At 37.6% G+C, this 57,671-nt stretch carries 44 protein-coding genes and 1 pseudogene (2 of these 45 cut by a window edge); 33 read left to right on the top strand and 12 right to left on the bottom strand.

Features of this window, described 5'->3' with window-relative positions:
* Positions 1-998, bottom strand: the 5' portion of a protein-coding gene (locus GAB14E_RS14980) for an aldehyde dehydrogenase (RefSeq protein WP_033081655.1). Its footprint begins 502 nt before the window's first position; 998 of the gene's 1,500 nt are visible here — the first part of the coding sequence; its start codon is at positions 996-998; the stop codon falls past the left edge of the window.
* A 9-nt stretch (positions 999-1,007) separates the two neighbouring features.
* A complete protein-coding gene (locus GAB14E_RS14985; protein WP_033081654.1) occupies positions 1,008-1,913 on the bottom strand; it encodes a dihydrodipicolinate synthase family protein in 906 nt (301 codons plus the stop codon).
* A 376-nt stretch (positions 1,914-2,289) separates the two neighbouring features.
* On the opposite strand from GAB14E_RS14985, the gene GAB14E_RS14990 reads away from it, so the two are divergent.
* From GAB14E_RS14990 to GAB14E_RS24010, 5 genes are all read left to right on the top strand, one after another.
* Positions 2,290-4,992, top strand: a complete 2,703-nt coding sequence (locus GAB14E_RS14990; RefSeq protein WP_033081653.1) for a TonB-dependent receptor plug domain-containing protein — start codon at positions 2,290-2,292, stop codon at positions 4,990-4,992.
* 424 nt (positions 4,993-5,416) lie between these two features.
* Positions 5,417-6,316: a sensor histidine kinase gene (locus GAB14E_RS24020; protein WP_052093570.1), complete on the top strand. Its 900-nt coding sequence runs from the start codon at positions 5,417-5,419 to the stop codon at positions 6,314-6,316.
* Positions 6,309-7,055, top strand: a complete 747-nt coding sequence (locus GAB14E_RS14995; RefSeq protein ID WP_033081652.1) for a LytR/AlgR family response regulator transcription factor — start codon at positions 6,309-6,311, stop codon at positions 7,053-7,055. Before GAB14E_RS24020 ends, GAB14E_RS14995 begins: the two co-directional genes overlap by 8 nt.
* Positions 7,056-7,329: 274 nt before the next feature.
* On the top strand, positions 7,330-10,038 hold the full coding sequence (locus tag GAB14E_RS24015; RefSeq protein WP_052093569.1) for a M64 family metallopeptidase: 2,709 nt from the start codon (positions 7,330-7,332) through the stop codon (positions 10,036-10,038).
* A 534-nt stretch (positions 10,039-10,572) separates the two neighbouring features.
* Complete coding sequence (locus GAB14E_RS24010; protein WP_052093568.1) at positions 10,573-12,303, top strand: M12 family metallopeptidase; 1,731 nt, start codon at positions 10,573-10,575, stop codon at positions 12,301-12,303.
* A gap of 71 nt (positions 12,304-12,374) precedes the next feature.
* On the opposite strand, the gene GAB14E_RS15000 is transcribed toward GAB14E_RS24010, so the two are convergent.
* Positions 12,375-13,031, bottom strand: coding sequence for a Qnr family pentapeptide repeat protein (locus GAB14E_RS15000; RefSeq protein WP_033081651.1), 657 nt, complete (start codon positions 13,029-13,031; stop codon positions 12,375-12,377).
* 602 nt (positions 13,032-13,633) lie between these two features.
* Here GAB14E_RS15000 and GAB14E_RS0122740 point away from each other — a divergent pair.
* From GAB14E_RS0122740 to GAB14E_RS15080, 20 genes are all read left to right on the top strand, one after another.
* Complete coding sequence (locus tag GAB14E_RS0122740; protein ID WP_052093567.1) at positions 13,634-13,993, top strand: DUF6559 family protein; 360 nt, start codon at positions 13,634-13,636, stop codon at positions 13,991-13,993.
* A 121-nt stretch (positions 13,994-14,114) separates the two neighbouring features.
* Positions 14,115-14,690, top strand: a complete 576-nt coding sequence (locus GAB14E_RS15005) for a YcxB family protein (protein WP_033081650.1) — start codon at positions 14,115-14,117, stop codon at positions 14,688-14,690.
* A 119-nt stretch (positions 14,691-14,809) separates the two neighbouring features.
* On the top strand, positions 14,810-15,529 hold the full coding sequence (locus tag GAB14E_RS15010) for a hypothetical protein (RefSeq protein WP_033081649.1): 720 nt from the start codon (positions 14,810-14,812) through the stop codon (positions 15,527-15,529).
* A 606-nt stretch (positions 15,530-16,135) separates the two neighbouring features.
* Complete coding sequence (locus GAB14E_RS25075) at positions 16,136-17,059, top strand: alpha/beta fold hydrolase (protein ID WP_052093566.1); 924 nt, start codon at positions 16,136-16,138, stop codon at positions 17,057-17,059.
* A gap of 245 nt (positions 17,060-17,304) precedes the next feature.
* Entirely contained in the window at positions 17,305-18,450 is a 1,146-nt protein-coding gene (locus tag GAB14E_RS15015; RefSeq protein WP_033081647.1) for a site-specific integrase, read from the top strand.
* Positions 18,451-18,696: 246 nt separating this feature from the next.
* Complete coding sequence (locus GAB14E_RS15020; RefSeq protein ID WP_033081646.1) at positions 18,697-19,662, top strand: DUF4145 domain-containing protein; 966 nt, start codon at positions 18,697-18,699, stop codon at positions 19,660-19,662.
* Between the two features lie 138 nt (positions 19,663-19,800).
* Positions 19,801-21,075: a GTP pyrophosphokinase gene (locus GAB14E_RS24000; protein WP_052093565.1), complete on the top strand. Its 1,275-nt coding sequence runs from the start codon at positions 19,801-19,803 to the stop codon at positions 21,073-21,075.
* A gap of 14 nt (positions 21,076-21,089) precedes the next feature.
* The gene (locus GAB14E_RS15025; RefSeq protein WP_033081645.1) at positions 21,090-21,788 is read left to right on the top strand and encodes a hypothetical protein; all 699 of its coding nucleotides are present in this window, start codon (positions 21,090-21,092) and stop codon (positions 21,786-21,788) included.
* Between the two features lie 791 nt (positions 21,789-22,579).
* Positions 22,580-22,804 (top strand): helix-turn-helix transcriptional regulator, encoded by a 225-nt coding sequence (locus tag GAB14E_RS15030; RefSeq protein WP_197061173.1) that lies wholly within the window; start codon positions 22,580-22,582, stop codon positions 22,802-22,804.
* Between the two features lies 1 nt (position 22,805).
* Positions 22,806-23,075 carry a hypothetical protein gene (locus GAB14E_RS15035; RefSeq protein ID WP_033081643.1) on the top strand — a complete coding sequence of 90 codons (270 nt, stop codon included), beginning with the start codon at positions 22,806-22,808 and terminating at the stop codon, positions 23,073-23,075.
* Positions 23,068-24,777, top strand: a complete 1,710-nt coding sequence (locus GAB14E_RS15040) for a replication endonuclease (protein WP_052093564.1) — start codon at positions 23,068-23,070, stop codon at positions 24,775-24,777. Before GAB14E_RS15035 ends, GAB14E_RS15040 begins: the two co-directional genes overlap by 8 nt.
* A 277-nt stretch (positions 24,778-25,054) precedes the next feature.
* On the top strand, positions 25,055-26,158 hold the full coding sequence (locus GAB14E_RS15045) for a TIR domain-containing protein (RefSeq protein ID WP_033081642.1): 1,104 nt from the start codon (positions 25,055-25,057) through the stop codon (positions 26,156-26,158).
* 147 nt (positions 26,159-26,305) lie between these two features.
* Positions 26,306-27,499 carry a DUF4297 family anti-phage-associated protein gene (locus GAB14E_RS15050; protein WP_052093563.1) on the top strand — a complete coding sequence of 398 codons (1,194 nt, stop codon included), beginning with the start codon at positions 26,306-26,308 and terminating at the stop codon, positions 27,497-27,499.
* A complete protein-coding gene (gene herA / locus GAB14E_RS15055) occupies positions 27,499-29,217 on the top strand; it encodes an anti-phage-associated helicase HerA (RefSeq protein WP_033081640.1) in 1,719 nt (572 codons plus the stop codon). Before GAB14E_RS15050 ends, herA begins: the two co-directional genes overlap by 1 nt.
* A 125-nt stretch (positions 29,218-29,342) precedes the next feature.
* Positions 29,343-30,437 (top strand): hypothetical protein, encoded by a 1,095-nt coding sequence (locus GAB14E_RS15060; RefSeq protein WP_033081639.1) that lies wholly within the window; start codon positions 29,343-29,345, stop codon positions 30,435-30,437.
* Between the two features lie 244 nt (positions 30,438-30,681).
* Positions 30,682-30,972 carry a DUF6984 family protein gene (locus tag GAB14E_RS15065; RefSeq protein WP_033081638.1) on the top strand — a complete coding sequence of 97 codons (291 nt, stop codon included), beginning with the start codon at positions 30,682-30,684 and terminating at the stop codon, positions 30,970-30,972.
* A 119-nt stretch (positions 30,973-31,091) separates the two neighbouring features.
* Positions 31,092-31,550 (top strand): GNAT family N-acetyltransferase, encoded by a 459-nt coding sequence (locus tag GAB14E_RS15070; protein ID WP_033081637.1) that lies wholly within the window; start codon positions 31,092-31,094, stop codon positions 31,548-31,550.
* 436 nt (positions 31,551-31,986) lie between these two features.
* Positions 31,987-32,193, top strand: a complete 207-nt coding sequence (locus tag GAB14E_RS15075) for a hypothetical protein (RefSeq protein WP_033081636.1) — start codon at positions 31,987-31,989, stop codon at positions 32,191-32,193.
* Positions 32,194-32,324: 131 nt separating this feature from the next.
* On the top strand, positions 32,325-32,723 hold the full coding sequence (locus GAB14E_RS23995) for a GFA family protein (protein ID WP_052093562.1): 399 nt from the start codon (positions 32,325-32,327) through the stop codon (positions 32,721-32,723).
* A 159-nt stretch (positions 32,724-32,882) separates the two neighbouring features.
* Entirely contained in the window at positions 32,883-33,269 is a 387-nt protein-coding gene (locus GAB14E_RS15080; protein ID WP_231562010.1) for a cupin domain-containing protein, read from the top strand.
* A 155-nt stretch (positions 33,270-33,424) separates the two neighbouring features.
* Here GAB14E_RS15080 and GAB14E_RS15085 read toward each other — a convergent pair whose 3' ends face one another.
* The gene (locus tag GAB14E_RS15085) at positions 33,425-34,468 is read right to left on the bottom strand and encodes a methionine synthase (protein ID WP_033081634.1); all 1,044 of its coding nucleotides are present in this window, start codon (positions 34,466-34,468) and stop codon (positions 33,425-33,427) included.
* 84 nt (positions 34,469-34,552) lie between these two features.
* Complete coding sequence (locus GAB14E_RS15090; protein WP_033081633.1) at positions 34,553-35,530, bottom strand: DUF1852 domain-containing protein; 978 nt, start codon at positions 35,528-35,530, stop codon at positions 34,553-34,555.
* 320 nt (positions 35,531-35,850) lie between these two features.
* Here GAB14E_RS15090 and GAB14E_RS15095 point away from each other — a divergent pair, with 320 nt between their 5' ends.
* Together GAB14E_RS15095 and GAB14E_RS15100 are read left to right on the top strand one after the other, a co-directional pair.
* On the top strand, positions 35,851-36,663 hold the full coding sequence (locus tag GAB14E_RS15095) for a sulfite exporter TauE/SafE family protein (protein ID WP_033081632.1): 813 nt from the start codon (positions 35,851-35,853) through the stop codon (positions 36,661-36,663).
* A gap of 158 nt (positions 36,664-36,821) precedes the next feature.
* Positions 36,822-37,208 (top strand): hypothetical protein, encoded by a 387-nt coding sequence (locus tag GAB14E_RS15100; RefSeq protein WP_033081631.1) that lies wholly within the window; start codon positions 36,822-36,824, stop codon positions 37,206-37,208.
* A 176-nt stretch (positions 37,209-37,384) separates the two neighbouring features.
* Here the strand turns inward: GAB14E_RS15100 and GAB14E_RS24775 are convergent.
* Positions 37,385-37,491 (bottom strand): annotated as a pseudogene (locus GAB14E_RS24775) (IS110 family transposase); the annotation flags it as partial.
* A gap of 195 nt (positions 37,492-37,686) precedes the next feature.
* On the opposite strand from GAB14E_RS24775, the gene GAB14E_RS15105 reads away from it, so the two are divergent.
* Complete coding sequence (locus tag GAB14E_RS15105) at positions 37,687-38,220, top strand: hypothetical protein (protein ID WP_033081630.1); 534 nt, start codon at positions 37,687-37,689, stop codon at positions 38,218-38,220.
* Positions 38,221-38,679: 459 nt separating this feature from the next.
* Here the strand turns inward: GAB14E_RS15105 and GAB14E_RS15110 are convergent, their stop codons facing one another.
* Together GAB14E_RS15110 and GAB14E_RS15115 are read right to left on the bottom strand one after the other, a co-directional pair.
* Complete coding sequence (locus GAB14E_RS15110; RefSeq protein ID WP_033081629.1) at positions 38,680-38,862, bottom strand: hypothetical protein; 183 nt, start codon at positions 38,860-38,862, stop codon at positions 38,680-38,682.
* Between the two features lie 197 nt (positions 38,863-39,059).
* Complete coding sequence (locus GAB14E_RS15115; RefSeq protein ID WP_197061172.1) at positions 39,060-40,172, bottom strand: S66 family peptidase; 1,113 nt, start codon at positions 40,170-40,172, stop codon at positions 39,060-39,062.
* A 70-nt stretch (positions 40,173-40,242) separates the two neighbouring features.
* Here GAB14E_RS15115 and GAB14E_RS15120 point away from each other — a divergent pair, with 70 nt between their 5' ends.
* Positions 40,243-40,692 carry an HIT domain-containing protein gene (locus GAB14E_RS15120; RefSeq protein ID WP_197061171.1) on the top strand — a complete coding sequence of 150 codons (450 nt, stop codon included), beginning with the start codon at positions 40,243-40,245 and terminating at the stop codon, positions 40,690-40,692.
* A gap of 182 nt (positions 40,693-40,874) precedes the next feature.
* Here GAB14E_RS15120 and GAB14E_RS15125 read toward each other — a convergent pair whose 3' ends face one another.
* Positions 40,875-41,447, bottom strand: coding sequence for a hypothetical protein (locus tag GAB14E_RS15125; protein ID WP_033081628.1), 573 nt, complete (start codon positions 41,445-41,447; stop codon positions 40,875-40,877).
* Between the two features lie 364 nt (positions 41,448-41,811).
* On the opposite strand from GAB14E_RS15125, the gene GAB14E_RS15130 reads away from it, so the two are divergent.
* Positions 41,812-43,188, top strand: coding sequence for an MFS transporter (locus tag GAB14E_RS15130; RefSeq protein WP_033081627.1), 1,377 nt, complete (start codon positions 41,812-41,814; stop codon positions 43,186-43,188).
* 128 nt (positions 43,189-43,316) lie between these two features.
* Here GAB14E_RS15130 and GAB14E_RS15135 read toward each other — a convergent pair whose 3' ends face one another.
* Positions 43,317-46,577, bottom strand: coding sequence for a fibronectin type III domain-containing protein (locus tag GAB14E_RS15135; RefSeq protein WP_197061170.1), 3,261 nt, complete (start codon positions 46,575-46,577; stop codon positions 43,317-43,319).
* Between the two features lie 529 nt (positions 46,578-47,106).
* Here GAB14E_RS15135 and GAB14E_RS15140 point away from each other — a divergent pair.
* Positions 47,107-47,475 carry a VOC family protein gene (locus GAB14E_RS15140; RefSeq protein ID WP_033081625.1) on the top strand — a complete coding sequence of 123 codons (369 nt, stop codon included), beginning with the start codon at positions 47,107-47,109 and terminating at the stop codon, positions 47,473-47,475.
* Positions 47,476-48,102: 627 nt separating this feature from the next.
* On the opposite strand, the gene GAB14E_RS15145 is transcribed toward GAB14E_RS15140, so the two are convergent.
* A complete protein-coding gene (locus tag GAB14E_RS15145; protein ID WP_033081624.1) occupies positions 48,103-50,985 on the bottom strand; it encodes a TonB-dependent receptor plug domain-containing protein in 2,883 nt (960 codons plus the stop codon).
* A gap of 853 nt (positions 50,986-51,838) precedes the next feature.
* Positions 51,839-54,544: a collagenase gene (locus GAB14E_RS15150; protein ID WP_033081623.1), complete on the bottom strand. Its 2,706-nt coding sequence runs from the start codon at positions 54,542-54,544 to the stop codon at positions 51,839-51,841.
* A gap of 565 nt (positions 54,545-55,109) precedes the next feature.
* On the opposite strand from GAB14E_RS15150, the gene GAB14E_RS15155 reads away from it, so the two are divergent.
* Positions 55,110-56,495, top strand: coding sequence for a sodium-dependent transporter (locus GAB14E_RS15155; protein ID WP_033081622.1), 1,386 nt, complete (start codon positions 55,110-55,112; stop codon positions 56,493-56,495).
* Between the two features lie 134 nt (positions 56,496-56,629).
* Positions 56,630-57,671, top strand: the 5' portion of a protein-coding gene (locus tag GAB14E_RS15160) for a M1 family metallopeptidase (RefSeq protein ID WP_231562009.1). 824 nt of this gene lie beyond the right edge of the window; only the first 1,042 of its 1,866 coding nucleotides appear in the window; it begins with the start codon at positions 56,630-56,632; the stop codon falls past the right edge of the window.

The raw sequence follows: 57,671 nt of genomic DNA, 5'->3' as shown, positions 1-57,671 counted from the left end.
CCTGTTTGCCAATCATTAAGTTTGGCGATAATTTTTCTTGTTAACTCAACTTTTAAATTTTTATGAATAATGATGCGTGAGTTAGCTGTACAGTTTTGTCCCATATTCCACAAGGCTGCGCCAACAATATGATCGGCAATGCTATCTAAATTATCAGCATCACTAAGCACTACACTTGGGCTCTTACCGCCGCACTCAAGCACCACACGTTTTAAATTACTCAAGGCTGAATAATTGAGAAAGTGTCGGCCTGTTGCCGTTGAACCAGTAAAGGAAACAACATCAACATCGTTATGCAAACCCAGCGGCTCACCAACTTTGGGACCTAAACCAGGTAAAACATTAAATACTCCTGCTGGAATACCTGCTTTAATGGCTAACTCCGCAATTTTAAGGGTGGTCATACTGGTTGACTCTGCCGGTTTAACAATCACTGAATTGCCCATCATCAATGCAGGGCCTAATTTCCAAGCTAACATCATCAAAGGAAAGTTCCAGGGCAGTACACAGGCAACAACGCCAGCAGCTTCTCGTCTGATGGTTGCCAAAGTATCTGGGGCTGTCGGCGATATTTGATCATAGACTTTATCTGCAGCTTCAGCATACCAACGTAAACAGCTTATTGTTTCGGGTAGGTCAGTTAATACACATTCATGAATAGGTTTACCTGCCTCTAGAGTTTCAAGTACCGCCAACTCGGTAGTGTTTTCTTCTATTAAGTCAGCTAATTTTAATACCGCTGATTTTCTTTCGTTTGGCGCTAACTTTGACCAAATACCACTTTCGAATACCGCTTTGGCATTAGCAACAGCTAAGTTAACATCATGTGAATCACATGATGATATTTCCGTTAATACTTCCCCTGTCGCCGGGTTTTCTGTTGCCATAGTATTGCCATTTATGGCACTAACAAACTCGCCATTGATGAAGGCTTTATTCGGTAGCTCAATATCCTTGGCAAGTGCAACATAGGCATGTTTTGTTAATAACTCAGACATCACATACTCCTACTTGTTATTAATTAAGATTTCTAAGCTATTGGCCGCTTTTAAGATTACAGCACTTACCTGCGACTTCATCTCATCGCTTAATTCTTGCATCGGTAAACGTACTTCGCCTGTCCTAAGTCCTTGTAGCTGCGCGCCATACTTCACACATTGTACAAACTTGCCACTTTGTTCTAAAAACGCCATTACAGGCATTAAAGCTGTCATGAATTCTCTGCCTTTAACAAAGTCTTTATCAATAACACATGTCTTATAGAATTCAACACAGGCTTGTGGAAATATATTGGCACAAGCACATACCCAGCTTTGCGCGCCCCAAACAAAAAACTCTAATACTTGATCTTCTGCACCAGCGCTAAGCTGTAATTGTGGGTAGTCTAGGGTAAGTTGGTGAATACGGTTGATATCGCCACTAGACTCTTTAATCGCGACAACATTTTCTCTGTCGGCAATAAGATCAAGAAATTCACTGCCCATTTCAACACCGGTGCGACCAGGATAGTTATATAAGATAATGGCTAAGTCTGCCGCTTCATCAATGCGAATAATATGCTCGGCTAGCTCTTTTTCATTGGGTAATGAATAAGGCGGCGCTGCGACTAACATGCCACTCGCTCCGGCTAATTTTGCCGCCTTAGCATAGCTGTACACTTCTGTAGCTCGAACATCATTAATACCGGCAATCCAAGGAACTCTTTGCGCAATATAGTCATTAGCAAAGTCAAATTGATGTAAACGCTCTTGCTTTGACATGGCATAAAATTCGCCAGTTGACCCACCAATAATTAAGCCATGTACGCCGGCATCAATCTGCTTATCTAAAACTATTTTCCAGGCCTCATAATCAACATTTCCATCTGGGCCAAAAGAAGTCAGTACTGGGGTATATATGCCTTGTAGTTTCATTGTTAAATTCTCAATTATATAAGTGTAAAGCAATTAGAGGCGGTTGCTCTCTAGTGAATTATTAGCCACTATCCGCTAATATAAATTCAACATAACATTTGAAATATACAATATACAATCTGTTTTTTTATTACGTTTTACTACTGTTTTTAGTGAACTTCAGCTCGAGTCATATCTAGGTTATTTGGTGACAGTCGAGGGTTGTTTGGTGACATTTGTGCTTTTATTCATCGGCGAAATTAATTTTTATAGGGGGAGCATTAATATATTTTGCTTGTTTATTTATGCAAGACGAGTGAATAAGAATAACAGTGCTAAATAATGAAAATAGCAAAGACAATGCAAATACAACAATAAAAATAAATGAGGAATAAACATGAAAAAGCCCCCTAACTTTAAACTTTCTGCACTCTCTATAGCGATGTTTTCTGCTTCGCTTTTACTTGCTACGCCAACAGTAATGGCAGCAGAAGAAGTTGACTCAGCCCAAGACGTTGAACGAATTGCAGTGACCGGCTCTCGTATTGCTAGAGCAGAGCTTGTTGGCGCATCACCTGTAACTGTTATAGACCGTGCACAAATTGATGCTAGTGGTGCAATAGACATCGCATCATTATTGCAAGAAATTCCCGCAGTAAACGGTGCAAGCCAAAGCACAAATCGAGCTTTTTCAGGTGGAACCGCGACCGTTGCGTTACGTGGTTTAAGCTCAACTAATACCTTGGTATTGGTTAATGGTCGACGTTTATCAACGGTTAATCCATCGGGCACTGTAGATTTAAACAACATCCCCTTTGGCGCTATTGAACGTGTAGAAGTTTTACAAGATGGGGCTTCTGCCGTATATGGCTCTGATGCTATTGCAGGTGTTGTGAATATTATAATGAAATCTGATTATGATGGCTTCGAAATGCAAATTGAACAAGGTCAAAGTGCAGAAGGTGATGCTGACCGTACTATCGTTGATATGACCTTTGGTGCTTCGTTTGATAAAGGTAACTTTATCGTCAGTGCTAATAGAACGAACAAAAAAACTTACATCATGTCTACGCGAAAAGTAACGGCGGATACGAATAGAACAAACTATGGCGGCGTTGATTTAAGTGATCCTATTCCTGATCATAGTGCCGTTGTTACACACCCTGATGGTGGGCAATTAGTTATCAAGCCTGGCAGTGACAGAATTAACGGCTGGAATGATTTGGACGATTTTGATTGGGGCAATCCTGATCATACACAGAACTACTGGGACTATATGACCGCGGGTGTAGATACCCAACGTGATTCGATCTGGACAAGTGGTAACTATGAACTTTCTGATTCTATCACGGGCTATTATGAATTTAATTACACTCATGCAGAAAACCAAGGTAAAAACCAAATTCAATCACCCTTAGACGTTTGGGGAGAAGGCGTGGCAGTTTCCGCAAATAATCCTTATAACCCTTTTGGTGAAGACGTAAGAGTGGGTCGTGCTATGTGGGAAATTACGCCTACGGGTAAACGTCACGCGGTAAATAATGTAACTAATGACCGTCGTTATACTTTAGGTCTAAATGGTGAATTAGGAAGTTGGGATTGGGATGTTTCTTATACCAGTGAGAAATTTGATTCGACCAACCTCGGTATAGAGCTATCTGCAAGTCGCTTAGCTGCTGCTGCTGGCGACGAAGCAGCTTGTGCGGCACGAAACGATGGCTGTGTAAGCATTGATTTATTTGGTCGTCGCGGCACTGTTACAGCAGAAATGGCTGATTATGTTTCTGAAGAAGGTGTGATTATAAATGAAGGTTCAATGAACACTTGGATGCTCAATACCAGCGGTGCAGTATTTGCATTACCAGCAGGTGAAGTATTTATGGCGTTTGGCGCTGAAATGCGTGAAGAAATGGCCTCTACAAATGTATCACGTATTTATGAAGCAGGAGATACCGTTTTTGGTGGTGGTGCCGCAGATACCATGCCGCCTGAGCCTCGTGAAGTTAAAGAAGTATACGCCGAAGCGATTGTCCCGGTAATTACCGACGTATTCTTAATCGATGCTTTGGAATTTGATTTTGCCATTCGTTATTCTGATTACAGTGATTTTGGGGATACTACCAATCCTAAAGTTGGTATGAAGTGGCGTCCGACAGCAGATGTTCTTGTTCGTGGTTCATGGAGTGAAGGTTTCCGTGCCCCAGGGTTATCTCAATTATATGGCGGTCAAACTACGGGTTACAACACGGGTGCTCAAGATCCATGTCGTGGTGATGATTGGGCAAGTTTTCCAGGTTGTGCACAGCAAAACCCAACAGAACTTCCCGGTGCTTGGTCACGCAGTGGTGGAGAGCCGACGCTACAGCCTGAGACAGCTGAAAGTACAACGTTAGGGTTTGTTTGGACGCCAGAGTTTCTTGCAGGTTTTTCGGTAACGGTTGATTACTTCAATATTAAAAAAGACAACTTGATTTTTCAACCAAGTACAAATGCAGTGCTTGAAGATGTTGCTAGTGCGGGTGGTGTTTACGATCCTGCGCAGGTCGAACGTAATCCAGACGGCACTATTAAGGTTGTTCGTGCGACATTGTCAAATGTTGGCAGTCAAAATATTGAAGGTATGGATTACTCGATAGGCTACACACTCCCAAGCACTGAAATGGGTGACTTTAAATTGTTCTGGGGAGCATCACAATTAAAAGAATACTCAACCAATGGTGAAGACAAAGTAGGACTATATTACGCAGAATCAGGTACTTGGACTGAATGGCGTCATAGCATGCGTGCAAGTTGGGCGTTGAATGATATGAGTGTAAGTTATAACTCAAACTATACTGGTTCTGTTACTCAAGAAGAAAACTCTTGGGCAATTCCGGAGGGTTCAGAGCACTTAAAAGAGTTAGATGGCTATATAGTTCATAATATTCAAGCAGCTTACAATATTGATACTTTGGATACCAAGGTGAGTGTTGGTATTGAAAACTTTACTGATCAAGAGCCACAAGTTGCCCTTGCTGATTACCGTAATGGTTTTGACGGTTTTGGATCACAAAACTCAATTGGTCGTTATTACTACCTACGCGTAAATATGCAATTTTAACTTTTAGTTAAACTTAAAATAACGTTAAGCAATAAAACTGAATAGTAAAACTTTAGCTTTATTGCTTTTTTATTAGCACAGTAGTGATAACAATATGGATAATATACTTTTCTCATTCATTGTTGAGACCATAAATGTGTTATTACTAGTCTAGCTTTTAATTTTTAACTTATGCGTAACTTAATTTTAGATAGTCTAATTACCATTAATAGACATAAATTTTCTTTCTAAATGGGCAAAATGTACTATGCGTCATGTTTCCAGCAGATTAAAAACCATCGCTTCGCTTATTTCATTTAAGAGTATTTTGGTGGTTTTTTGTATTAATTCTATTTGTGCCTTTCTAAAAACGGTTTATCACCTGACCGTCGTAGAAAGCAGCTTCGATTTTTTCTTTGCCCAGTTTTATGGATATTTCAAAACCATGAATACCTTAGGGTTCTCCCTCGCTTTTTCATATTTAATTTTATCTCGCGGCCCCGACAGTAAAATGTCTGTTGCTCGCATAGCTATGATAGGTTTGTTAGCTTTTGCAGTAAGTTTCCCCTTTATTTACATCACTGGTCAACCATGGAACGAAAGCTCATTCCATCCTATCTTTCAAGTGACTATCTATTCGCTGTCTACGTTAATATTTTCTGCTTGGGCCATTATGTTGATTATTTATGTGCAAAGTAGGGAGTCTCAACCAAAATTTCAAATGCTGAAACAACAAATTGCCGAACAGTCCATTGAACGAGAACGTGTTGAAATGGAATTACATTTGTTACAAGCGCAAATTGAACCACACTTTTTCTATAATACCCTCGCCAACTTACATAATTTGATTGATTACGATCCAGAAAGAGCTAAAAACCTACTGGAAGAATTGACCGAGTATTTACGCTCTACCGTACATCAATATCGTCATAAGTTTATTAACTTATCAGAAGAAGAGGATATGATTCGTCGTTATCTCAATATTCAAAAAATCCGCTTTGGTGAGCAGTTAACTTATCAAATAGATATTGCCAAAAACTTACAGCATTTACCTATTTTACCCATGTCATTATTAACATTGGTTGAGAATGCCATTAAACATGCAGTGGAAAAAAACAATGGTAAAGGTGAGATTATTATTAGTGCCGCCTTAGGTAGTAAAGATTCATTAATACTGTCAGTGACCGATAATGTCGGCATTTTAAAAGATAAATCACACGGCACCGGCATTGCCAATTTAATTGCTCGGTTAGACGTTACTTATGGCTGTCTGGCTAAATTTAGTATTGATTGTCAGCCGAATGAAAATACTTGTGCACAACTAGAGGTACCTGCTAATGGTTAATATTGTTATCGCTGAAGATGAAGAAATATTACGCTTAAACCTAGAGAGAAAGCTGAAAAACCATTGGCCGCAAGGCAATATTATTGCCTCAGTTAAATGTGGTAAAGATGCCTTGTCATCAATTGACACCCTAAAACCTGATGTGGTGTTCTTAGATATTCAAATGGGTGATTTAACCGGGATTGAAGTAATTCAACAAAGTAAACATAATTGCCATGTGGTCTTTATTACCGCCTATGACAAGTATGCCATTGATGCCTTTGAAGCCGGCGCTATCGATTATTTATTAAAACCATACTCAGATAAACGCCTGAAAGAATGTATTGATAGGCTGAATGTACGCCTTGCCTCAACACCTATCGACATCAAACAATTGTTAGGTAATATTTCATCGAGTCATGACCGTTATTTAAAGTGGCTTAAAATTCAAATTGGTAGTAAGTTCTGGTTACTAGATATTAAAGATATTATCTGCTTTAAAGCCTGTGGTCGTTATGTAAAAGTATTGACAAAAGACAGAGAGGCGCTAGTGCGTATGCCTTTGAAAAGTCTATCATTACAACTTGACCCCGATGTTTTTTGGCAGGTACATCGCAGTACTATCTTGAGCATCAAACACCTAGACTTTGTACAAACATCCGATGCAGAACAAATGCATGCCCATATGAAGCAGTTGGTAGAGCCTTTAGCAGTAAGTAGAAGTTTTGCACACCTTTTTAGAAACCTTACTGTTGAATAAATGACATTAAATCGACTTGTTTTTAACGTCTATATTTAAATACCATTAGTTGGCTAATGGTCTATTTTTGTCAGCTTGATTTTTTATAGCAGCTCAATCAATTCGCCATAAATCTACCCTGATTGATTTTTGACCGCCATAAATTGTGCGTTTAATACCCTGTGCCGACAGCTGATAACATTGGCTGTGCTTTTTTTGTCTCGATAAGTTATTTAATCATTAGCTAATTCATTTTTAGCAACTAAAAAAACAATAAAAATAATGAGAGGTATTTATGGTTTTAATACAAAAAGTGGCCAAAGTGTTGTTAACGCTATCCTGCTGTATAGCTACTTATGCGGATGCAGGCAGTAGGCAAATTAATTTAACCTTACACAGTTTTACACAAGTAAAAGTGAACGGTGAAAACGTAACAGATAAGACTGACAATCAAACTAGCGCTATGGCGAGTCGGGCAAGCCAAACTAGTCAAAGCATGCAGCCATCGTTAACCCTTAATCGAGTCAGTAAAAGTCCAATCACGAAAAGTAAGGCAAAGGTTAATTTGCAGGACCTCGTGGCGGTCGCTCTTGATGAACAAGGTAATGAATTGAGCCGACAAATCATTAAGAACCCACTGTTTTTCCGCGCTGAAGTATTTGATGAAGGTACTGGCGCTATGACCTTTTCAAAAGATATAAAAAGACCTTCTGCGGTTTTAAACTTAATACTGCCAGATGATAATAAACTGCATAGCGTAAAAATTTACCAACCAAAACAACAAAACCAACAGCTTGTTTTACAACAGGTTGACGAAATCACCTTGGAGCAGCCCCAAGCTCAAGCGGCCATGAGTGATACCCTAAACAGTAAAGCCCTTAGCCAAAATTCAGCCAGTTCAAATGTGATAAAAGTATTAGATAACGGTGATTCAACTAATCGAGTTGATTTGGTATTTTTAAGTGAAGGTTACACCAATAGTCAGTTAGCGCAATTTTCTACTGATGTGAATAATATTATTAGTGGTTATTTTAATGTACCGCCTTACAAAGAATATAAAAATCTCTATAACGTGTGGCGAGTTGAAGTCGCTTCAAACCAAACCGGAGCAGGTACTGGCGGTAGACCCATTGATACACGCTTTGGTGCCAACTTTGGCTGTTATGGTATTGACCGGTTGTTATGTGTTGATGAGGGCAGAGTTACTAGTTATATCAATAGTATTATGCCATCTCATCAAGCAGACCAAGTAGTGGTTGTGGTAAATACCACAACTTATGGTGGCGCGGGCGGTACAGTAGCAACTATGTCATTAGCACCTGCGGCTATAGACTTAGCATTACATGAAGTAGGGCATTCTTTTGGCCATTTAGGCGATGAATATACCAATGGTACTTGTATCACCTCAGAGCCGTTTGAACCTAATGTAACCACTAGCGCCTATGGCAGTAAATGGTCTCACTGGCTTAGTGCTAGTAATGTGGACGCTTATCAAGGTGCTCGATATTGTACCAGTGGCATGTATCGCCCAACTTATGACTCTATGATGAACCATCTTGGTGTACCTTTTTATCAAGTGAATGAAGAGGCGTTAGTTTTAAGAACGTATGATTTTGTCAGCCCAATAGATAGTGTTTCGCCTGCAACCAATGTGGTAGAAATGCTTGCCGGACAGCAACAATCTTTTAACGTAAATACCGTTCAACCTATTCCTGATACTATGCAGGTGTCCTGGTATTTGGACCAAGTGTTTAAAGCCTCTGGTAAGCAATTAACAATCAACGCTGATGAATTAGGTAACGGCACATATACTTTAGTGGCTAAAGTAAAAGACACTACCAGTAAAGTTATTAAAGATAGCTATCAAAATACCGAAGCAAGCTTTAGCTGGAGTATTAAAACCAATGGTAGCTGTAGCAATACAATCCCTACCGAATTAGTAGCGAGTAATGTTACTAGTAATAACTTTTTGCTTTCATGGGCGGCTACTGCCAATGCAACCAGTTATATGATTGAAGTGAATGAGGGGAGCAGTTGGTTAACTAAAGCAACGGTTACACAAAATTCAGCTAACTTATCAGGATTTAACGTCGGTAGTACAGTACAAGTAAGAGTGAGTGCAATCAGTACCTGTGGTAGTAGTGAACCATCAACCAGCCTAATAGTGTCGTTAACTAATGATATGGAAATACCGGCAGTACCGAGCAATTTAAGTGTTAGTGCTGTTACTCATAACTCTATGATTTTGTCTTGGGGAAGTTCAGCACAAGCGACAAGTTATACCGTTGAGCGCTGGCTTGATAGCGATGGATGGGTCAATGTTGGTAATACCAATACTGCTGCAATTGCTGTAAATGGTTTATCAAATAAAGATCAGTGGTTACATGTTAAAGCCAATAATACCTTAGGCAGCAGTACTTTTAGTGATTACCTTCACGTTGAACTAGCTGATATAGCAACGTGTAGTGCTATTTCTGACCCTGAAAAACCAACGGCTAGTAATATTAGTGCCAGCGGCTTTACCTTAAATTGGAGTGCAACAACTGGCGCTGATATCTACCAAGTTCAGCTTTGGCAAGATGCTACTTCATCGTGGCAGACTATACAAAGTGTCAGTAGTACCAGTTATAACATTAGCGGTTTAACAGGCAGTACTGCTTATGCACGTATTGTTGCTGGCAATGCATGTGACGATGAACCTAAAGCGAGCGATTGGCTTAGCATTACCTTGGCAGATTCATGTCAATATGCGCCAAATGTACCAACAGGTTTAAGTTTTTCATCGCTAACCTCAAGTAACTTCACGGCTAACTGGCAAGCAGTGGCTGATAGCACAAGTTATCAAGTGCAGCTATGGAATGGTCAATGGGTTGATGCTGGGACAAGCGCAAATACTGCACTATCGGTGAATAAACTTAATGGTGGTAGTGCTGAGTATTTCCATGTTAAAGCAAGTAATGCCTGTGGTAGCAGTGAGTACAGTGCCTATTATACTGTCCAGTAATCAAGCAGGAAATTAGTAAATCAGCAAGTTAAAAGAGCAGTAACTAATTGTTTAGTTACTGCTTTAATAGTTAAAATCGGCTATTAGTTTAATCATTAGCAGGACGCTAATACCTACATTAATGCCAAACTTAGCTGTAATCATAGGTTGTCTGCAATTGTTTATTTCACTGAATCCCTTCACCCAAGCTGCTACCTTATTTTTTTCACCTGATACGTTGACTAAGTCAAAAGTGTTTAAAAAATTTGTTTTAACTCGTGGTTACTTATTTATATTTTTACTTATCGTTTAATTTAGATTCACTGTTTGAAATTTAATCACCAAATTCACATGTTTCGATACTCTAATTAGTCTGTTGGTAACTTTTTGTATTCTGCTGTATCGGTTGTTTTGCTAGATTTTTATCTGGTAGTTATAACCTTACATCGCGTTAGTTAAAGCCGTTTGCTATGACATAAACGAAGTGGGAAAAGACGTTGATAACCTCCAATAAAAAATAATTTAACAACAATAATAATAGAAGGAAGTTTCATTATGAATAAATCATCTTTACTTACTACGGCTGTGAGCGCAGGCATGTTTGCTGTCAGTGTACTTGCTAGCGCTGTAACCTGCGCTGCAGATACTAATAGAACAGATAAAGACCACCTTATGGGGTTTTCCAGTGAAGGAAGAAAGTTAGTAACAATTCAAGCGAATGACGGTACTGAAATTACTGCAGTAGATATTAACGGCCAAGCATTTGTCGGTGATATTTTATTAGGTAATACCGAAGATCTACTAAAACACGGTTTAATCATGGTAGATAATTCTAAAGAAGTTTATCAAAGTGATGTTAATGCGAATGCCGCTATTATTTATCCTAATTCAGGTGCTGTTTGGCCGAACGGGGTTGTACCGTATGTAATGAGCAGTAGTTTATCAAGCAGCGCACGTAATGCGCTTTATTATGCGATTGACCACTGGAACAATAGTGGTACTGGTGTTCAATTGGTGCAAAGAACGAATGAAGGTTCGTACATTAATATGATTAATGCCGGCGGTTGTTATTCAATGATTGGCCGACAAGGTGGCGTGCAAGATCTTGGCTTAGCCTCAAACTGTGGCAACGGCGCAGCGGTGCATGAAATTGGGCATGCGGTAGGTTTTTATCATGAGCAATCACGTAATGATCGGGATAACTATCTCACTATTAATTGGGGTAATATTTCACCGAGCATGCAGTATAACTTCCAAAAAATGGGCTCAAACGGCATGGATTATGGTAGTTATGACTATTACTCTGTCATGCACTATTTTTCTACAGCCTTTAGTATCAATGGTTACCCCACTATGGTGCCAACAGACAGTTCAATTAACTTAAGTGTTATGGGCTTTTCGCAAGTCTTAAGTAATAAAGATGTTAGTGCCGCAAGTTATTTATATGATGGCGGAGTAAATCCTTCCTTACCAGCCACACCTAGTGACTTAGTAGCAAGTTCTATTACTAATAGCGCCTTTAACCTAACATGGTCAACTGTTAGTGGTGCTAGCCAATATGATGTTCAGCGCTGGATTGATAACACAGGTTGGGTATCGGCAGGCACGAGTACCAGCAATACCATTAATATTTCAGGGTTAAGCAATACTGATCAATGGGTGCATGTTAAAGCGAAAAATAATGCCGGTAGTAGTGATTACAGTGATTATATTCATGTGCAACTCGCCGATATTGCCCAATGTGATGGTATTTCAATGCCAGCAGAGCCAGTCACTAGCAATATCACCAACTCAGGTTTTACCTTAAGTTGGTCTGCAACTAACGGCGCAGATTATTATGAAGTGCAAATTTGGAATCAAGACACCAGTGCTTGGGATTCTGCCGCTAATGTCAACGGTACTAGTCATGATATTACCGGTTTAACGGGCACAACCGCTTATGCTCGTGTGGTAGCGCATAACAATTGTAATGATGAGCCGCAGGCAAGTAGCTGGATCACTATTACTTTAGCAGCTACATCGTGTACTGCCGCGCCAGCAACACCAACCGGATTAACGTTTAGCAATTCTAGCTATTATCAATTTGATGCCAGCTGGAATCAGGTTGCCGGTGCGACAAGTTATGATGTACAACTTTGGAATGGCCAATGGGTTGATGCGACCAGTAGTGATAATGCTGCTGTAAGTGTTGATAAACTGTATCCAGGTGGTACTGATTACGTTCAAGTTAGTGCCAGTAATGCATGTGGCACAAGTAGTTACAGTAACTATGTCGCAGTAAATTAAGACGGTACTTTGACGGTAACAACAGCTGTTGTTACCGTTCTTATTGGCGTTAAATAAAGTGATTATGCAATTTAGTCGGGTAATACTAGAATTCCTAAGCCCTCTAACAATTGCTCTTGTTGCCAATTACAAATCTTCACGCCATCAAGTTTCACTCGCCTGATATTAAGGCCATTTAATTCGGTATGTGTTAAATCGCAACCTTGCATTTGGAACTGTTCCCAAGCGTCTTCTGAAAATTCACTGCGGCTTAAATCTGAATGTCTCAGTGAGGCGCCTTGCAGGTTGGCGCCATTCCAACGATTTTCAAATAAGTCACACTTCTCAATACGTACACCTGAAAAGTTTGCATAAGATAAATTACAGCCGGTGATGTATGCCACGCAAAAATATGACTGACGTGAAATTTGATTTTCAAAACTCGCTTTAACAAAGTTAGCGCCTTTCAAATCACAAGATCTGAACTCTATGCCTAGACAACTCGCGCCAATAAAGCTCGACATAGACAATCTACACTGCTTAAAGCTGGTATCACGTAAGTTAGCATAATCAAATCGGCAACCTTCAATACTACCTTGCTCGACAAAACTGCATTCAATAAATTCAACATCGGATAAATTAGACCGATTAAAATTACATCGATAGAAATTACATTGCTCAAAGCGCATACCTTTAAAGTCATGGTTAGAGAAGTCGTGATCGATAAAATCTTTTTTAGCTGTCGGCATCAATAGCCCTCCAAATGAAAGTGCGTGCAGATTAGCACCTAGAACGTTAAAATACCTAGGAATTAAATACCATTAAAAACAATAGGTTGAAGGTCGCTTAAATAGCCTATTAAAGGGGGCAGAGTGCTATTTTAAGTAATATAAAATTATTTTCAGGGATGTGAGATGGATGAATAAAGTTTACTGACGAAAATTAATGTATAGGAGGTAGAGGTGTGCTTTGGTTAAGTGCCTTATCAGGGACAAAGAAAGCAGCATAGATAAAGTTATATCGTAGCGATAATAATTCTTGAAAAATATCACTGATATGGCTCGATATGTAATTTAAAAAAATGGCACGAATATCTAATGCTATAATTTCAATCCTTTGTTTTATTTATGATATTTTCCTTTTTAATTGTTCATAGTGTGCTGCGCAATGGCACATATATCTCAATGCTCACTTCCCCCAATCACGTTATAGTTTGATAAGGTCAATAATTACTGGTAACGTATTCAAATTATTAATAAAAATGTGTGCTAGGACTCGTTAATTTTGAAGGTTTATTTTGTATTAACCCGAAATTCGCACTAATACACTGTTAGGGTTAATGGAGAATCGGATGCTCTTTTTTAGTTATCGAAAGAATAAAGCAATAAAAAGCTATATTAAAAAATTGGGTAGGGATTTATCCAGAAGATACGGTAGAAGTAAACTTTATACTTCAGGGCAAGTTGAACGAACAATCCATGAAGAGGGATATAACTGGCGACATATATGTTATGCGCATGCTTTATATACCAGCTTTGAACAATTTAATAATTGGCACGAAGAACGTGGTGAAACTTGTGACTACGGCGCCATGAGAGAAGAAGTATCGTCTTCATTTTTTGGTGGTAATATATCTGTAATTGAATCAAGTAGTTTTGGTAACGACTCTTCTGATAGTTTTTCTTCAAGTGGCGATGTAAGCACAGATTAACCCTAACAAGAACATCAAACGGAAAAATTACAGTTGGCTGTTTTTCGTTCCTCAAACATTTTAGCCAACTATATTTTTCCGCTTATGTAAGCGTTAGGGCAACATTGGAGTATTGTTTTTCATGGAAGTTGAATTTTCTTTAAAACATGAAGAGTTTTTTGAATCATGTAAAATAATTCAAGAACAACAGAAAAAGCCTAAGTTGCAATGGAAATTATTGTCTTGGGTTTTCATCGTACTAGTTTTTTGTATCGGATTTAACTATTACTATACTGGAGGCACTAAACAAGGACTGATGTTTCTGATCGTAGGTTGTGGCATTGGCTGGCTTAGTTTTTCAATAGTGTATGTTCAATATTTTAAACAAATTCAAAGTGATTACTTTCCAGACAATGAAGGTGTAGTGTTAGGCTCTCGGACTTTAATCATATCTCCAGCGGGCATAGAGCAAAAAAATAAGCACTTCAGTTCAATGTATAATTGGACGACTGTAAAGTCAGTAATTGAAACACCTAGTGTGTTCATAGTGTTATTTGATAAAGCTTTATTCCAAGCAGTTCCAAAATCTATTCTAGATGAGCAAAGGCAGATTCAATTTAGTCGTATTGTTACCGAACATCATGGTGAAATAAATAAATTTAATATGCCAACAGAATCAAATACAAATAAAAAACCAAATGGTAATGATGGGTGGTAGTGTAGCCCTAACAAGCTAATTAATAAGGACAAAATACAGTTGGCTTTTGCTCCTTCGTCGCTTATTCTAGCCAACAATTTTATTGCCTGTGATTAAGGCGTTAGGTAAAGGGAAGTATCGTGTCAATCAACTATTCAAATTACACATTGGATGAATTATTGGATGTTAATGAAAATATCAATAGGGATATGTATCCTGAGCGATATAAGCAATTATGTGAAGAAATTCAACGAAGAAAAAAAAACGGTGAATTTGAACGAAAAGCACAAGAAATTAAAGAGAAGGAAGATGAGGACGATGAAGAAAATGAATTTATCATTGAATTTTCTTCTGAAGGAAAAGGAACAAATCGTAAGCTGTTCATTTTGGTATTTATCCTAATCAATATGGTAGTACTTGCTTTCGTTTTACCGAAATATATGGTTTCTGATTTATCAAACATACATGAATACTCAACCGAAATTGATTTTATCGAATGTCATAAAGAAGAAGTTATTGATGACGAAACAGATGAAGTATATACCTACTTTGATCTAAATATTGGCTCATACCAAGATACTTTTTCTGCTGTTGGTATTGGCGAAGGAAAGTGTAAGAACTTAGCTCGTGATTTGAAAGTTGGAACAAATGTTTCTATTTGGCACGAAGGTGGATTAATCCATCAATTAAAATCGAAAAATAGTATGCTACTTCCGTATGCTTATATGAAGTCCAAAGTCCAAGATCTGAGAACTGGTGATGCAAATTTGTATTGGTTCGGTTTAGTGGCTTTATGGTTTATGTTATTCAAATCAGTAGCGAATGCTGTTGTACCAGGGACGTTTACTTCTAATAAGTAATTAAACAATGACAAAAAAGGTTGGCTTTTGCTCCTTCGTCGCTTAGTTTAGCCCACTATTTTAGCCCCTTAACGTGGGCGTTATATTTTTAAGTCGACTCGATGAAGTATTTTTACCTTTTTATCTTGATAGTATTTTTGCCGTTATTTTCCATTTACATATATCAACGGAAAAGCCCTGAATTTAAAGATTTTACTTGGAGTACCAAAAATCGAATAGGGGTTTGGCTCGCTTTGATATTGGCTCTAATTGTCATAACAGCTAAATATGCCTTTCCTTCCTTTGTGTATAACATAAATACAGGGTGGGACGCATATAGAGGTAGCGGCGAAGTGAATTATTTTTTTCATTGGTTAATTGCTTTAACACTTCTTATTTTTCCACATGTTGTTAAAAAGTGTCGTTGGTCAAACAACCCTACTGGCTTACAATATCATGATAGGTTTAAAAGTTCGGGCTATTGGTATTCAGGCTTAGTGTTTTCAGTTATTCCAATTCATACGACGTGGTTACTTATATAAATGGGATGGTCCAACTATAAGCTACTCAAACGGACGCTGTCTTAGCGCTAGTTACCATCCCCCTAATCTGATTACGGAGTTTATAATGATTAAGAATATCCTAGTGCTAGCCTATATTTGCACTTTAGTAATAAACGCGGCATATGCGAGTGACTGGGTAGATACTACACCGCACAAAGTACACTACGTAGAAATGGACGATAAAATAAAATTAGAAGTAGTTGATTGGGGAGGAGAAGGTACACCTATTGTATTTCTTGCTGGCCTTGCTCTTAATGCCCATACTTTTGATCCTTTTGCGCCGCGATTTACCGATTCATATAGAGTTATTGGTATAACTCGTGTTGGTCATGGAAACTCTGAATCGAGAAAAGAGAACTTTTCAACAGCTAGGTTAACTAAAGATATCATTACCATTTTAGATACAATGAATATTGAGAATGCTATTTTTGCAGGTCACTCTATTGCGGGCGGGGAGTTGAACCATCTCGGAAGACATTTTCCTGAGCGAGTAAAAGGCTTGATTTATATTGATGCGCTTCAAGCATTAGATTATATGGATAGTCATGTAGCAGTATGCCCTGATTTAGGTTATGCAAATATTGAAATGTTTACCCATAAAGAGCACTTTTATCATACCCAAAGAATTCAAAATAGTGATGGTAGCTATAGACCGTTTGCAGATCTTATCGCTATAGACAAGCTCCTTGATGTAGAAAAAAAGGAAGGCCGTGATTATTCTGGCATAACTGCTCCAGCAATCGCAATTAATCATATACCTGAACAGACTAAGGATTTTTTTCTTGGCTTTGGAAACCCGAGTCAAAAGTGTTTTGAAGAGATTAATAAAATGACTTACCTGGGTGTAGCAAGCTTCATCAAAGATAAAAAAAATGCAGATGTAGCAGCAATCCAAAATAGCCAACATATGATTCATATGGCTACACCTGACAAGTTAGTGATGATTATGAATAATTGGCTTTCGAGAATGTTTGCAACAATAAGCTAATTAACAGGACAAAAAAAGTTGGCTGTTTTCGTACCTCAACATTTTAGCCAACAATTTTTTGCCCATTATTAGGGCGTTATGTGCGTAATAATCCATAAACAGTAATGAACAAGTATGAACTCTACTGTCATCTATGTTACTGTTATATAAAGGGTTAATCCTTGTGCCTTGTTTGGTGTTGTTCTTAGTTGTTCATTGTAGCATAATGGTCATGCTACAAATGAGCTACACAGGGTGGTAATGTCATGACAATAAAAACCAAAATAACCATAACAAGTATTAAAAATTTAATACCCGAAGATAAACGATTAAATGATACTGAAATTTCTGGCTTTCACGCTCGAATAACTCCTACAGGTTTGATCACTTATTATTTGTTTTACCGCCTAAATGGCAAACAGGTAAATTACCGATTAGGTATTGATGGTCAAATGTCACCAGCGCAAGCGAGAGACTTAGCAAAGAATAAAATTGCAGAAGTCACTCAAGGTGTTGATGTTCAAGCGGTCAGAAAGCATGACCGAACCAAAACCAAATATTCTAAATTCTCAACACTACAATTCTTCTTAGAAGAAAAATACGCGCCTTGGTTAAAGTCACGTAATCCAAAAACAGCCGAAAAAACCATGAAAGCGTTTGAATCTTCTTTCCCTACGTTAATGGACTTTCAGTTGTCTGATATTAACGCGTGGGAGATCGAGAAGTGGAGAAATAAGCGATTAACTGACGGAGTTAAGCCTGCAACAACAAATAGGCAGATTAACACCATTAAGGGCTGCTTGAGTCGTGCTGTTGAATGGGGGGCTATTGATAGTCATGATTTGAGTAAGGTAAAAACGTTAACGGTAGATAACTCTAAAGTTCGCTATTTATCCAAAGATGAAGAAGCAAGATTACGAGAAAACCTACAAACTTGTGATACAGACTTCTTAGAAGTCATAGTGATACTTGCTTTAAATACAGGTATGCGCAAGGGAGAGTTATTATCACTCGATTGGAATCATGTTAATTTTGAAAACAAGATACTGACCGTTGATTTTCAGAATGCGAAATCAGGTAATACCCGTCATTTGCCGTTAAATACACAAGCCTTTAATACCCTTAAACAATGGCAACAAAAAACAGACGGAATAGGCTTTGTCTTCAAAGATAAAAACAATGCCCAGTTAAAAGACTTTCCTTATATATGGGGAGCTTTGTTAGATGAAGCACAAATCACTAATTTTAGATTTCATGATTTAAGGCATCACTTTGCCAGTAAATTAGTGATGGCGAGTGTCGACTTAAATACGGTTAGAGAGTTGTTAGGTCATAGTGATTTAAAAATGACCTTACGATATGCGCATTTAGCGCCAGAGCATAAAGCCGCGGCTGTAAACCTTATAGGTTAATGTTCACAAAGTCCGCAGTGCTGATGTTAGCCACAAATCTACTTGCCATATATTTTATAATGGATCATATTACTGATATTTTTCAGTAATACCAATAAATCGATAAATACTAAGCATTATATAAAAATTAAACACTTGAAATTTAAAAGGATTAATGTAGATTGATACGTAGTCAAGTAGATGGACATTACTGAGTCGTTTACATAATAAGCTGTTACATTTCAAATCAACATTCGGAGTACTTTTTTGAGCTATTTTGATTCAACAAAATTTGATTACAAAGATATAAACATCGACGATTGTGAAGAACTTATTAAAAGAGATAAGGAAGCATATAAATTTTCGCTTTCAAAATGGTTTGAAGATGAATTAAACGCAATCACAGATAGGAAATGGGAAATAGATAATATTGGTTTCATTGAAGAGACTGGTGGCTTTATTAAGCTAATAAAAGAAGCAGAATTAAGTTATTCTTTTGGAGCATATTATAGTGCAATTGCTCTTATTGGCGTTGCTTGCGAAGACTTATGTAAACATTTCGCTAATCTGAGTAATGAAGAGCATCTCAGTGATGAATCACAGTTTATTAGAATTAATAAATTAAAAGAACTCAATGCAATAGATCAAGCAACTGCAGATGACTTTCATCTGATTAGAAAGCACCGTAATGATATTCTTCATTTCAATGATGGATTTAAAGAAAAAACAACAAGTGATTTGAAATCTTTAGCCCTAAAGTCGATAAATACTAGTAAATCAGTTTATAAAAGCTTGTTTGAAAAACATAATCAACAGAGTAACCCTCAAGAAATAAGCAATAAAATAATGGAAGATTTTTCTCGGCAAATTGTATACGACCCTTACTATGGGAATACACTAAACCAAGAAGAGTTTGCAATGAAACTACGGAATATTGTTGCTAAAGAAACAGGTATTGATATTGCAATTGCAGATGCAAATCAAAAGATAGAACAGGCTGGGATTTTTAGGATTGATGAAATTGATCTAAGACTAGACCCTAAAGAAATAACTTTGTTTAACTATGATATTGGGGAGTCTTTTTACGTTGATTTATCAGAGTGTGATATTGAGAAAATGGGTAACCTTGAATTAAAAGAAGGGCAAAATATTGTAGCTAAGATCTTTTCTATTACAAATCATCAAGGGATGACCGCAGCGTGGAAAATATCTTCATTTGAGTGTATAGCTTAATCAAAATAGAAATGAAACAAGCCCTTTAAATGAACTAAAACAGTTAGTTTTCGCTTCGTTACATATTTTAACCAACAACTTTAGTCCGCTTAGTGCGGCATTATGTTTTATTGTTCTAGCAAGGAGTATTGAGTTTAGATGAGTGTAATAGAGAATTTTATTGAACAATACAGTCGGCAGTATGATTACTATTCTGAACTTTCAAAGATTGGTTCTAACCTCTTAGAGCAAGAACTTGAAAAAAGAGGAATTAAAGCCATTGTTTCGTTCCGAGCTAAACGACCAGAACGATTAAAGCTTAAGCTAGAACAACGAAATGAGAAGACACCATATAAAGATGTAAAAGATATCTTCGACGATATAGTTGATTTAGCTGGTGTACGAGTCGCCTTGTACTTTCCTAAAGACAGGGAATTAGTAGATGAAATAATAAAAGATGTTTTTACAGTCAAAAAACGAAAAATATTTCCAGAGAGCTCTCATCAACCCAAATTTGAGAAAAGGTTTTCTGGATATTGGGCTTCGCATTATAGAGTCAATGTAAAAAATTCTACTCAAGGAAAAAAGCGCTACGAAAGTGCTTTATTTGAAATTCAAGTAGCATCAGTCCTAATGCACGCATGGTCTGAAGTAGAGCACGATCTTGTTTACAAGCCATTTTCTGGAGATCTTTCTGAAGAAGAGTTGTCAATTTTAGATGAAATTAATGGATTAGTTCTTACTGGAGAAATTGCGCTTGAAAGGCTTCAAAAAGCAATGACTAAAAGAACAAAAGATAAAAATGACATCTCCAGTAGGTATGAACTAACAAGCCTTATTACAAACTCACTTAATAAAAATTATATAAATAAATTAAAGCTTGGTGATACGAAAATACTCTTCAATTACTTGAAGGATTCAGAAAAAATAAGCACGAATGACTTCTCTAAATACCTCACCAAAATTAATCAAAGTGAAAAAGAAACTATAACTGATCAGTTGTTTACAATGATTCTTAATGATTCATTTAAGAGCCCTGAAGGTAATAACAAGTTAAACAAATATTTCAAACGGTCATTAGGTAGTACTACTGACGTTTCAGGTTTTGAATGCTTTGTTAAGTCATGGATTATTTTGGAAAAGGCTGTTTCTAATATTCATATAGAGCGTAACAGGAATCATAAAAAATTCTTCACTGCAAAGTTTGAACCTTTAGCTTTAGATGGAATCATTTCAAAGGATGAAGCTGTTGAGTTGAACTACTTCAAGCGAGTCAGAAATAACTTGCTTCATGGTATTGAGACACCTAACGATGAAGAGTTAAATGTTGGGTTTTTAAGGTTAATAGCTCTAATTGAAAAAATAAGCTCTGCAATAAAAGATGAAGTCGCTCAAGAAAATATATTGAAAGAAGTTGAGTTACTCCGTAATTAAAGGTGATCAAATATATGAAATATGCTCAAGTTAATGGACAGAGACTGCATGCGAAGGATGTACCATCTGGTACTTTGGGTTGCGATATTTGGTTTCCTGCATATGAGGTAAAGGCATGTGTAGGAGAATATCTCCAATATTGGGTTTATACCAATGGTAAGCCACAATTGCCTCCAGGTTATGAACCTGAAAGTAATTGGCATGCGAGTTGGAAGAATTTAGTTAATGATGATTGTACCGAAGTAATTTGTGGAACAAATAATGAGCATAGAGCTGACATTCTTGCTAATGACCATGTTATTGAAATTCAGAAAAGTAGAATTGATATACGTGACGCTCGTGAGCGAGTAAATTTTTATCGAGAGTTACTCCCTAAATCACGTGTTATTTGGGTTATTGATGTGCAAGAGTCATGGAAGTCAAAGCGACTTAGTGCAGGCTCACCTGTCAAAGATAAGCGTAATATATTTAACTTAGTGTGGGGCAAAGGTAGTAGACATAAATGGATGGTCGACATCGCTCGTACACCAGACACACACGTATATTTTGAATTTAATCAACATAATGAAAAGTTAATAAAAGTTTGGATCAACAAAGGAAAGCTACTTGCTTCTTGGAAAACTAAAAAATCATTTTTCGATGAGTATTTAGCAACGAGTAGTGAATTAGAACCATCAGATATTCATGAGGTTTTAGGTTATAAACCTAAATAATAAACATCAAGTTTCTTAAACGGAAAAATAATATTTGGCCATCGATTCGCGATTATAGCCAACTATTATTTTCCGCTTAGCAAGGCTTTATCGATACCCAATCTAATCCGAAATATTGTTTACCGCTTAAAACTTAATGTCCGAAATGTGGTATTTCTTGCCATTAACGGAACGTCTTTATAATAATTAACCTTTTCAATTTTTGAAAACATCTCTAATTGCCTATTAGTTCCTTTAGTGTATTTCCCCCTTTATAAAAAGCCGACATCAATTTCAATAATAACCAGTCATACCAGCGTTTACAGCGTAGTTGGTGTTTGAAAGTTTATTAAAACTCATTTGATACGAATTTCGAAAATTACCTTTAAATCCGTGCGCTACAGCCAAGTTGACTGATATCACCTGTTTTCAAACAGACTAAAATACATACCTCTCAATTTCGAAAGTTCCCTTTAAAACCGTGCGTTACAGCGAAGCTGAACATGTTATAAATTTCGGTTTTTCATTTTCCCACTTTTAATAAATTATAGCTAAAAACAATAAGTTAAGTCAGAACCGCTCTTGTTTGAATTATTTAGGCGTTCACAAAAAATATATTTTACATTTCTAAACGCCCCTTTAAATACGTGTACTGTAGGCGAGTTTTAACTTTGAAAATACCGAATCATTATTAAACAGTTTTCGAATTGTGCTTGAATCGTTTTTAAATGGTTTGCTATAAAGTAAACAGCGTTGGGACAGCTGTGAAGCTGCAACAACAAATTATACGCTTCTACAAATAGGAAAACATTATGACCGTTGCGAAACGTGCGTTAACTGAAATAGAAACAGCTGAATATATAGGAATGAGCCGTTCTTTTCTTCGTCAATCAAGAATGGAGGGAAATAGAGACAATAGAACCAAAGCACCTAAGTTTATTAAAATAGGTCGCTCTGTTAGATACCTTATCGAAGATTTAGATAATTGGTTAGACAGCTTTTACAAGCAATCTCACTTAATGGAAGTGGGAGCATAATATGAAGACATTACCTTCAAATCTTATGTTTAGTTTGCGTTGGTTTTCTCAAGGCAACCACATCGACTTATGTATTGATATTTGTAATCAGTTAGGTCGACTTTTCCCTTCGGAGCCTGCTGGTCAAATTATCAAGAAACACCAAATACAGGGTTTACTAGTTAGAGGCTTTTTAGAAAAAGAGCTAACACAGTCATTTGGTATTAGTTATTGGCGTATTCGAGTCAGTGATGCAGGAAAGAAACACTTTGAGGAGCAAAACAATGCCTAATCAAAGTGATGAGATTGAAATAGCGTTAAACAAGCAACTGCCTGTTTTTCGTGATTACTCCTTCCTAACAGAGCCGCGCCATGAGTGCTCAGCAGATAGAGCCGATGTTGCTTTTATCTTTGAACAACTAACCAAAGTACCTGACCCAATAAAGCGTATCATCTTAAATAACGCCTTTAAGCTCAAGGTAAGGCGTGAACGTAATTTATATATTCTCAATGCCACTAACAAAGTGGTGAGATTGTTACCTGAAAAATTGAGATATGCGCTGACGGTGGATGATGAAGAAATCAGAGATATTGCTCGGGAGTGTGCCGACCGATGCAGACGTATAGCACTGCATCATAATGCGAGTAGAAAGATGACAGCTTCCACAGCAAACAAAAGTCTTGAGCCTTTAGCAGTTATTTGCCAATCAAACAGCAACGAGATATACCAACTGCTCACTGACTATGCGGCAACATATAGAATTAAGCCCATTGCGGTCACTGAAAAAGGTGTAACCGAACTAGGCGCAATCAAACGCATGTTAGATAAACATTGGTGGATGCGCAGGTTACGAAAACTGTTTAACCAAGCGTATGAACAAGCAGCGATTGAATTAAACCTTGTTAGTAAATACAAGCAAATCTACGCCAGTGATTTAACCGTTAAAAAACGTAAACAACAAAAGCTAAGAAACGAGCAGATGCTTAGTTCAATGACCGTGATTAATGATATCGGTCAGCAATTCTCACTAAAAGAACTCTCCGATTTAAACGTATCAAATCCAGCGATAAGAAAAGCTGAATTGATGGTGCGTATGCGCGGTTGTGAAGAACTATCAAAAGAGCATGGTCACGAAGGTATATTTATCACGATTACCTGTCCGTCTAAATATCATGCGGTATTTTCAAAATCAGGACAACCCAATCCCAAGTATCAAGGTTTTACGCCTTATCAAGCAAATCAATACCTTTGTAATGTGTGGTCAAGAGTCAGAGCAGAATGGAACAGAAAAGATATAAAACCGTATGGTTTTCGTGTGGCAGAGCCACAACATGACGGCACACCGCATTGGTATGTCCTGTTGTTTGCAGAGAAACACCATATTGAAGATATTAAACGAGTGATTAGCCATTACTCATTAGAAGAAGATGGTGATGAAAAAGGCGCAGCACAAAACCGTTGTGACTTTAAACTCATTGACCCAAAGAAAGGCAGTGCTACGGGTTATATTGCTAAGTACGTTTCAAAGAACATCGATGGTAAAGGACTTGATAAAGGTGTTTATGGTGAAGACCCAATCACCGCAGCGCAACGTGTGGATGCTTGGTCGTCTTGTTGGTGTATTCGTCAATTTCAGCAAATTGGTGGTGCTAGTGTCTCTGTGTGGCGTGAATTAAGACGATTAAAACAAAAGCTTGGTGTTGATTCCATTATTGAAAAAGCCAGACAAGCAGCAGATGAAAGCCGTTGGCATGATTATGTTAATGCAATGGGTGGTGTATTTGCTAAACGTAAAAACCAACCGTTACGGCTTGCCTACGATAACGCAGTAAACACTGAAACAGGCGAATGTAAATTAGGACATTATGATGGAAACTTGATCCAAACCATTAAAGGATTGCTCTATCAAGGTAAGATGATAACGACTCGATTTTTCAATTGGCGGTTAGAAAGAACAAACGAAGTTTGTTTTAACTTGGAGTTCTGTAAATAACTGTACTGATCATGAATATTTATTTTATTGTTAGTGTGTTCCTATACTGGAGACTGTGATTCCTCATATCTCCAAGAAAGAGCGGATATTTTCTCTTTCACATATCGAACGGTTGATTTGTTATTTTTTAACTCATTGATCTACAGGTAACAATCAAGTAATCTCTCGTTATTATAAATTATTGACGACTAACTTCATCTTGTAGAAAGAAGGACTTTTTCCTCATAATAAAGCGGTTAGGTAACTTGGTCGTCTGGATAAATTTTAAGGAGTATTAATGTCAATTTCAAAAGAACTTTTTAGATTTTCAGATGAATTGAGTGAGTTTGAAAAGTTAGAAGCACCAGAAATCGATAACCTAATAGATATAGCAAACAATATAGGTAACTCTTGGTCGGGTTCGTGGTTTGGTTATCACTCCCGAGTATACTATGAAAAATTTCAAACCCCACCTTCAGGTGCTGTTTTTAGTCAAGAATGGGGGCTAGAAGATGTATATTCTATGGGGTCTCATGGAAGCTGGAGAGAATACCAATTTGAATCTGTAATTGATTTCATTTATGAACAAGCTGGAAGACCTGAAATTGATAAGTATCTCGTTGAGGGAAAAAAAGCACGAGAAAAGCTGGATAGTGTGAAGTCATCCGTACTTTCATTAATTCATTCAAATTTTGGCTCTGATACAGATAAATTTTTTGAGGGGTTAGTAGATAAAATTGAATCTTCAAAAGTATTTACTGAAAATGACTTGGTAGAATATCAAAGACCTAAAGGTCAAATGATGTCTCGAGATATGATTGCTATTGAAAAAGGGCTCGTAACTCCTCCTCATATAGCTGTAATATCAAAGTGCCTTTCAGCTAAACAGCCATTTGAAGCTTGTTGCGATCTAAAGAAAAATATCAATAAACTAGCTAGTCATATTCAAAATATGGAAAAAAAATCAATTGTAGACGATCGCATTGGCACTAATATATTCATCGGTCATGGACGTTCACACCATTGGAGAGAGCTTAAAGATTTTGTTAGTGACCGGCTTAACCTACCATGGGATGAGTTCAATCGAGTACCAGTAGCAGGTGTAACTAACATTACACGTTTAGCTCAAATGCTAGATCAGTCATGTATAGCTTTTTTGGTTATGACTGCCGAAGATGAACAATTAGATGGTAATTTACATGCACGTATGAATGTCATTCATGAAGTGGGATTGTTTCAGGGAAGGCTTGGTTTTGAAAGAGCAATAGTTTTACTTGAAGATGGCTGTGAGGAATTCAGTAATATACAAGGACTTGGCCAAATAAGATTCCCTAAAGGGAATATATCCGCGATATTTGAGGATATCCGCCAAGTTTTGGAACGTGAAGGGATTGTCGAATAATTGCCTAGTAAGGTATTTAAATGAAACCAAAACAACCAGTTAGGTTCCACTTTGCTCCACATTACAACCAACAGTTTTAGTCCGCTTAATACGGCGTTACAGGGCTAGTTTACAAACAGAGTCAATCATCACTAAAAGGATTTTATTTTGGATAGAAGTGCGATAGATACTATTAGAGGTTATTGTTATCAGTTTGATAAATCTATTATTGAGATTTTATCACTTGAGAGCGATACAGATAGTATTGAAGTGGAAGGCATCGAAGATGTTGATATTGAACAACAGGGTGAGTTGTGTGCGATTCAATGTAAATATTATGAAAATACTTCATATAACCATTCCGTTATCGCTAAACCTATAAGGTTAATGCTCGAACATTTTTCTAAAAATGAAGATCAAATAGGTAAGTATCATTTATTTGGGCATTATAAAGATGGGCAGGATAAATTACCGCCGAGCATTTCACTTACTTTTCTAAAAGATAAATTCCTGACTTACAAAAAAGGTAAAATTAAATACGAAGAGCATTTGATTTTGAATTTATCGGATGATGATTTAGAAAGGTTTCTTGATAAGTTGACGATAGATAATAAAGCTAAAAGCTTTGATAAACAATATGATGAAGTCATTGAAAAATTAATGACTGTTTTTTCTTGTACAAAACAAGAATCTACTCATTATTATTACAACACAGCTTTTTCAATTATAACAAAACTTGGTTGCAGTCATCATAGTCGGAAAGTTACAAAATCAGAATTCATAAATAGCCTAAGTAATAATAAAGCGTTGTTCAATGTTTGGTTATATAAATATAAAGGCCGTCAATCTTATCTTAGGAAACTTAAATCAGACCTGTTTTCTAGAAATTTAAACACTCAGCCATTCGATAGGTTTTTTATCATTGATGCGAACAACTCCAAAGGCATTACTGAAATTAAAGATTGCATTTATTCTATTCAAAAAAATTGGTCAAACCTTTCAAAACGAGCATCAAAACCTTATTCCCCATACATATATATACATAGTAAAGAAAAAGAAGTTTTACATTTAGTTAAAGAACAAGTGTTTAGCGAAGGACTTCACTTTTCTGATGGATATAATTTTATGGGAAGTAAATTTTGTGCAGATACTGTTGTACAAGCGAAAATAGATTTAAATATCAAATTTCAATACATAGAGACAGAAGCTGACCTTTTGACAGCAGTTGAATCGGCAAAGTCCAGGGTTGAAATTTATCAATTTTATACCAATGAAAATGAATTAATTGTCGAATTTGAGGCAGAAGTTAAAAATACAAAGCTGCAAATTTTAAATTTTGAAGATATAAAGGATTTAGTCTAATGAACAATAAGCCAGAGGTAAATGCTGAAGTCATTTCAGTCAGCCCTAATAAAATAAAGATATCAGTTGATAAACTCGAAGAGTTCAAAGTTGCGGAAGAAAAATTAAAAGTTGGGTCGTACCTTCGAGTCTCTGATAATGATGATGTAGCCCTTCTTGCTATTATTGAAAATTTCTCAATTGTCGCAGATGAAAATGGTGGCGAACCTAAATACCTTATTGATGCAAGCCCAATTGGGCTTGTTAAAAATGGTAAGTTTTATAGAGGTGGGGATTCTTTAGCTTTACCACCGAAAAAGGTAGAACCAGCAACAATTGAAGACATTAAAACTATTTATGAAAGTAGTGTTAATGAAAATGAAAGATTTACTTTTTCAACACTCTCTTTAAATAGTGATGTTTTAGTTCCTGTAAACGGTAATCGTTTTTTTAATAAACATATAGCAATAGTTGGCTCTAGTGGCTCAGGAAAATCACACACTGTAGCTAAAATATTACAAAAGGCTACAGAATCAAAAGGATCACCTTTTGATGGACTGAATAACTCTCATATTGCAATATTTGATATACATTCAGAATATAGTGCAGCTTTTCCTTCTGCAAATGTACTTGGCGTTGAACAATTAATCCTTCCTTATTGGTTGCTGAACAGTGAGGAATTAGAGGAGTTGTTTTTAGATACCGAAGCAAATGACCATAACCAGCGGAATGTTTTTAGAGAAGCTATTGTTTTAAATAAAAAGCATAAATTTTCTGGTGATGACAGTGCAAGAGAAAGAATTCATTATGATTCTCCGCTTTATTTCGATATTAAAGAAATTTTGAGTTATATAAAAAATAGAAATAATGAGAAAAAAGATAAAGAAAACAATATTAAGTGGGTTGATGGTGACGAATTTGTTTATGGGGACGATACTGCTTGTCGCCTGTTTAAAGATGGCCTTGAACCTAAGGGCACTTCTGCAACAGGAACGTTAAACGGTAAACTTATTAATTTCATTAACCGGTTAGAAAATAAGATCTATGATAAACGGCTAGACTTTTTAGTTGGTTCTAAAACCAAAGGGGTCACTTTTAAAGATACTTTGGAATCAATAATCGGTTATAAAGATGAATCAAAAGCAAATATAACCATTTTTGATGTAAGCGGAATACCTTTTGAGGTATTAAGCATATGCGTTTCTCTTATTTCTAGACTCATTTTCGAAGTTGGTTACTATAACAAAAAATATAGAAAGAAAAATGGTCAAGAACAAAATGTACCTATTTTAGTAGTGTATGAAGAAGCTCACAAATATGCACCTAGAAGCAGTTTAAGTAAATACAGAGCATCTAAAGAAGCTATTGAAAGAATAGCGAAAGAAGGTAGGAAATATGGTGTTACCTTGCTTTTAGCAAGTCAACGACCATCTGAAATATCTGAAACCATTTTTTCTCAATGTAGTAGTTTTATTTCAATGAGGTTAACTAATAAGGAAGATCAAAATTTTGTAAAACGTTTACTTCCCGATACCGTGGGTGATATTACTAATATATTGCCTTCATTAACCGAAGGAGAGGCTCTACTTATTGGTGATGCTATATCAGTTCCTTCCTTAGTTAAAATTGATCCATGCGAAACGCCACCATCTTCAAGTGACATAAAATACCTTGATGAATGGCGAGATGAATGGAAAGACGTAGCATTTGAATCTTTAATCAAAGCTTGGGGAGTGTAGCCCTATAATAAGTCCCTTAAACGGAAAATTAACAGTTGGCCACCCCTTTGCGATTATAGCCAACCATTAATTTCCGCTTAGTGACCCGTTATGCATTTTTAAAACTTCAGATTTACGAGGCAAATGTGACAAAAAGAGATCCTAAAGTAACTATAAGAAATAAAGAAATAAGTGCGTTATCGGCGCAAATTAAAGCAATGCTCTCAGAGGTATTAGAGTTGACTGGTTATAAAAATGAGCACTCGTTGAATGCTACATATGGAGGTAAATACGCTGAATATATTGATATTAAAAATGAAGTTATTGATACCCCACAACAGTTCAGGACACTTTATCTCAAAGGTTTTTTAAGTGTTCTTGAGAATATTGGCAGATGGGCAAAGACTGGAAACAAATATTACGATGCTTTCGTACATTACCGCGATCAAGAGCTAGTTAGAGAATGGCTTCATTTATTTTTGGAACGCACTTATTTAAGGAAATTTGATGAGCTTTCTAAAGTTCGCCCAACAGTTGAAGAGGCTGTTATGTGGATTGGTCAAGAGAATGCATCGTACGGTATTTTAGTTGCTCCGAGGTTCAGAGATGGACAGTGGGAAAATGATAAAAGTGAAATCCGTCGCTTTAAGAAAATTTATTGGACGATTGGCCATATATTGGAAACAGGCTTGGTTGTACCAAGTGAAGATGAGGTAATTAACTTTACTGATATTGAGCAATATTTAACTTTTTTTAAGAATACCTTAGTAAGAAATTCTGGCTCTCAACATGAATTAGAGGTTGCTAAAAGGTATTGTGAATTTGTGCGGAATAGTGATGACCCTGAAAGCGTTCCGTTGCTTATTCCAGAGTTTAGGTATGGTGGTATAGAAAAGAAACATGAATATCGTTTAGATTTTACAATTATAAATCCTTACAACATGAGTAAAGTTGGGTTTGAGTTATCACCATGGTCTACTCATGGTGCATTAACAGGAACAAAGGGTAAACTACAAAAAGATATAAATGCCGAAGCGCTTGCCAACTTCGAAAAAGAAATGAAAAAACTTAAATCTTATTTCAGGAAGTTTAGTGTATCAATACTAGTATATACAGATACAGATCTTGCTGATCCTGATGAGCTTTTTGATTCAATGAAAGAATACTTAAACGTAGAAAGTAACCCTAAGCAGTTAGAATTTCATGCCATGGGAGAGCTTCTTAGCTTTCAAGGGGCATAAATGCATAAGTCATTTAAAGGGACAAATAACAGATGTCTGTTGTTTGTCCCTTACACATTTTAGCCAGCAATATGGTATTCAGAGACGACTTAGTGATATCGTGTGAGCAAATAACGTGTAAACCAAACTGCTACACATGTGCTACAAATGAAACAGCAGGTCTGATTAGATAAGGCCTATTCTTTTGATTTTTATGAAGTAATGCTCAGCAATTAAAGCCCTTATTAGGGCGTTAGTATCTATAATGCGGAATTCAACTGAAATAGCAATAATCACAAAGTTGATGAAGATAGCTAAATTGGAAGTAGATATTACCCAATTACTTGTCAATCCAATGGATGACGGTGGTATGGGAAGTCTAGCTATCGGAGAAAACTATGCTGGTAGACAACTAGGTGAAGAGGTTGCAGAATATATGTTTAAAGATATTGATGGCACTTCTGTGTCAGCCGCGTTAAATGTAGATCAAAAAGGCAACTTGTACGAGTTGGATATTTGGAAAGTGGATTTCTCGCCAACCCAAACATTGCAGTAAATACACATACAAGGCGTTTAAGAACGGACTCATAATGGTTGGCTTGGGTTCCATTTCGTTTCACATTTTAGCCAACAATTAATCGCCTCTTAGTAAGGCGTTAACTTCCTAAGGTTATAATGAGTATACGTAAAGCTACAATCAATGATGCTGAAGGAATTCGATCTCTCATTCTGAGCGCTGCTCAGCCAGAAAGTAACACTGACTTTAATCAAGAAGGAGTTGCACATTTTAAAGAAACTCTCGAATTGAAAGCTATAAAAAGTCGCATCCAGAATGAGGAATATTTGATGTTATGCTTTATTAAGGAATACAGAATTGTTGGAGTCATAGCAATATATGAAAAAGAGAAGTTAAGTCAGCTTTTTGTTGACCCTACGGCTAGAAAGTTAAATATCGCAAAGCAATTATGGACCGCGGCAAATGCAATTTGCTTAGCTCATGGAGGTAATGGCAACTACTGGGTAAAGTCTTCGACGATGGCTATTCCAGTTTATGAGAGTTTCGGTTTTCGTTTAGACGCTACTCAACAAAATACGGATGGTATAATTTATCATTCTATGTTGCTCGATTCTTGAATATAGAAGTTAACAAGGCAATAAAGTCGAACTCGTAACGGTTTGCTAGGCTCCACTTTGTTTCACACTATAGCAAATTATTACTCTCTGCTTGTTGAGGTGTTATCGATACAAAATCTAATCAGTCCAATTATCCGTAATCGCTAATGTCCTCAAAGTGGCTTAGCTGATATTAATATTTAATTTTTTGCCATATATTCTCTAATGAACCTCAGTAATATTCGAGCCCTAACAAAAAACAAACATTTTTATTTTGTAAGTTATTGAAAACAGGAGGGTTAAGGTTTGTTGAATTAAAGTTATGGGGCGTGCATTACTAAGGTGTCTCCATAATAAGTTGCTATTTTTCATCAATGTCCATTACTGTTGAACTTTATGGTAATAAATCACTCTATTGATCTTAAATGTTAACTTTATATACTCTGAAGGTTATCCTATGAATAAATGTATATTTTCCCTTTTTCTTGTAGTCATTTTAACAGCTTGCACTAGCAAAGATTTATACCAAATAGGTCAAGATTATCAAAAAAGTGAGTGTGTAAATCAAGCACAGACGGGGGAACAGCATGTAGAATGTAACAAGGTTATATCTAAGTCCTACGAAGAATATGAAAAAGAGCGAAAAGAGATTGTTAATCAGTAAGGTTGTAGTAAAAACTTAGTTTCAAGTTTGAAGTGCGACAAAAACAGTTGGTTAGGTTCCGCTTCGCTTCACATTTCAACCAACTATTTTTGTCCACTTAAGTGGATAACACCAATGCAAAGGAAGGTTTTGTGACATTCGAAGCAACTTGCTGTTGTAAGCAAATATCTATAACAGTTTCAGGTAAGCCTGAAATGAATTCGGTTTGTAATTGTACAAACTGTAAACAACGTACGGGAAGTGCTTTTGGTATATCTACTTATTTTAAAACCGATGCAGTATTAAATAAGTCAGGCGATACTAAAATTTATAAACTATGGCATAAAGAGCAAAACCACGAACAAAATCGTCATTTTTGTACTCAATGTGGCATTACGCTGTATTGGACTATATCCACAATGCCTCATTTAATTGGTGTAGCAGGTGGTTGTTTTTCAGATTCTGAAGTTTTAGAACCGACTCATACATTAAATAACTCTAGTAAATGTCAGTGGGTTAGCTTCCCGTCAAATTGGCAAGTTCAAGAGTAATTTGCATATAATAAACCACTAAAGCAGGACTCGTCACAGTTGGCCGAGTTTCGCACCGCTTAACATAATAGCCAACTATTATTTAGCCGTTTACGCGGGATTGGTATTTATATACTGTACTTGGAGTGAAAAATGAGAGTTTTAATTGGGTTAATACTGATGATTTTGTTTACGTTATCGGTCTCTGCTGAACAAATAGAAACAACTATTATTTCTCAGACATTAGTAAAGTCGACAAATAGCTGGGATGGCAGTCAACTTCTATCATACCCGGAAGGTCAACCAGAGGTTACGATTCTTAAGATAACTATTCCTGCAGGGGTTACATTACCACTTCATCAACACCCTTTTATTAATGCGGGAGTATTAATAAAAGGTGAGTTGACGGTTGTAAACAAAGCTGGAAAGAAACTGATTATGACGGCAGGTGATCCCATCGTTGAATTAGTAAATAAATGGCACTTTGGTGAAAATAGTGGCAACGTACCAGCAGAAATTATTGTGTTTTACGCCGGTATAAAAGGACAACCGATCACAATTAAATAGTTTACACATAACTATTTAATTGTGCTGGCTACGCTCACTATTCTAGCCAACAAATCATTGTCCATGATCAATTGACCTGTCTTGGCCTGGATCTGTTCGACTTATTCGACGTTATCTTTGTCTTAATGATTACCCAAGGCAAAGATCAATACGTCCTAGGCCGAAAGTTCTCTTCTGATGATTTCTGCCCCTGCACTGAGGGCATTTAGCTTGCCTCTTGCCACTTGGTGAGACAAAGGAGCCATGCCGCAGTTAGTAGAAGGGTAGAGCTTGTCGGCATCTACAAATTTAAGTGCTTTTCGTAGAGTATTAGCTACTTCCTCTGGTGTCTCTATGGTATTGCTGGCGACATCGATGGCGCCTACCATCACTTTTTTACCCCTAATGAGTTCAAGTAGCTCCATTGGAACATGAGAGTTGTGACATTCTAGTGAGATAATATCGATATTAGATTTTTGCAGTTTGGGGAACGCTTCTTCATATTGTCGCCACTCTGATCCCAACGTCTTTTTCCAGTCTGTATTGGCTTTGATGCCATAGCCATAACAAATATGTACAGCAGTTTCACATTTAAGTCCTTCAATTGCTCTCTCTAAACAAGCTATGCCCCAATCATTTACCTCATCGAAAAACACATTAAACGCAGGCTCATCAAATTGAATAATATCAACACCAGCCGCTTCTAACTCTTTGGCTTCTTGATTGAGAATTTTGGCGAATTCCCAGGCGAGTTTTTCGCGACTTTTATAATGGTCATCATAAAGCGTATCTATCATCGTCATGGGGCCTGGCAGCGCCCATTTGATTGGTTGTTTGGTTTGCTGACGTAAAAACTTGGCATCTTCAACAAAAACAGGTTTTTGACGAGATACGGGACCTACGACTGTTGGAACACTCGCATCATAGCGGTCACGAATTTTAACGGTTTTACGTTTTTCAAAATCAACGCCGTTGAGGTTTTCAATAAATGTAGTAACAAAATGTTGGCGGGTTTGCTCGCCATCACTGACAATATCGATACCTGCTTGTTGTTGATCTTGCAATGACAAACGTAAAGCATCTTGTTTGCCCGCAATTAATTCCTCATCTTGCAATTTCCAAGGTGACCAAAGTGTTTCAGGCTCTGCAAGCCAAGCCGGTTTAGGTAAACTGCCTGCTGTTGACGTAGGTAATATTGCTTTAAGAGTATTAGTTTTCATGATAAATGATGCCGTATATTTTGGTGTTTTTTTAAACGTAACTTAGTTTTTAACGTAGCTATTGAGCCTAGTTATTAAATGCAGTTATTGCACGTAACTGGCAGACCATTGCTCAAGCACAGTTTGATAAGGTTTGATGAAGTGCTCCTCAGCAAATTTTCCCTGCTCTTTACCCAACTGGCTACGCTCTGCTCGATCATAAACAATTTGAGTTATAGAATGGTCTTGGCTCTTTAAATTTGGTTGATAGGACTTTCCTGCAACAGCATTAGCATTATAAATCTCTGGTCGGTAGATTTTCTGAAAAGTTTCCATCGTGCTAATGGTACTTATAAGCTCAAGACTAGTGTAATCATTAAGTAAATCACCAAAGAAATAAAAAGCTAGCGGTGCAACACTATTTGGTGGCATAAAATAACGAACCTGTAAGCCCATTTTTTTGAAATATTGCTCAGTCAAAGAAGATTCATTTGGCTGGTATTCAACACCTAATACGGGATGCTGATTTTCAGTTCTATGATAGGTCTTGTTATCTGAAACACTGAGACAAATTACCGGTGTCTTTTTAAAGTTTTGCTGGTAAACATCTGAATTGACGAAATACTGAAAGAGCTTGCCATGCAGTTCGCCAAAATTTTCTGGAATGCTAAACTGGGGCTGATTCTTATTATGGTTCTGCAGTAATACGCTAAAATCATAATCTCGCACATAAGAGGAAAAGTTATTTCCTACAATGCCTTCAATGCGTTTGTTAGTTTTATGATCAACAATATTCGTTTTCAATATTTCAATCGATGGGAAGGTTTGACCACTGCCTTCAATATCCATATCAACCGAAATGATTTCAAGTTCGACAGAATAACGATCGCCTTTGGGGTTATCCCAATTTGCCAAGGCATTAAAACTATTATCAATCATCTTTAAGGCGTTGCGTAAGTTTGCTTGACGGTAATTTCCTCTCGCCAAATTAGCAAAGTTGGTCGTGATACGTGTATTGTCTGAGGGCTGATAATTTTCATCAAGAGAAGTGCTCTTAATAGTAAAGGTAAAATCTTTATTCATGGTGATCCGGTATCCTATGTTCTGAGATAAAAGCTGAGGTAATAGCTTGAGATAAAACCTAAATTTATTGCTTACTCTTTCTGGACATCCCAATCTTACTTTCAGATTTATCAGTCACTAGAGTTAACAGCAGAGTGCAATTTATACGTGGATCAAACCATGAAGAAAAGCGCATTTATTTCACATACCCCATGAGAAATATTCACGCCCTTGTTCATTGAATGTTTAAGTGGGTATCAGTTATATTAATCAACTTAATAAGAACATAACTGCATTTTTGCAATGTGATACCCCCTTGATTATTTTAAGAAGTGAACTGAATGAGTGAATTATTGTTGTTGATTATATACTGTGCGTTACTAGGCAGTGGCGTTGGTTTTCTGGCAGGACTGTTAGGTATTGGCGGAGGATTAGTTATTGTTCCAGTGTTGAGCAGTATTTTACTTCACTTCGAGGTTTTACCACCTGAGCAGGTGGTTATCGTTGCAATTGCAACGTCATTGGCGTCGATATTATTCACCTCAACGTCTTCAGCAATCGCTCATCATAAAAATGGCAATGTACCCTGGGACCTAGCCCCTTGGATAATGACAGGAGTTGCTCTTGGTGCGCTTATCAGTGGCTTTATGGCAGCATTATTACCAGGGAATGTTGTACGCATAGTGTTTGCTGTGAGCGTGGTACTCATTGCATTGAAGATGTTGTACAGCAGCACCAAAAGTGACTCTGCTAAAGTACTTAAAATGCCCAGCAAAGGTCTGTTAACTTTTTTCACCACGATCACTGGAGGGTTGTCTGCTATGATAGGTATAGGTGGCGGTGCACTCTTGGTGCCCTTGTTGACGTTTTTCTCACTCGATATGAAAAAAGCCATAGGATGTGCCTCTGCTTGCGGTATTGTTATCGCATTATTTGGTTCGATAGGTTACATCAGCTCAGGTAGTACTCATTTTGCTTTAGAAGATGGATTTGCTGGCTTCGTATACTTACCTGCTTTATTGGGTATTGTGTGTACTTCTTGGTTTACAGCACCGATAGGGGCCAAAGCGACTCATGCTTTACCCGTTCCTTTGATCAAAAAAATCTTCGCAGCGTTATTGTTAGTTATGGCTGCAAATATGATTATTATTTAAGCGTGGTTAGCGTTTCTTTTGATGAAAGTGTTCGGGTTAGGTGGTAGCGTTATTAGCACCTTAACGCGGTGCTATATCACAGTGTTACCCACAAGTAGGAAGTATCATTATGAGAACGTTTAGCCTCTTAATGAGGTTTATGACTTCGGAGGAATATTATGGCTACTGAACATGGTGAAAGTTCCATCTCGGTTGATGGTGATATAATTTTTGTTAAAGCTATTGGCTCATTTAATCTTGAAGGTATTGTTAAAGTAATTACTGAGCTAAAATTAATCATTGAAAGTTTTGCTCAAAAAGACTTTAAATTATTGTTCGATTACACCCAAACCGAAGGGGCTACCCCAGAAGTTTTTGAGAAGATTAATGAATGTAATATCTGGTTAAATAATCAGAATATGGTCGCAAAAGCTGTGATCATAAACTCGCAGATACTTATGACAATTTTGGAAAGTAGAACTCCGGCAAGAGACTGTCAAAACTCTAAACAATTTGAAGATAAAGCTAGTGCAATTACCTGGCTTAAATCGCAGTCAATAAAATAAACCAGGACTCTTCCTATTAAGAGACAATAGTGACCTGGAATGACTCACCGGTAACAGTGTCTTTTATTGCTTTGCCAACTTTTAAAGCCGGTCTTTTGTCGCTGAAATCTAGCACTCTGCACCGGTTTGAGGATTGCTACCAGTACGGTCAGCAGAAGCTTCCCTAATACATTCACATCATTTGAAATAGCAAAATAAATGTCAATGGACAGATATAAATGTCCAGTTGAAAATTTCCGGAATCAACACCTAGATTAATGTTTTGATTAGTTTTTGTATTCATAATAAGCTAACTCTTACTTGCATATTGCGGATTCGATCTCCAGTAGACTATTCGAGTGTGGTGCTTGGAGCCCTTTATTGTGTTCTTTCTTGTTATCGGTTTCTCAACTTAGCAATCTTTGCTCAATCGAACTACGACAAAGAAAGCTTAATGCTTGATTAAAATTGGCAGAATAATAAATACTCAGGATATGATATGAAAATAATTTTATGGTTGGCAGTGTTCTTCATTTATATTGGTTCTAGCCATACAGCTTTTGCAGTTAGTGCTGGTACTAATGGTATTAGTACTGCATTTTCAAAAGACTCGACGAGCGTTGGTATTGTTGCTGGCTCAGGGACGGCCTTTAATGATAATTACACCATTCTGGGCGTCGGCGCCGGTTTTTACCTAGCAGAGGGCTTGGAATTTGGCCTAGATGTGCAACACTGGTTTTCCGGCAATCCATCGATAACAAAGATTAGTCCCAAGATAACTTATGTCTTTACTCAACCAAAAGTAGTCAAACCATACCTAGGGGCATTTTATCGCCGGACATTCTATGGCGATTATAATGGCATAAAAATCGATGATACAAATTCATATGGATATCGTGTGGGCGCTTATTTCAGCACAAATAATAGTGTTTCGATTGGTGGAGGAATTGTCTATGAAAAGTTTACAGACTGCAATGCCGTATACAATTGCTCCTCAACCTACCCTGAACTAACATTTATTGTTAGTTTCTGATTTTTCCAGGTGTTTATTCCAGCCATACTACCTGTTGTCATATGACGGAACACTTTTAAGAGCATGTTCTTCTTGTCAATTTATTTACGACTTGAGGTTATGGGGTAATTGGCACCTAACCAGAAAATAAATCAAGGCATCCCGTTTCCCTGATTTTGTGGATGCAGACTAGTTATAACTAGGCGACTAAAGTGCCATGCTGATCGGTCGTTCAACTTGGAGCAATATTTACAAAATATTATCCTACCTGGCTAATTAGCTCTAATTCTTTAAGAGGCTTAAAGCCCACGGTTAGCAACATTAAATTAAGCTGATTTTTATCTAGCAATAAATGGAAATCGATACAGAAGTTAAACTGTAGATGTCTAATCAATTATGGAAGGTTCGCTAATCAGCTTAATTAATGTCAGTCTTTTTGTTTAGGTTCTAATACTAATTATCATGATGATATTAATTTGGCTAGATGTCTGATGCAGGTGTTACTTTCACATACTCATAACTAAATGCTCTGACTTTTTTACCTGAATCTGCAACAAACTCTACAGTTGTTGAACGAGGTAATATTAATACTGCCTCGTACTCTTCTCCAGTTAAAAAAGTGTCATTGCCACATACTAGGTCTTGGGTTAATTTGATCCGCATTACTACTTTTCTCTATCTATGTTGAATAATTGAACGGATTATACCATCTTTTTTACATACAAATTAGTACAAAAAATGTTCTGACTGATTTCAAGAAAAATTATGGAAAAAAACATGCTATCTGAACATTAAATTGCACTTTGGCCGACCAGTAAAAAGGCAGTCAGAAAGGGAAGCTGATGCTTCATATTTTTATTCTACAGGTTAGAAAATGACTCGATAGTAATACTTTTCTGGTCAGCATTTAAAGTCGCCATAGAGCCAATAGGTAAAGTAATCATAGGATGGGTATGACAACAATCATATTCGGCCAAGATAGGGATGTTAGTTATCCCCATGACTTCTATGAGTATTTGATAGGGTTTTCTCCCCGTGCCTTGGTCGTCGAATTTTTCATGTTTCCCTAGAATTAGTCCGCCAACACGGTCAAATATGCCGGTTATTTTAAGGTGAGAAAAAGAGCGTTCCACTGTTGCAGCATCTTTGAAACTATCTTCTATCAGTAAAATATCACCTTGATTGATATCTGGCATGTAAGGGCTAGCAAAAATTCCTTGAATGGTATTTAAGTTTCCAGCAATGAGTCTACCGGTTACCTTGCCAGGGTTAATCGTGACTAGTTTGTTGACTGATTTACTTTTTTCTTTGCTTTGTTTTTGCCAATCAATATAATCTTCAGTCCAAAACTCAGGGTTTTTAATGGTGTGAGGCAACTTTGGTCTTTCAACCATATTATAAAAATATTGATAAGTTTGATCTAAAAAGTATCCCATTTCACCAAACGATGAGACAAGTGCTGGACCATAGTAAGTAATAATCCCTGTTTGAGCATAAATGCCAAACAACAAGGCGGTAACATCAGAATAACCGATTATTATTTTTGGATCTTTTCTCAGTGCTTGGTAGTCGATATAAGGCAACATAGAATTTGAAACCATACCACCCATTGTTGCCATTATGCAGCGTACTTTGGGGTCTCGAATCAGGATGTTTAATTCTTCTACTCGTGCTTGAATGCTACCAGAACGATAATTATCTGACATGCCAGTTAAACTGCCAGCTTGCAGTGTAAAGCCTTTTTTCTCCATGAAGTGTTTTGCCCGTTCAAAGCGCTTAAATGCGAAACTTGTTGCTGGCGTTGAAGGAGAAAAAAAACCGATGGTATCGCCTTTTTTCAATGAAGGAGCTACAACATTAGCTGTGCTATCCCTTTGAAAAGCATTTGCCATCGTTATGCCAGCCGCAGGTATTGTTGTTGTGAGCAAGGTTCCTTTTAGTAGTCTTCTGCGGGAAATATTCAACTGACTCATTTACTGCTTCCTTTCATTTGAAAAACTGTTCATTATATTTGTTAACGTAAAATATATATGATTTTCCCCCATGATAAGTAGACTATTTTTTGTTTTGTTATTGTTAATGCCTTCTAGCGATACTTTAGCTGGTAATGAAACAGTATCTGGCATAGGTAAATATGACAGTAATAATGTTTTCGCCAAAATATTACAGGGAAAAATTCCAGCGAAAATTATTTTTGAAAATGAATATGTTTTAGCTTTTGAGGATATTCATCCGGTAAAGCCAGTACATGTACTTATTATTCCCAAAGGGCAATATCGCTCAATAGTTGACTTTTCAACTAGCGCAAGTGATGAAGAAATTATAGCGTTAATAAAATCATTGGCGAAGATTGCCAAACTGATGGGATTAACAGAGGATGGCTTTAGCCTGATGACAAATAGTGGCCATAATGGCGGCCAAACTGTTGCTCATTTGCACTTTCATTTGTTGGGGGGAGAGCCTATAAATTGGGAGAAGGCTTTACGAGAATAAACTTCAGATAACTGAGCGCTAGGTTTTACTTTAGATTGCTTTGAGTATTATCGATACAAAGTATACTGCTAAGTATTATTTAGCGCTTACGGCTTTCTGTCACGTAGTATTAAAAACGGTCCTTTAGTTTTAATACTACGTGACTTGGTCAAGTAGAGCAGGTTTAAAATATTTGTCTCCAGCTAAAATAGTTCGATTTCTTCTGTTTCGCAGCTACTTTTGTTTGCCATGTCTTGCTTAAATTCAATTAATGCTTCTTCAATAGGTACTCCGGAAACCACTCTATCAAACATTCGACGCTCTTCTTCCATAGTATATTTGCTACGAATTGTTTCTTGTAAGGCTTGCCAAGCAATAGGTGAGTATAATTCTTCAGGATTACTAATAAGCGTAGTTAAAGAGCTAAGGCTTTCACTAACATGATCTAACCTTTGGCTTAATTTATCGTAAAACTGAAAAGCTATTATCGCTGAATGTACTTTATCAAGGGCCGTAGAAGTAGAGCCTTCAATTATTAACTTCATTTTAGTACTACTGTCATTTTCTTGATGTAATTGTGAAATAGAGCTCTGAATATCACTTAAATTTGTTGCTAACCCGGTAAATGACGTCGATAAAGTTGAAACAGAAGAGTTGCCCTCATTCATCGATTGATCAATTTGAGTAACGGCCAAATTAAGCATTACGATAGTTTCTTTTAATTGACTCCAATCTAAGTCTGGACGAGAAGAGGTTGATCCTGATAAATAGCTCATTTTGTACATCCTTGTTCTAATTAAATTTAAAATAAAGGTAAGAATGATAATTATAGAAGTAAATGCAGATTTTTCAGGTAATTAATTATTAGTTACTGAAATTGGCTAACTTCAATGAGTATGAAGATACGCTTATTATATTTTCAAATTTTCACTAATCAATGAAATAATCCAACTGAGCATTAGCTTTTGCTAATTAGATTGGTTACTGCCAATACTTGCCTTTGCTCAGTTGACCTAAACCATTGAATAACTTAGTGTCAATTTAAGCTAAGATTAATACTTAGCAATTAACCTTAAAAAGAGCCATCGACACTGCTTATTATAGTCAGTAGCACTAGTGTTGATTGCTCTGGGAAAGATTATGTCTAACCGACCTCCACAGCAAATGAATATTATCATTGCCATGTATTTGGGTTATGCCGCCATGATGATCTGTCGTCAAATGGTCACTATTCTCAGTCCCGCTTTACTTGCCGATGAGGCTTTAGCTTTAACCAAAACCAATATTGGCGACTTTGCCGCATATGGCACCTTAGGTGCGCTGGTTGGTAAACTGATTTGGGGTCCGCTTGCCGATAAGTTTGGTGGACGATTTACAATGTTAGTTGGCATTTTCCTTACCGCGTTATTTATTATCGCCTTTGGACTTTCGCCTAATGTCATGATCTTTACGGGCTTTTCATTTCTGCTTTATTGCACTAAGTCTTCCGGCTGGCCTGCAATGACAAAATTGATAGGGCAGTGGTATCACCCACAAGGTTATGGTCGAGTGTGGAGTATTCTCGCGACTAGCTCGCGCTTAAGCGTGGTGTTGGCGACGCTGTTTTTTGGTTGGTTGTTGAGCTTTATGCATTGGCGCACGGTAGCGTTTATCGCGGCAGCTTTTGCGCTAGTCATTTTTGTTGGTTGTTATTTTTATTTGCAAGAAACTCCTGAAGAACCTGACTTTTTTAAAGTAGATGAAAATAAAAGCAGTAGCAATACGAATGACGATAGTAATACCGATAAAAATAGAAATGCCGATAATTTTGAATCTGCTCTGGCAGAAAAAAAGGCGCTAGAGAATAGATATAATCATCCACTCAAGAATACCAGCCCGGTTGCGGGAATAGTGAATTTTGCAAAAAGCCCTAGGGTTTGGCTAGTGGTGATCATGTTGATGGTGCTCACTTGCATGATGGCTTTTTTGGATTTTGTCGCTATTTACTTGATGGAAAGTTACCAATTGACGCCGTCACAGGCAGCAATGGCCTCTACCGTTTTTCCTGTAGGCTCTTTGGTCGGGCTGCTGACGGCTATCGCCTTTTACGATCGCTTTTCAAAGCAGGGCATCAGGACAGTATTAACCATATCGCTGATGCTGAGTTTATTGAGTGTGCTTACTTTACAATATTTGCCTTTGTTTAATTTGAACACACAATTGAATTACTTAGTGGCGCTGGTAGCAATTTTTATATTCGCTTTTTCAATTTCACCCGCTTATTACCTACCTATGTCGATATTCTCTATTGAATATGGCGGTCGTCATAGTGCAACTTTGGTATGTTTAATTGATGCCTTTGGTTTTGCGGCCAGCGCGATATTTGCCTTTATTGGCGGTAGATTGGCTGATAGCGCTGGTGGTTGGTCTAGCTTTATGAATATGCTTATTTTGATTTCAGCCGTAGGAATTGTCGCTGTTTGGGCATTTATGCAGGCAGAATATAGGGCAGCAAAGCAGGGCAGTTATGTTGAGTAGTTAGTCGGAATAGCTATCAGATGAAAATAATGCGCGATTACTAGGTAGCTTAGCTGTTAAACAGCCAAGCACCGAAGTAAAAGCGCATTATGATTATTGTGTTCTAGATATACTTTAACTTTGCACTGCTATTTTTCAGTGTCCTGCAAAGACATCGGTAGTTCGAGTACACCAATTGGTCTAGTAGTGGTTTGCACCGGCCTTAGTGGCACTGCTGTAGCACTAGGTATTGGCGCAGATTGTGGAGATGATATTGCCCCTGGCACTACATTTGCTGGTTCAATGGCATGTTTAGCTGCCAAATTAGCTGCCATTAGGAAGTTACCATCTGTTGAGTAGTTTAAATGACGGTAATAAAGGTAAATATTATTCCAGTCATTAAAATCACGCATGTTGTCGTATCTACCAGAAACATAATCAGGTGCGTGAGTATCATAGTTAATGTTATACGAGATATTACGATTACTGACTGAGCCGTCGCAATTAAGATCTAAGCCGCCAAGTACATAAGCCTCGTTAAAGCTACTTTCATTAAAGCTGGCGTGGTTGCCGTAAGAGTAATCTAAATTATAACTTTGCCAGTTAGTTTCTAAGCCACCTGGGAAGTTACGACGAGAAACTCCTGCGCCATATTTATCTTCAAGTAATGCCATACAGCCAGCATTTTTATCACGGCGGACACTTACGTAATGACGGTCTTGAATCATTTCATTTTCGGTAAAACCAATACCATTGTTTGGTACACCACTTAAGGCGTAGGCATAGTTCATTACACTGGTATAATTTGGCTTATAGTTTGGTTCATAATTAGGGTAACTGTCTGGCCAGCCGCCATGACTTAAACCTAAAATATGTCCTAGCTCATGCATAAATACTGAAGATTGACTGTTTATCATGCGGTTTAACTCTGTGTCATTATCAGCATTTAAGTACCAGCGACTCTTTGTTGCTTGTGATGGTGAGCCAAGTGCGACGTAGAAGTAGTGATCGAAGTAATCAGGTGCTTGTCCTGAAGAGCCTTCACCACCGGCTGCTTGTGAGCTGGCAAATAAGGCGTAGTAAAATAGGCGGGCACGCTCTGGTTTATTATCAAAATAAACCGGCATGTAACTAAATACTCCAGGGTAAGTATCATTATTCTTCATACCCGGTACTGCATGGTTACCGTTGTATTCATTACGCCAATCAGAAAGACCAATCCACGGAGAGTATTGCACCGCTTGACCGCCACCTAAATTGTAATTTTCAGGGCCTGAGCCATATAAACCACCGACATCAAAATGCAAAGCGTAACCACGGTTGGCAAACACTTCTTTGACTTTATCAAACACTTCTTTTCTTGGCTCAGTGCCGTGATCGCCTGAGCTGGCTTTGCTCATGTAATCAACTTCAATAAACAAATCGGTAATACCTTTACGAGCACCCCAAGTGTGTACTGGCATGCCAAAGAAAGTTTTTCCGGCTTCTTCTGCACAGTCAGGAATACCATCAACATCTGCGTCAATATTAATGTTATCGCAATACGGTTGTACTGGAGATTGTTGTGTACCTAAGTTTAAGTTCCAAGACAGTGTTTTACGCGACATATAACCACCGCTGCGCACTTCAAACTGAATAGATTCAACATTGCTTGAGCGAGCACCAAAATGAGAGTAACTATAGGCAAACGGCACGTAGTTATCATCGTTGTAATCAGTGGCATTACTGACATGGCCGTAATCACCTTGACAAGTAACTTTCATGGTGTAATTACTTGGATTAAAGCCGTTGCCTTGTACATAAAGATTACCACTTACTGAGAAGTCATCAAAAGATTCTCCGTATTTACCAATATCAATTCCGCCATTAACATCCGGTAAATTACAGCTTTGAGGCGCTGAAATAACGATACTTTGTGCAGCCGTGTTATTACTTTCAATATTGTCACAAACCGCTGCAACCTTAACTTGGTATGAACCAGCAGTTAAGCCACTGATGGTTTTACTAACACTGGCCTGTGTTGCCAAGTTTTGCCAAGTACCATTACTCGATAATTGAATTTTATAAGCTGTTGCGCCTGAAACTGAGTTCCAACGCGCATTAAAGCTACTTTCAGTGGCGCTACTTAAGATTAAGCCTGTAGGAGTTGATAACTGGCTAGGGCAGGTACTTACTAAATTAACTAAGGTCCAAGCACTTTCACTAGTCAAATTTGTATCACAGCTTGCTTTTGCAACAATGCGCACATATTGATCTGAACTTGATGGTAGATCAGTTAGTTGGTAACTGTTACTGCTAGAGCTTGCCACAGTTACCCAAGAGCTGTTTTGCCATAACTGAATATCATAACTATCGGCATCGTTGACTGCATCCCAAGTAATAGTGAACGAATCAGCGGTGGTATTACTTATGACTAAGTTTGTTGCTTTAGCTAAACTTTCAGGACAAATAACAACACTGTCATCATAGATAACGCTTATCCACTGGCTTTCACTGGTAATTGTTTCGTCACAATCAGTACGGGCAACAATGCGAACATATTGTGTTGCACTCATGGTAAGGTTCGATAATTGATATGACAATTCAGCGGTGTTATCGAGTGTCGACCAAGCGCCATTTTGCCATAACTGCACATCATAACTATTAGCATCAGTAACGGCTGTCCAGGTTAAGGTAAATTCGTTATTGGTGATGTTACTTGCTGCTAACTCTTGTGTTTTTGCTAAGGCGCTTGGACACTCAACAGTTACCTCACCACTTATTGCTACTGTGATATAACCGCTGTAGTCACTGCCTCCACAATCATTTATGGCACCTACACGTATGTATTCTGTACCAGCAGAAAGTTGAGTGAAATCATAAGTTGTGGCTGTTGTTGTATTAACATTTAACCAACCTGAACTGTCATGCCATTGTTGTAATTCATAACTTGTCGCACCCGATACTGCAGACCAATGAGCAGTGAAGCTATCACCCGTTAAGTTTGACTCCGCTAGGTTGGTTGGCGTGGTAGGTGGTACACATTGGGCGATACCCGTTATATCAACCGCAAACCATTCACTTGCTACACTTTGCTCATTACAGGCATTGCTAGCGGTAACGTTAAAGTAGTAATAACCTTGTGAAAGGTTGTTGACGGTTGCTTGGTTATTCGTACTTGAAACTTGCTGGTAGCCGCCATTGATATAGGTTTGTAGTTGGTAGTTATTAGCACCATAAACATCATCCCATTGAATGGTAACTGCGGTGCCAGTATTGCTGACCACAGACAAATTAACCGGTTGGTTAAGCTGGCTACAGTTAGCTGCTTGTACTTGAGCGAGTGAGCCCATGGTGAATATAAATATCGCGGCGCATGCCTTGATACTCTTCATCAGCGATGTAACGCTATTGAATAATCGATAGTTCATAAGTTGTCCCTTATTATTGGTTTTTTTATAAGATTTATTCATGTTTTATATGCAGCTTCAGCAGAAGCTATTGGAATGATAACCAAGAAAGGACTAGGGTCAATAGCCCTTAAGTGACAATGGGATAAGTTTGGATGACTATTTATATTTATTTAAAACAGTGGGTTATGTGTTTTTGTTGTTATTGGTTACTTTGTTCTGTTACTTGGTTACCGACTAGCGACAGTTTATGACAAGTAAATATTTTCAATTTAATGCATGTTTTTTTGCCATAACATATAGATAAAGGTTTTAACGCAGTTTCAGTGCCTTTTAATGCATACTTATCTTTAAGTTACTTGTTATCAAAGATGGGTCAAATTGCGTTATTTTTGGGTAAGTATTCACTTTAGTGGCAATGGAACGGTATTTTAAGTGCACCAATAAGGCTTTTGACAACAGTCACAAGGTGCTTGGTGACTTTGGTACTTATACGGCTTGATATTACTTGTTACACATAACTATCGCTAACTTTACTTCAGGATATAAAATGATCAGTAATATAATATTACCCACAGCAAACATATCAAATGCTGAGATTTTTTATGATGCATTGCTCGGCTTATTTGGCGCCAAAAAAACGAGGCAAAATAACTCTAAAATTTTATGGAAATGCCGAAATGATAATGTTGGTTTAATGGTTTGTGAACAAAACAAATCATCATTAGCTAAAAAAAATCATTCATTGACTGTTGCTTTAGAAGCAGACTCTCCGGCAGAAGTTACTATGATTTATCAAGTGGCATTAAGGTTAGGTGCTACCTGTGCGGGCAAACCAATAACAAGTGATATTGGTGGGCATGAGGCGTATTTTTTGGATGCAGATAAAAATAAATTTGGAATAATTTTTAGCAAGTAACTGACTAATTTTGTATCAATTTATATGATTATTGTTGATTAAGCTAAGGGAGTACTTTTATAAGTACTAATAAATTACAAAACCAACAGACTGTTTGATGTGTGAAATACAGGTTTCAGCCTTATTTCACTAAACAGGCAGAAATGACATCAACTGTATAAATACGGAGTAATATGAGGGGGTAGTATTAGATTGGCTGCTGTTAAAAAGGATTAAGTTACCTTTCGTAATACAAAGATTACCTTTTAACCGATACGTTAGGGAATATAAGGCAATTAATTTGTGACTCATGTCTTATTAGGGCACGAAGTCAACCTAGTTCACTTGTAGTAAATCTAATATAATTCAATGGATGCAGTAAGTAATATTCAATGGCAATTTTGGATGATAATTACTAGCCATTTTTATGTATTGGATGGCTAAACTGATGTTATTTTCCATTAATGACTTTGTTATTATAAAGTTGATTTTTCAGACATTAATCATCTCTTCACCTTATTCCCCATAAATAAATTTTAAGTTAATTACTTTAAACACTCTGATTATTGATAATCATAACCATTAAAAAAGCCACTATATAACTATAGTGGCTTTGGTTTTAGTCCATGAAACGTTAACTAGCTAACATTAGAACTGTTGGCTAAAGCGAACAAACCAGCTGCGACCAAATAAACGGTAGTTACTTTCATCAGTATTACCATTTTGCGCCGGTTCAATATAAATCGGCTCTTCGTCGGTTATGTTAGTAATACCAGCAGAAAGTGTGGTGCCGGTATCGAAGCTATAACTGGCTGTTATATCGTGATATAAAATGGAATCAACACTATACATATGATTGCCTGCACTTGGGTCAGTAGCATCATTTTGTGTGCTGCCGTAGTATAACAAATCATCATACTCTAGCCCTGAAATGAAGTACGCAGCATAACTTAAGTTGAGGTTATTTAAGGTATAGTTAGTGGTGAAGTTTACTTTGTCAGTGGCGTAACTGTTATCGTTTTCAAACTGACCGTTTAAGTCCTCCATTTCGAACATGAAAGTGGTGGCATTATATACCTGGTTTTCACGCTCTAAAAAGTGACTCCAAGAAAGGTTTAAGTAGAACTCACCCGATAAAGCTTCAAAGGTATAATTTGCTTCAAAATCAATGCCTTTAGCTGTCATAGCACTTAAATTTTCTGAGCGCTCACTAATATCAGTAATTTCACCACTGCTGTCACGAACAATGTTGTTACAAAGTGAGGTAACGCCACCTTTATAACAGCCGTCTAATGAATCACCAGCGCCAACAGCGTCAATTACGTTTTCAAGATCAATTGCCCAATAATCAAGTGTTAAACCTAAGCCTTCAATAAAATCAGGCGAATAAGCAATACCAACTGTTAGGCTGTCACCTTCTTCAGGCGTTAAGCTATCGTTACCACCAACGGTTGAACGTTGTTGACCATCGACATTGTTACTGCCACCAACAGGTACATTATCAGCTTGACAGTTACCTTGTTGAGCACTGGTTAGATCACCCCAGTTAGCACTACTACATGGGTCACTGGTAAACGGATAAGAATCACCCGATGGAGCATAAAGATCGAACATTGTTGGCGCTCTAAACACAGTGCCGTAGGTACTACGCACCAATAAACCGTCAATTACATGCCATTCAAGACCAAGTTGGTAAGTCGTTGAAGAACCAAAGAGTTCAAAGTCATCGTAACGAACACCAATCGGTACCTCTATGCTTTTTACGCCAGGTAAATCACTTAACAAAGGTACTCTGATTTCAGTGAAAACACTGGTTACATCAAATTCACCATTAGTCGCTTTTGATGTATTACCAGTTACTTCTCCCATAAACTTACCCGAGTCTACTTGGTTTTCAGCTTTTTCGTCACGATATTCGAAACCGACACCCGCGGCTAAAATACCTGCTGGTAATTCATAGATATCACCGCCAACAAAACCGGTAAGTGTTTGTAGGGTGTAATTTCCAGAGCTAGATAAAGGTGCAGAGGTATAATCAAGCATTTCTTGGGTAACTGAACCAGGGCCACCAAATACGTTCATAGATACACAATCGTTAATTGGTGCTGCGGAAGTACCACAAACAATATTTCCGTCAGCGTCTTTAAAAGAAGGGCCCATAGCTTTAGCTAGGTTTGGTCCATAGAGCTGACCAAATTCTGTTAGTGAATATTGGTTGTAACCATAATTGTAATTTAAATCATAAGTCCAGCCATCACCGAATTCACCTTCCATACCAATAACTTGTTGGAAACCAACATTGTCTTGTTCAAAGCTACGACCACCTTCTAACATACGACGACGTGAGCGCGTAACGTCTTCATCAAATGGGTTGTAGTAGTTGTCTTTAGATACGCCATTAAAGTCTGTGCCATCAGGCAGTATGCCGCTATAAGCTGGATCGTAACGGGTATCATAAGGTACTGCGGCTAATTCTTGACGTGACGTACGTTTGTTTATGCGCGTTTCAGTGTAGAAAGTAACATTGTCGTTAAATTCAAAACTTCCTTCAACAAACATGTTCAATTTTTTGTAGGGGGTTTGCAAAAAGTTTACTGGTGCGTAGTTATAGGTATCGTCAGGGTTAACGAAATCACGCATATCACCAATACTCGCGACACCACCATCACAGGTAGCATTAGTTTGATTAGGACGACCTTGCATATAGTATTGACCACAAGGCGTTGAGCCACTACCAATAGAGGTGACGTTACCACCAGCTTGATTTGGCGGAATTAAACCGTTGTTCCAAAAAGACAGCTCATCTTGCTCAGCGGTAGCGCTCCATGGGCTAACAGACCAAGGGTGGTTGAGGAATTCAACACTACTATCACCTTGATAGACGGCATCTTGGTCGACATAGTCAACACCAAAAACTAAGTGACCATCGTCAAAGGCTTTACCTAACACTAAACTGATGGTTGTTTGTGAATTCTCATCAACGTCGAAAGAATTTGATTGCTGAGCATTAAACTCCACCCCTTCAAAATCACGACGAGTAATGATGTTAACTACACCGGCTACTGCATCGGCGCCGTATGTTGCTGATGCACCATCTTTTAATATTTCAATGCGATTAATCATTGAAGCTGGAATAGTTTGAAAATCACTGGTGGCAGGTCTTCTGCCATTAATTAGCACCAAAGTCCGTTCTGAGCCTAAACCACGCAGCTCAACGGCGGTACTACCATTACCACCATTGTTGGTAGTGGTCATGGCAGGAGAGCCTGACATGACTGCACTGCTTTGTAAAAACTGTCCTACATCTTGGATACCTCGTATCTTCAGATCTGCTGCGGTAATTATCGTCACAGGGCTTGCTGATTCCATATCAGTGCGTTTTAAGCGTGAACCGGTAACTTGAATACGCTCTACTTCTTCAGTCGCACTTGGCTCAGCTGAAAAAGCGGTGTTTGAAAATGACAGGGTGCTGCCAGCACCTATCATCATGGCAATTCTTATAGCTTTAGCGACTTTATTATTGTTATACATTTTTTTCCCTTAATCACGATAGTGATACAGTTTTTTGTTATGCCAGGGCTAAATACCTAACCTGACTTGGTAACAATGACTTTGTTATATTTATTATTTTATTTGATCTTTTTTTGTGTTTGTTTTGTATCTTTTTGATAAATATTTGTCTATTCCAGTGTCTTTAATAATAAAAACACTACAAATGTATACAATATAAAATCGACGTCAAGAGCTAGGGTCGGGGCTAAAAGTAAAGCCATGATAAAGAGTGTTTTTGTTGTTAACTGTATATTTTACAGTTACTTATTTTGATGTGTTTGATTGTTGTTTGTTTTTCATGACCGATATGACTCAGCTGATGACAATGTAACAACTGTTAATACCATGAAAAAATAATGAAATATTTTGCAATAAGTTGAAATACTTTTTTTTTGGACATTTATGGCAATATTATTGAGTTACCCAGTAACAATTATCGATAAATTGACCGATATAAATCACCGAGAGACTCAAAATAAAATTCTGTTAGCTTTAACATGAAATTCACCTAGATTAGCAAGTAAAAAACCCCAGAATGAAAACAAACTGGGGTGGGTAAGCTTTATTTTTAAGTCAACTTAGCAGCGTTTTGCCCCATGTATGAAGGCAAGGTAAGAAGTAATTGGCATTAATAACAATAGCAAAATCATTAATACTTATCAGTTGGACTACCTAGTAAACACGACAGACCAGGTTGAATTATGTACAAAAAAAGTAACTCCCTAAGACACAACAAGATGTAAACTTAGAACACCTGTAAGGTATTGGTGTTCTGAGCTGAGGCACTTCAATAGGTGAAGTGCCTCAATTTATCAAATTCTACTAAGCCTTCTTATGGGCATGAACGGTAATAAGGGCTGTTGCCGAATATCTCATAGATGATGCCATATAAAGTTGGGTCTGCAGCTTGTAGTGCACTACGTGTATTTGGACCACCACCCATATTGGCATTAAAGAAGCTTTGCACACCTTCAGCAAAATATTCTTTATAATCATTCATTGCATAATGACCAGCACCCCAAAGGCTGTAGTAATTAGCATTTGCATGAGCTGATTGTAATCTTGAGCTAAAGCCAGGAAATACATAATCTAAACCAAGTAGATGTAAAGAGTGCGCGTATTCATGAATGGTAATATCTTCACCTAGGTAGCGGTCATTAGAATGACACATAGCATTTTCTTCAGCACTTGAACCTAAAGGTACTGAAGGCATACCACCTAAACCACGGGCACGTTCATCCCAAAATGCAGAGTCAAGGTGACTATATTCAGGCATCCAAGTTGTTAATTCTGAAGGATATGTACCCATAACACCATGACGGAAACCATTGGCAACCATCATAGGTACTACGCGGCTATCAACCGTTTGCATGACACTATCGAGTAGAAATGCTGTTCTATGAAGCGCCGCATCAGATGCGTAACGACCTGAGATAATAGGCAGTCCAGTACCTGAGCTACATAAACGTGTGTAATAGTAGCTGTTTGGCATGTTGCTAGGGTAAGCTTGAATACCACCTTGACAACCAATGGCCCCAACAGGATCTGGAATAATAATTGGATCATCACCTAGCATGTTGTAGTTACCATTGCTTTCAACGGTGATAACTTTCATACATTGACCTGCTTGGTCAGTAACTATCCATCTATCGCCGGTGTAACTACCGCGACTCCAGCTATCGCCTGGGGCAAAGTTGTCGTTATATACTTTGCTATAGCGAGAGCCATCCGCTGACAACCATTGTACTTTCAAACCCGTTTCACTGTTGTTATTAATCGTGAAGTTTGTTGAAGTACCGTTACGGCTATAGGCTTGTCCTTCAAGGTTACAAGAAGCATCTGGCACTAAATCTGGTGTAGGTATAACAATGTCATCGACTGTATAGTCAACAACAATTGAGCCACCGCTAAATCCTGCATAAGCAGATACTAAGGCAAAATAAGTACCTTCGCCATCGCCAGCACTACAACTCTCATTGCTATCTGGTGAATCAGATTTACAGTCATAACTGCTCGTAGTTGGCATACTACCTTTTTTCACATAAAGGTCGGCATCACCATTGTTTGCTGCAACACTAAAAGTTACGTTTTTGGCATCTGCTGGCACTTCAATGAAAAAGTCTTTTACATCTCCAGCGTTGGCAATAGCAAGGTTCTTGCTGCTAGCTTTAGTTAATTCATTATCTTCTGGCGTTATAATAACATCGTCATCAGCTTCAACTTTGAAATTACCATTGGTCACTGTGGTGAATAACTCAACACAACTTTCATTGGTATCTGTTACTACCCATTTATCACCAATATAAGAAGTACGGCTAAACGTTTCACCTGGGGCAAAAGCATCATCGTAAACATTAGAATATAAGGTGCCATCTTCTTGTAACCAGCGGATCTGTAGCGTTTGGTTGGTTAAGTTTTCTATATTAATAGAGGTCGTGGTTGACGTTCTACCTGAATAAGGTCCCATAGCTGCACATGAGCCTTCACCCGGTGTAACCGGGTCTATGGGATCAGTGGTGGGTGTATGATCCCAACACTCATTGTTTGGACTGTCGTGATAGGTTGCAGTACATTGTAGCCATTCGTACCATTCACTGCCGTTTTGAGAAGAAAAGTTTTGAATATAGCTGTTATAAGCAGAATAATTTCCACTTCTAAAGTAAGATAAAATAGTATCAAGTGCTTCAGGATGACGTTCAAATATAAAAGCAACACCCAAATAACCCCAGTTATAAATGCGACCGGTATCATGTTCGTACGTGGTATTAACAACATCGGCAAGGGAGTAGTTTGCTTGTTCGGCCAATTCGCGAGCATAATCATAAGGCCAATCAACCCAAGCAACATATTCTGCCGAACCTTCTAACCAAAAAACCACATTATTTGAGCTTTCCATGTAAGTGGCAAAGTTACCATCCATGTTGTAGCGACCATCAAGATAATGATTAAACTCATGAGATAAGTTCATTATCCACCAACTACTGCCATCATCGGTAATATAGGTGACATAACTGGCTTGGTTACCGGGCACACTCGGATCACCTTCTAAATACATGCCACCATTATTGGTGTCGATACCAAAAATTTGCGCAGCATTATATTGATAAGAAGCATAGTCTTTAAAGGCATTAATTTGCACGGTAGTATTATTATCACCAGATAAAGGCTGCTTAGCTGTTTTCATTAATCGGTGGTAGCGTTCTTCTTCAGAAATCAATTCATCACATACCGCTTGTAAGTTTTCAGCTGTGATATAAGACTCTGAACGAATTGAAATTTTTGAGCCACAGTTATAGTTATAACGCAGTATATTTTCACCGGCATTATAAGGGATTGATGACTGAGCTACAGGGCTGTTATGTTTATGCGACTGAGCATGTGAACCCGGTTTACTTAAATTGATAATACTCTCAGCCGTTGGTGGAGTATTCACTGTGGCAGCATTACTAAACATGCTTACCGACATTGCTAGTGATGCCAGCGCTGTTTTATAGCAAGTGGCATTATTTTTTTTATTTGTGACCCTGTTACTTATCATTTTGATATCCTCATATTGTTTTTTTTAGCAAAGATTAATCACTTTCCCTGTTAGTTAAATAATTCAGTACAACTTCAACTGTTTTAATTAACTACATCATTCCTACCTATCTGCTTAGCAATTTCTTTCACATTTATAAGTACTCATTTTGGTAAAACCTTTAGTTATTAAGCATTACAAATTGCGTAAGATAATTGCCAGACTACATCAATGTATACAATATACTTAAAATTTCAAGGCTATTTTTTACGTGATGAAAATTTTCAATAAAACAGCTGGTAATGTTAAAATAATGTTATAAATCAGCTGGTTGTGGTGTTTGTTTTTTTGTTGGTTTTCATTGGTAACACCCAAATAGATATTGGTGACACTTTTCTTACGGCTAATGACATAGGCGCTAGGTAAAAATAATTATTTTGTTATTAATAAAAATAGAAATCGCTAACTAAATATATAAAACACCGTTAAATAGCTACTTGTTTTAGTTGTATTCATTGCAGCAACACGAGTAATTAATACAAAAATTACAGCTAAATAATGTGTGCTTATCTACTGGGAGTAAAAAATGGCTGCAATTGCAGGACAAGGTAATAATGAAAACTGGTCATCAAGGCTGACTTTCCTTATGGCTTCAATCGGTTTTTCTGTAGGGCTAGGTAATATCTGGCGCTTTCCTTATGTAACCGGTGAAAATGGCGGTGCAGCGTTTGTCTTGGTATACCTTGCATGCGCACTCTGCATTGGTGTGCCGCTAGTTATGTCAGAGTGGGCAATTGGCCGCCGTGCAAAAAATGCGGCTTCTGCGGCTGGCAGCTTTAAAGAAGTGGCGAAACAAAATAATTTATCATCTCGTTGGTCTGGTGTTGGCGGTATGGCAATCGTAGCCGTGTTTATGATGATGCTAACTTACACAGTGATCACCGGCTGGACTCTGGATTATTTTACGATGGCGGTGGTTGGTGAATTTAACGGCATTAATGCTGAAGAGTCAAAAAGCGTTTTTAATGAGCTGATGTCTGATCCCATGCGGTTATTGTTTTGGCACTCATTAGTCATTGTTATCATTATGTTAGTTAATGCACGAGGTTTAAAAGGCGGCATAGAAAAAGCAGTCAGTATTTTGATGCCATCATTATTTGTTTGTTTAATTATCATGGTTATTTACGCCGCTTTGGTTGGAGACTTTTCCGCAGCAGTGAACTTTTTATTAACGCCTGATTTTTCTCAAATAACGGGAGAAACCTTTTTACTGGCGTTGGGGCAAGCGTTTTTCTCTATTGGTATTGCGATGGCGGTAATGGTGACCTACGGCTCTTACTTACCTAAAAAAGCTTCAATTACTCAAAATGCTTTTATTGTTGTTTTCGCAGATACCTTGGTGGCCATGTTGGCAGGTTTTGCTATTTTCCCTTTGGTTTTTGCTCATGGTTTAACGCCTGATGCCGGTGCCGGTTTAGTTTTTCAAGTACTACCTATTGCCCTAGGAGACTTGCCTGGTGGCCAGTTATTCACCGGTATCTTCTTTTTACTACTTATTGCCGCCGCATTTACCTCATGTATTGGCAACTTTGAACCCATCATTGCTTGGGTAGCTGAAAAGTTTTCTTTAACGAGAATAAAAGCTACTTTTGCTAGTGGTTTTGTTATGTGGTTATTGGGCATCAGCTCAGTGCTGTCATTGAACCTAATAAAAGAGTTTCACCCATTTGGTTTCATATCTTTACTTGAAGGTAAGACTATTTTTGAAAGTCTTGATTATATTTCGGCCAGTATTTTATTACCTATTGGCGGTTTATTAACGGCAATTTTTGTTGGCTGGCGCATTCCTGCTAAGGAAATGCAAGCAGAGCTTGGCTTAAAAGCATCAGCCTTTCGAGTTTGGCAGCTACTAATACGCTTCTTAGTGCCCGTTGCTATTGCCATCGTATTTATTTCTGGCGTGACGAGTTAATCGTCAGTAGGCCAAACTGCAACCATTATTGTAAAGCTTAGCCAGTTCTCTTTGGTTGAGGTAGTTGTTATTTCAACAATTACCTCAACCCAAAAGGGCTGGTCACTTGTTCCATTTATCAGAGTTATTTAATTATGAAATTAACTAAATTATTACTATTTCTATTTGTTTATCTTACCAGCATAGCCAGTTTTGCCAGTGATACTGAGCTCATCATTGTTAGTTCAAAAGATAAACAAGCTATTGAAGGTGCCATTATTTATGATAAGCAGTCCCGTGTTGCTTATAGAAGTGATTCTCAAGGGAAAGTTATAGTAGATTCAGTCATTAAATTTGTACAAATCAAAGCTAAATATCATAGACCACAACTGCTCAGTGTGACTGAGTTAACCAGTAATATTATTGTGATGGCGCACGATGAAAAGTTGTTAGTGGCAGAGCAACAACTTAGCTACCCAAAAAAGAATAAGTTGTGGGGGAATTATAGCGAATATCGCTCGAATAATGATTTACTCAGTTATGACTTATCCATTAAAGTTGATCCCGAAAACAAACATATTTCGGGTAATAATAAAATACGCTTTAAAATGCTTAAAGCAGACAATAAGATTCAGTTAGATTTATATCAAAACCTTAATATAGATAAAATTCTTTACCATGGTCACCCGCTTAAGTATGAGCGAGAGCTAAATACAGTCTATATCACTTTTCCTAATACGCTGAAAAAAGGCGATGTTGAGGAAGTCGATTTTCATTACTCTGGTTACCCACAAGCAACAGGGCGATTTGGTTGCTTTACCTTTAAGAAGGATTCATTAGGAAAACATTGGATCAATACTGCCTGCCAAGGTACTGGCTCTATGGTTTGGTGGCCAAATAAGGATCAACAACCTGATGAAGTTGAAAATATGATAATGCGAGTGTCAGTGCCCTCTGATCTGAAAAACATCTCAAACGGCCGATTAATACAAACCAATATTTTAGAAGATGGTTATACCGAATATGTGTGGCAAACACTTAACCCAATCAACAATTACAGCGTTTCTTTAAATATAGGTAATTACGTACATTTTGGTGAAAAACTCGGGCAATTAACCCTTGATTATTATGTATTGCCGCAAGATTTAGACAAAGCCAAGCAACAGTTTAAACAAGCGAAACCTATGATGGTTTCCT

Origin of the sequence: Colwellia psychrerythraea, assembly GCF_000764185.1 — a bacterium.
GTDB lineage: Bacteria > Pseudomonadota > Gammaproteobacteria > Enterobacterales > Alteromonadaceae > Colwellia > Colwellia psychrerythraea_B.
This window is presented reverse-complemented; position numbering and strand designations above follow the sequence as displayed.

Bases quoted from the DNA above. Each gene is read 5' to 3' on its own strand.
- GAB14E_RS15035 (WP_033081643.1), top strand. From the start codon at position 22,806: ATGAAGACATTACCTTCAAATCTTATGTTTAGTTTGCGTTGGTTTTCT.
- GAB14E_RS15025 (WP_033081645.1), top strand. From the start codon at position 21,090: ATGAAATATGCTCAAGTTAATGGACAGAGACTGCATGCGAAGGATGTA.
- GAB14E_RS15130 (WP_033081627.1), top strand. From the start codon at position 41,812: ATGTCTAACCGACCTCCACAGCAAATGAATATTATCATTGCCATGTAT.
- herA (WP_033081640.1), top strand. From the start codon at position 27,499: ATGAACAATAAGCCAGAGGTAAATGCTGAAGTCATTTCAGTCAGCCCT.
- GAB14E_RS15015 (WP_033081647.1), top strand. From the start codon at position 17,305: ATGACAATAAAAACCAAAATAACCATAACAAGTATTAAAAATTTAATA.
- GAB14E_RS15150 (WP_033081623.1), bottom strand. From the start codon at position 54,544: ATGATAAGTAACAGGGTCACAAATAAAAAAAATAATGCCACTTGCTAT.
- GAB14E_RS15115 (WP_197061172.1), bottom strand. From the start codon at position 40,172: ATGAGTCAGTTGAATATTTCCCGCAGAAGACTACTAAAAGGAACCTTG.
- GAB14E_RS24015 (WP_052093569.1), top strand. From the start codon at position 7,330: ATGGTTTTAATACAAAAAGTGGCCAAAGTGTTGTTAACGCTATCCTGC.
- GAB14E_RS0122740 (WP_052093567.1), top strand. From the start codon at position 13,634: ATGCTCTTTTTTAGTTATCGAAAGAATAAAGCAATAAAAAGCTATATT.
- GAB14E_RS15140 (WP_033081625.1), top strand. From the start codon at position 47,107: ATGATCAGTAATATAATATTACCCACAGCAAACATATCAAATGCTGAG.
- GAB14E_RS15120 (WP_197061171.1), top strand. From the start codon at position 40,243: ATGATAAGTAGACTATTTTTTGTTTTGTTATTGTTAATGCCTTCTAGC.
- GAB14E_RS15135 (WP_197061170.1), bottom strand. From the start codon at position 46,577: ATGAACTATCGATTATTCAATAGCGTTACATCGCTGATGAAGAGTATC.
- GAB14E_RS15075 (WP_033081636.1), top strand. From the start codon at position 31,987: ATGAATAAATGTATATTTTCCCTTTTTCTTGTAGTCATTTTAACAGCT.
- GAB14E_RS15070 (WP_033081637.1), top strand. From the start codon at position 31,092: ATGAGTATACGTAAAGCTACAATCAATGATGCTGAAGGAATTCGATCT.
- GAB14E_RS15030 (WP_197061173.1), top strand. From the start codon at position 22,580: ATGACCGTTGCGAAACGTGCGTTAACTGAAATAGAAACAGCTGAATAT.
- GAB14E_RS14995 (WP_033081652.1), top strand. From the start codon at position 6,309: ATGGTTAATATTGTTATCGCTGAAGATGAAGAAATATTACGCTTAAAC.
- GAB14E_RS24010 (WP_052093568.1), top strand. From the start codon at position 10,573: ATGAATAAATCATCTTTACTTACTACGGCTGTGAGCGCAGGCATGTTT.
- GAB14E_RS24020 (WP_052093570.1), top strand. From the start codon at position 5,417: ATGAATACCTTAGGGTTCTCCCTCGCTTTTTCATATTTAATTTTATCT.
- GAB14E_RS15045 (WP_033081642.1), top strand. From the start codon at position 25,055: ATGTCAATTTCAAAAGAACTTTTTAGATTTTCAGATGAATTGAGTGAG.
- GAB14E_RS15005 (WP_033081650.1), top strand. From the start codon at position 14,115: ATGGAAGTTGAATTTTCTTTAAAACATGAAGAGTTTTTTGAATCATGT.
- GAB14E_RS15105 (WP_033081630.1), top strand. From the start codon at position 37,687: ATGAAAATAATTTTATGGTTGGCAGTGTTCTTCATTTATATTGGTTCT.
- GAB14E_RS14990 (WP_033081653.1), top strand. From the start codon at position 2,290: ATGAAAAAGCCCCCTAACTTTAAACTTTCTGCACTCTCTATAGCGATG.
- GAB14E_RS15090 (WP_033081633.1), bottom strand. From the start codon at position 35,530: ATGAATAAAGATTTTACCTTTACTATTAAGAGCACTTCTCTTGATGAA.
- GAB14E_RS15155 (WP_033081622.1), top strand. From the start codon at position 55,110: ATGGCTGCAATTGCAGGACAAGGTAATAATGAAAACTGGTCATCAAGG.
- GAB14E_RS15110 (WP_033081629.1), bottom strand. From the start codon at position 38,862: ATGCGGATCAAATTAACCCAAGACCTAGTATGTGGCAATGACACTTTT.
- GAB14E_RS24000 (WP_052093565.1), top strand. From the start codon at position 19,801: ATGAGTGTAATAGAGAATTTTATTGAACAATACAGTCGGCAGTATGAT.
- GAB14E_RS15040 (WP_052093564.1), top strand. From the start codon at position 23,068: ATGCCTAATCAAAGTGATGAGATTGAAATAGCGTTAAACAAGCAACTG.
- GAB14E_RS15100 (WP_033081631.1), top strand. From the start codon at position 36,822: ATGGCTACTGAACATGGTGAAAGTTCCATCTCGGTTGATGGTGATATA.
- GAB14E_RS15125 (WP_033081628.1), bottom strand. From the start codon at position 41,447: ATGAGCTATTTATCAGGATCAACCTCTTCTCGTCCAGACTTAGATTGG.
- GAB14E_RS14985 (WP_033081654.1), bottom strand. From the start codon at position 1,913: ATGAAACTACAAGGCATATATACCCCAGTACTGACTTCTTTTGGCCCA.
- GAB14E_RS25075 (WP_052093566.1), top strand. From the start codon at position 16,136: ATGATTAAGAATATCCTAGTGCTAGCCTATATTTGCACTTTAGTAATA.
- GAB14E_RS15065 (WP_033081638.1), top strand. From the start codon at position 30,682: ATGCGGAATTCAACTGAAATAGCAATAATCACAAAGTTGATGAAGATA.
- GAB14E_RS15095 (WP_033081632.1), top strand. From the start codon at position 35,851: ATGAGTGAATTATTGTTGTTGATTATATACTGTGCGTTACTAGGCAGT.
- GAB14E_RS15085 (WP_033081634.1), bottom strand. From the start codon at position 34,468: ATGAAAACTAATACTCTTAAAGCAATATTACCTACGTCAACAGCAGGC.
- GAB14E_RS15080 (WP_231562010.1), top strand. From the start codon at position 32,883: ATGATTTTGTTTACGTTATCGGTCTCTGCTGAACAAATAGAAACAACT.
- GAB14E_RS15145 (WP_033081624.1), bottom strand. From the start codon at position 50,985: ATGTATAACAATAATAAAGTCGCTAAAGCTATAAGAATTGCCATGATG.
- GAB14E_RS15000 (WP_033081651.1), bottom strand. From the start codon at position 13,031: ATGCCGACAGCTAAAAAAGATTTTATCGATCACGACTTCTCTAACCAT.